Consider the following 56,102-nt stretch of genomic DNA (forward strand, 5'->3'; position numbering starts at 1 on the left):
CCCCCCCCCCCCCCCCCCCCCCCCCCCCCCCCCCCCCCCCCCCCCCCCCCCGGTCGTGCCAGGGATCACCGCACTGGGGTGAAGTCCCTCGCCCCGATGAACTCCGGGCGCCGCACCGGCGCGGCGAACGGCTCCACGGCCGCGTTGTCCACGCTGTTGAACACGATGAACACGTTGCTGCGCGGGAACGGCGTGATGTTGTCGCCGGAGCCGTGCATGCAGTTGCAGTCGAACCAGGTCGCCGAGCCGGCCTTGCCCGTGAAGAGGCGGATGCCGTACTCGCCGGCCATCTTCGTCAGCGCCTCGTCGGACGGCGTGCCCGCGTCCTGCATCTGCAGCGACTTCTTGTAGTTGTCCGCGGGCGTCTCGCCGGCACAGCCGAGGAACGTGCGGTGCGAGCCCGGCATGATCATCAGGCCGCCGTTGGTGTCGTAGTTCTCGGTCAGGGCGATCGAGACGGACACCGTGCGCATGTTCGGCAGGCCGTCCTCGGCGTGCCAGGTCTCGAAGTCCGAGTGCCAGTAGAAGCCGCTGGCGCCGAAGCCCGGCTTGACGTTGATCCGCGACTGGTGGACGTAGACGTCCGAGCCGAGGATCTGCCGGGCGCGGCCGACCACCCGCTCGTCGCGCACCAGCTTCGCGAACACCTCGCTGATCCGGTGCACTTCGAAGACGGAGCGGATCTCCTTCGACTTCGGCTCGACGATCGAGCGCTCGTCGGCCCGGATCGCCGGGTCGGCGACCAGCCGCTCCAGCTCCTGCCGGTAGACCTCGACCTCGCCGGGGGTGATCAGCTGGTCGACGGCGAGGAAGCCGTCACGCTCGTACGCCTGGAGGTCGGCCGTCGCGATCGGGCCGGGCGTGTCCGGGGAGCCCCAGACGACCGGGTCCTGGCGCGGGACGGCCACCTCGCCGGCGCCGCGGCTGGGGTAGAGATCGGTGACAGTGGTCATGGGTGTCACACCTCCTCGGGCTCGGTGAGCAGCGGGTAGACGCCGTTCTCGTCGTGGTCCTCCCGTCCGGTCACGGGCGGGTTGAACACGCAGATGCAGTGGAAGTCCTCCTTGACCCGCAGCGTGTGCCGCTCGTGGCCGTCGAGGAGGTACATGGTGCCGGGCGTGATGGTGTGGCTCCGACCGGTCTCGCGGTCGGTCAGCTCGGCCTCGCCCCGGGTGCAGACGACGGCCTCGATGTGGTTGGCGTACCACATGTCCGTCGTGGTGCCGGCGTACAGGATGGTCTCGTGCACGGAGAAGCCGACCCGCTCCTTGGCGAGGACGATCCGCTTGCTCTCCCAGGTGCCGGACTTCGACTTGATGTGCCGGTCGGTGCCTTCGATGTCCTTGAACGATCGGACGATCACGGTGCTGTGCTTCCTCCTCGGTGGACGGTGTCAGACGGTCTCGCGGACGGCGCGGGCGAGGATGCTCAGGCCCTCGTCCAGCTCGTCGGCGGTGATGGTGAGCGCGGGGAGCAGTTTGACGACCTCGCTCTCCGGGCCCGAGGTCTCGATGAGCAGCCCGAGTTCGAAGGCGCGCTTCGCGACCCGCGAGGCCCGCTCCTTCTCGTGGAACTCCAGGCCCCACACCAGGCCGCGGCCGCGGTACTCGCGCACGTCGGCCAGGTTCTCCTCGGTGATGGCGATCAGGGACTGCTCGAGCTGCTCGCCCCGGGTACGGGTCTGCTTCTCCATCGCGGAGCCGTCGGTCCAGTAGGTCTCCAGGGCCGCGGTGGCGGTGACGAACGCCGGGTTGTTGCCGCGGAAGGTGCCGTTGTGCTCGCCCGGCTCCCACACGTCGAGCTCGGGCTTGAACAGGCACAGCGACATCGGCAGCCCGTACCCGCTGATGGACTTGGAGACGGTCACGATGTCGGGCGTGACGCCGGCCTCCTCGAAGGAGAAGAAGGCGCCGGTGCGGCCGCAGCCCATCTGGATGTCGTCGACGATCAGCAGCATGTCCTGCCGCTCGCACAGGTCGGCGAGCGCCCGCAGCCACTCGGGGCGCGCGACGTTGATGCCGCCCTCGCCCTGCACGGTCTCCACGATCACGGCGGCGGGCTTGTTGAGCCCGGAGCCCTGGTCCTCCAGCAGCCGCTCGAACCACAGGAAGTCCGGGACCTGGCCGTCGAAGTAGTTGTCGAACGGCATGGGGGTGCCGTGCACCAGCGGGATGCCGGCGCCGGCCCGCTTGAAGGCGTTGCCGGTGACCGCGAGGGAGCCGAGCGACATGCCGTGGAAGGCGTTGGTGAAGGAGACGATCGCCTCTCGGCCCTTCACCTTCCGGGCGAGCTTCAGCGCGGACTCCACCGCGTTGGTGCCGGTGGGGCCCGGGAACATGACCTTGTACGGCAGGTCACGCGGGCGCAGCACCAGGTCCTGGAAGGTCTGCAGGAACGACCGTTTGGCCGTGGTGGACATGTCCAGGCCGTGCGTGACGCCGTCCCGGGACAGGTAGTCGATCAGCGCCCGTTTGAGCACCGGGTTGTTGTGGCCGTAGTTGAGTGAGCCGGCCCCGGCGAAGAAGTCGAGGTAGGCGTGGCCGTCCTCGTCGTACATGCGGCTGCCCTGCGCACGGTCGAACACGGTGGGCCAGCCGCGGCAGTAGCTGCGTACCTCGGACTCCAGGGTCTCGAAGACGCTGAGGTCGGGCTGGGTGATGGTCACGTGAATCGCTCCTCAGTGCGCGGTGGCGGGGGTCAGCGGGCCGATGCGGTACAGGACTTCCGGATCGTGCGGGCCGTCCGGGAAGAGCCCTGCGGGGAACAGCACCTCACGGATGAGGTCCGCGCCGTGGCGGGCGGCGAACGACGTGAACAGGCGCTCGGAGGCGGTGTTCCCGGGACTGATGGTGGTTTCGAGGCGGGTGACGCCGCGGTCGGCGGTGAGCCGGGCGGTCAGCCCGTCCAGCAGCGCGGCGGCGATGCCGTGGCCCTGATGGGCGGCGTCGACGGCGACCTGCCAGACGAGCAGCGTGGTGGGGTCGTCGGGCCGCACGTAGCCGGTGACGAAACCGACGGGTTCGCCGTCCGCGCCGCGCGCCACCGCCGAGGTGCCGGCGAAGTCCCGGCACCACAGCAGATAGGCGTAGGAAGAGTTCAGGTCGAGGGTTTCGGATTCCTTGGCGAGACGCCAGAGCGCGGCTCCGTCGGCCATCGCCGGTCGGTCGATGAGAAGGTCGGCTGGTGCGGCAGTCATGCGGCACGAATTTAGCGAGGCAAATTGAAAAATGCACGGCTGGCCAGATCGCCCTGTGCTGCGCTCTTGGTGTTATGTCCCAATTGCACCAGTGCAAATATGGACAAAAGTCTTCGCCTGTGGAGTGTGTCACAGCCCGAAAAGGCCCGTGCAGCCTCGTTGTTTAGCCCCGCAAAAAGCGGGCAGAAGAAGACGGGAAGCTATCGACGGATGAATTCGCAGAAATTGTGAAGCCAATTTGAATTCTGAGTCCGGAAACGAAAACGGCCCGCGCGGAAGGCGCGGGCCGCTGTGTGTGGTGCCTCCCCGGGAGCCCCGGCTACCGCCAGGCCCCGTCCGCCGCGCGGCGGGCCGCCGCGAGGTCCACGGCGGCGCCCCGCTCGGCGAGGGCCGCGCCGAGGGCGGCCAGCGAGCCGTGCACGGCGGCAGGCGTCGCGTCGGGCCCGTAGTGGTTCACCCGGATCATCTCCTTGGCCAGGGCGCCCCCGCCGGCGGCCAACGGCAGCGCGGGGTCGCTGTCCAGGGCCCGGGCGACCAGCTCGGAGGCCACGAGCCCGGCGGGCGCCCGCAGGGTCGTGGCGACCGGCGCCGCGTCCCGGGCCTCGTGCACGTACGGTTCCAGACCCCCGCCGAGCGCCGTCGCGCCCGCGCGGGTCGCCGCGGCGGCCGAGGCGTGCCGGGCCATCACCGTCTGGGCGCCCGCCGACTCGATCCGCTCCAGGCAGGCGTCGAGGGCCAGCATCTCCAGCTGCGCGGGAGCGTGCGGCAGTGCCTTGCGGCCGCCGTCGATCCACCGCTCCTTCCAGTCCAGCAGGGACAGATAGGAGCGGCGCGGTGCGTGCGGGTTGGCCGCCATGCGGGCCCACGCCCGCTCGCTCACCGAGATCGCCGACACGCCCGCCGGGCCGCCCATCGCCTTCTGGGCCCCGATCACGCACAGGTCCACCCCCCACGCGTCCGGCAGCACGGGCTCGGCGCCGACGGAGGCGACCGCGTCCAGGTAGAACAGCGCGCCCTGCTCCCGCACCGCCGCGCCGATCTCCGCGACCGGGTTGGTGTTGCCGGTCGCGGCCTCGGCGTGCACCAGGGACACGAAGTCGATCTCCGGGTGTTCGGCGAAGGCCGCCCGGACCTGGGCGGCGGTCACCGCCGTGTGGAAGGGCACCGCCAGGTCGTGGACCGTCGCGCCGGAGTCCCGGAGCCAGTCGCCGAAGGTCTGCCCGTACGGGCCGGTGATCACGTTGAGGGCCACGGTGCCCGGGCCGGCCGCCGCGCGGATCGCGCCCTCCAGTGGCAGCAGGGCCTCGCCCTGGGTGACCAGGACGTCCTGCCGGGTCGCCAGCAGCCGGGCCACCCGGTCCTCGATGGCGGCGAACCGCCCGGCGGTCAGCGGGGGCAGGTCGAGGAAGGGGTGGGTCACGACGGCGCTCTCTTCGTGCTCGGGGGTGTCGACTCCCTCGATCTTAGGTCGGACGGCCCCGTAGCCATCGGTTTGATTTGAGAGACTCAAACTCTTCCTTATAATCGGAACCCACTCTTCCCCCACAGGAGATCTCCCCCCATGAAAACGTTCTCCGGGCGCCGGACCCGCTTCCTGGCTGCCACCACCGCGACCGCCGGTCTTGTGCTCGTGGCCGCCGGCTGCTCCTCGAACGGCGGCGGGAGCGGCGGTGCCACCGTCAAGGGGGTCCATCTCGTCAAGGCCGGCCGGCTGACCACCTGCACCCACCTGCCGTACCCGCCGTTCCAGTCGGAGGTCAACGGCAAGGTGCAGGGCTTCGACGTCTCCCTCATCGACCTCGTCGCCAAGAACCTCGGCGTCAAGCAGCAGATCGTCGACACGCCCTTCGAGAACTTCAAGACGGGCGCCTTCCTGAACTCCGGGCAGTGCGACCTGGCCGCCGCCGGCATGACGATCACGCCCGAGCGCAAGAAGAACGTCGACTTCTCCGACCCGTACTTCGAGGCCACGCAGGCCGTCCTGGTGGACAGGAGCAGCGGGATCAACTCGCTCGCCGACGTCAAGGCCAAGGGCAAGAAGCTCGGCGCGCAGGCGCAGACCACCGGCGAGGACTACGCCAAGAGCAAGGGCTACGACCCGGTCTCCTTCGAGTCCTCCGACGCCGTCCTCAACGGACTGCGCACCGGACAGGTCCAGGCCGTCGTCATCGACTACCCGGTCGTCCAGGGCTGGCTGAAGGACAAGGCCAACGCCGCCAAGTTCAAGGTCGTCGACAACCTCAAGACCGGTGAGCAGTACGGCTTCACCGTCAAGAAGGGCAACACGGCGCTGCGCGTGGCCATCGACAAGGCACTCAAGGACGCCAAGGCCGACGGCACCTACAAGAAGATCTACGAGCAGTGGATCGGCCCGTACGACGCCTCCGTGGCCTCTCCCGCCGGCTCATGAGCGACACGGACGTACGGCCACGGCCGAAGAAGAAGGGACTGACCCGGCGCCAGAAGCGCCGGGTGTCCCGCGGCATCCAGTACGTCGTGTTCGTCGCCGCCGTGATCGCCGCGGCGGTCTCGGCGGACTGGGGGCGGCTGCAGAACCAGTTCGCGCAGGGCGGCATCGCCCGGCAGATGTGGCCGGACGTCCTCACGTTGGCGCTGAGGAACACCGTTCTGTACACGGTGTCCGGCTTCGTCCTCGGGCTGCTGCTCGGCTTGGTCGTCGCGCTGATGCGGCTGTCCTCGGTCGGGCCGTACCGCTGGGTGGCGGGCATCTACATCGAGGTCTTCCGCGGTCTGCCCGCGCTGCTGATCTTCGTCTTCATCGCGGTGGCCGTGCCGCTGGCCTTCCCGGGCGCGGAGATCCCTGGCGGCACCTACGGCAAGGGCGCCCTCGGTCTCGGCCTGATCGGCGCCGCCTACATGGCGGAGACCTTCCGCGCCGGCATCCAGGCGGTGCCCAAGGGGCAGACGGAGGCGGCCCGGTCGCTGGGGTTCTCGCCCGCCCGGGCCATGATCTCGATCATCATCCCGCAGGCGTTCCGGATCATCCTCCCGCCGCTCACCAACGAACTGATCATGCTCTTCAAGGACTCCTCGCTGGTGCTGCTGCTCGGCGTCACCCTGGAGGAGCGCGAACTGTCCAAGTTCGGCCGGGACCTGGCCAGCACCACCGCCAACTCCACGCCGATCCTGGTCGCGGGCCTGTGCTACCTGCTGGTCACCATCCCGCTCGGCTTCGTCGCCCGCCGCCTGGAGGCCAGGGCCCAGGAGGAGATCAAGTGACCCGCCCCGAGATCCGCGTCCAGGGCCTGCACAAGTCCTTCGGCGACAACCACGTCCTGCGCGGCATCGACCTGGAGATCGACCAGGGCGAGGTCGTCTGCGTCATCGGCCCCTCCGGCTCGGGCAAGTCGACGCTGCTGCGCTGCGTGAACCTGCTGGAGGAGCCGAGCGAGGGCCAGGTCTTCGTCGGCGGCACCGAGATCACCGACCCGGACGTCGACATCGACGCCGCGCGGCGGCGCATCGGCATGGTCTTCCAGCAGTTCAACCTCTTCCCGCACCTGACGGTGACGCAGAACCTCACCCTGCCGCAGCGCAGGGTGCTGGGGCGGGACAAGGCGGAAGCCGCCCGGGTCGCCGCCGGGAACCTGGCCCGGGTCGGCCTGGCGGAGAAGGCGGCCGCCTACCCGTCCTCCCTGTCCGGTGGGCAGCAGCAGCGGGTGGCCATCGCCCGTGCGCTCGCCATGGGCCCCGACGTGATGCTCTTCGACGAGCCGACCTCCGCGCTCGACCCGGAACTCGTCGGGGACGTCCTCGCCGTGATGCGCGGACTCGCCGAAGAGGGCATGACCATGATGGTCGTCACCCACGAGATGACCTTCGCGCGCGAGGTCGCCGACCGGGTCGTCTTCATGGACGGCGGCGTCGTCGTCGAGGACGGCAGCCCCGACCAGGTCATCGGCGCCCCGCGGCACGAGCGCACCCGGCACTTCCTGTCCCGGCTGCTCGACCCGGCGATGGCCGAGGTCGAGGAGGAGACCTCGGACCAGGTGGGCGAGGCCGGGTCCTAGCTCACTAAGGTGCGGTGCATGAGCGATCAGCCGGTGCTGCACGTGAAGGGCCGGGTCCTGGCGGGACCCGAGGACGTCCGCGACGGACTGTGGGTGGTCGGGGGCCGCGTCTCCTACGACCGCCCCGCCGGCGCCCGCGAGGTGCGGACCGTCGAGGGCTGGGCACTGCCCGGCCTGGTCGACGCGCACTGCCACGTCGGGCTGGGCGCCGAGGGCCCGGTCGACGCGGACACCGCCGAGAAGCAGGCGCTGACCGACCGGGAGACCGGCACCCTCCTCATCCGGGACGCCGGCTCGCCCTCCGACACCCGCTGGATCGACGGCCGCGACGACCTGCCGAAGATCATCCGAGCCGGCCGGCACATCGCCCGCACCCGCCGCTACATGCGCAACTACGCGCACGAGATCGAGCCCGCCGACCTCGTCGCGTACGTCGCCCAGGAGGCCCGGCGCGGTGACGGCTGGGTCAAACTGGTCGGCGACTGGATCGACCGCGACCTCGGCGACCTGTCCGCCTGCTGGCCGCGCGACGCGGTCGAGGCGGCCATCGCCGAGGCCCACCGGCTCGGCGCCCGGGTCACCGCGCACTGCTTCGCCGAGACCTCGCTGCGCGACCTCGTCGAGGCGGGCATCGACTGCATCGAGCACGCCACGGGCCTGACGGACGACCTCATCCCGCTGTTCGCCGAGCGCGGTGTCGCGATCGTCCCGACGCTCGTCAACATCGCCACCTTCCCGAGCCTCGCGGCGGGCGGCGAACGCAAGTACCCGCGCTGGTCGGCGCACATGCGCAGGCTGCACGAGCGGCGCTATGAGACGGTGCGCGGCGCCCACGACGCCGGCATCCCGGTGTACGTCGGCACGGACGCGGGCGGCTCGCTGGCCCACGGACTGGTGGCGGCCGAGGTCGCCGAACTGGTCACCGCGGGTCTCTCACCGGTCGCCGCGCTGTCCGCGACGAGCTGGGGCGCCCGCGCCTGGTTGGGCCGTCCCGGCCTGGAGGAGGGCGCGCCGGCCGACCTGGTGGTGTACGAGTCCGACCCGCGGGCCGACGTACGCGTGCTCGCGGCGCCGCGCCGGGTGGTGCTGAACGGGCGGATCGTCGAGTAGCGGAGCGGACGGAGCCGCGGGGTGGCGGTGTGCGGGGTGGCGGTGCGGGCGGGTGGCAGAACGCCTGTGCCCGACGATTCGAAGAGGTGTGCTGAAACTCCACGATGGAGTGAAGTAACGCAGGATGGCTGACCGTTCACCCACAGTGCGTAAAAGTTGACGGGTCCCAAGCAAGTTCCTTCTGGGGGTCCCACCACCTTGAACAGCCACTTCTTCCGTATGCCCGCACGCCGTCTCGCCGCCGTCGCGACGGTCACCGCCCTGACCGCGGCTCCCGCCGCGCTGGGCGCGGGCGCCGCGCACGCGACCACCGGTCACGGTCGCGCCTCCGCCGTCGTGCTCCGCACCGGGCTCGACGTCTCCCTGCTGAACAAGTCCGTGAACGTCCCGCTCGCGGTCAGCCTCAACGACGTCAAGGCGCCGGCGAGCGCCGAGAGGACCACGCTGACGACGCGGCTCGACGGCGTCGACGGCGGCAGGCCGTTCACGGTCCTGGGCGCCCAGGTGGCGTCGGCCAGGGCCACCGCGAACGGCAGGCTCGCCGAGGGCTCGGTCCGGCTCGTGCACGCCCGGGTGCACGTCCCCGGCCTGCCCCTGTTCTCCCTGATCGACGTCGGCACGGTCACCGCCGAGGCGACCTGCGCGGCCGGGAAGGCGCCCGTCGCCTCGGCGAACGTCCTGGGCGCCGTCACGGTCCTGGGCAAGCGCGTCACGCTCACCGCCGGCGGCCCCACCGAGGTGAAGGTGCCCGGCGTGGGCGACGTCCGGCTCGACCTGTCCCAGCACCGGACCACGTCCCGCACGGCAGCCGCGACGGCCCTCCGACTCAAGGTCTCGATCAACCCGCTGAAGCTCAACGTGGCCGACGTGGAAGGAACGGTCACCCTGGCCGCGGCGACCTGCGAAGCGCCGGTACCCGCCCGGCACGCGGTACCGAGCCAGGCCCCCACCGCCGACGTGAAGCCCCAGGGCTCGCACGCCGACCTCGCCGAGACCGGCGGCAGCTCGACCACGCCGTACATCGCGGGCGGCGCGCTGGCGCTGCTCCTGGCGGGCGGCGGAGCGGTGACGGTGGCACGCCGCCGCCGGGGCTGAGCCCACCGGACCGCACGGCCGGGCGGGTGGGCGCCCGGCCGTCGCCGGCCCGTCCGGGGACTTCGGGGTCCGTGCGCGGGGCCCGGCCTCCGGGGCCCCGTTACGGCAGGACCGCTGTCAGTGCCCGCAGGAAGCCGCTCGCCGTGGTCCGGTCCCGGACGGCGATCCGTACCCACTCCTCGTCCAGCCCCGGGAACGTGTCCCCGCGCCGCACGGCGTAGCCCAGCTCGCGCAGCCGGCGGCGCAGCGCGGCCGCGTCCGGCAGGCGGACCAGCACGAACGGGCCCTCCGCGGGTGTGACCACCCGCACGCCACGGTCCGCCAGGGCGGTCAGCCCGGCCACCAGGTGGGCGCGGTCCGCGGCCGCCCGGTGCGCCGCGTGCGCCGCCTCCGCCAGCGCCCGCGGCGCCACGCACGCGCGGGCCGCGACCAGCGCCGGCGTCGACACCGGCCACAGCGGCTGGGCGCGCTCCAGCTCCGCGACGATCCCGGCCGCGGCCAGCACGTACCCGATCCGCAGCCCGGCGAGACCCCACGTCTTGGTCAGGCTGCGCAGCACGACGAGCCCGGGCACGTCGGTCCGCCCCGCCAGCGCCTCCCGCTCACCCGGCACCGCGTCCATGAACGCCTCGTCGACCACCAGGGTCCGGCCGGGGCGGGCGAGTGCGGCGATCGTCCCGGCCGGGTGCAGCACCGACGTGGGGTTCGTCGGGTTGCCGATGACCACCAGATCCGCGTCCTCGGGAACGGCCGCCGGGTCGAGCCGGAAGCCGTCCGCCTCACGCAGCAGCACCCGGTCCACCGTGTGCCCGGCGTCCCGCAGCGCCGCCTCCGGCTCCGTGAACTGCGGGTGCACGACGACCGGCCGGCGCACTTTCAGCGCCCGCGCCAGCAGCACGAACGCCTCCGCCGCCCCCGCCGTCAGCAGCACCCGCTCCACCGGCAGCCCGTGCCGCGCCGCCACCGCCGCCCGCGCGGCCCGCCCGTCCGGGTAGGCCGCGAGCGACGCCAGCGATCCGGAGATCTCCTCGCGCAGCCAGGGCGGAGGCGTGTCCGCGCGGACGTTGACGGCGAGGTCGACCAGCCCGGCCCCGTCGTCGCGCACCTCGGCGTCCCCGTGGTGCCGCAGATCGTGCCCGGTGCCCGGGGCTTCCCGTGGGTCCTCAGTGCGCATGGCTGTGGGAATGCCCCCCGTGATGGTGGTGCCCGTGGTGGTGCCCGTCGTCGTCCGGGTGGAAGTGCGGCTGCTGCGGCAGCCCCACCTTGTCCTCGAAGCCCGGCAGCGCGATCCGGTACACGCACGAGTCGCAGTTCATGCGCAGATCACCGCGGACGGCCTCCTCGTACCGCTCCATCACCAGGTCCAGCAGTTCCGGCTCGGGCCCGATGACGCCCGCCGAGCGCACCTCGGTCTCCGGGTGGGCGGCCGCCCACTCCTCGGTCTGCCGCCGCACCCGGTCCGGCAGGATGCCGGTGAACAGGAAGTACGGCAGCACGACGATCCGCCGCGCCCCCAGCATGGCGCAGCGGTCGAGGCCGCTCGGCACGTCCGGCGCCGCGAGCGACACGAAGGCCGTCTCGACACCGGCGTACCCGCGCCCCTCCCACAGCAGCCGGGCCGCCTTGTGCACCTCGGCGTTGGCGTCCGGGTCGGTCGAGCCGCGCCCGACCAGCAGCACGGTCACCTCGGAGCGGTCCGTACCCTCCAGCACCTCGTCGAGGCGCCGCTCCAGCACGTTCAGCAGCGACGGGTGCGGGCCCAGCGGGCGGCCGTAGGTGTACGAGATCCCCGGGTGCCGCTCCTTCTCCCGGGCCAGCGCCGCCGGGATGTCGCCCTTGGCGTGGCCGGCGGACACCAGCATCAGCGGCACGGCGGCGAACCGGCGCACACCCCGCCCGACCAGCTCGGCGACGGCGTCGCCCAGCGGCGGCGGGGACAGCTCGATGAAGCCGCCCGCGACGGGCAGTTCGGGGTGGCGGCGGCCCAGCTCCCGGACGAAGTCGCGGAACGCCTCGGCTCCGGCGTCGTCACGGGTGCCGTGGCCGGCGATGAGCAGGGCGGGCGGGGTGGTCACGAGGTCTCCTCAGGTGAAACGGGGTGGTACAGCAGGGCGTTGAGCGCGGCGGAGGCGACCGCCGAGCCGCCCTTCTCGGACACGTTGCTCACGGCGGGCAGCCCGCTCGCGCGCAGCGCCTCCTTGGACTCGACCGCTCCGACGAAGCCGACGGGCAGGCCGATGACGAGCGCGGGGGAGGCGTCCAGCGTCAGCAGCTCCTCCAGCGCGGTCGGGGCGTTGCCGATCACCCACAGGGCGCCGGGCCCGACCTGCTCGTAGGCGAGCCGGATGCCGTGCGCCGAGCGGGTCAGCCCCGGTCCGGCCGTGGCGTCCTTGAGCCGGCAGACGGTCTCCCGGCGGGTGATGCCGGCCCCGACCATCTCGACGTCCACCACGACCGGCGCCCCGGCGTGCAGCGCGGCGTGCGCCTTCACCAGGTCGCCCTCGGCCATGACGAGGTCGTCCGCGTACCCGAGGTCGGCGGCGGAGTGGATGACCCGCTCCACCACCGCCCGGGTCAGCGGCGGGAAGCCGGAGGTGTCGAGCCGGGCCCGCAGCCGACGGTAGGACTCCTGCTCGATGGGGTGGACGATCCGGTTCACCGGGCCTCCTCCCGGGTGCTCTGCCAGCGGTAGCCGCGCGGCGTCACCATGCGTCCCGCGATGTCGCGGGTCGCCGTGTTGCCCACGGTCACGACCGTCATCATGTCGACCGTCGCCGCGTCGAGAGCGCCCAGCGTCGTCACCCGGCTCGACTCGTCCGGCCGCGACGCGTTGCGCACGACACCGACGGGCGTCCCGGGCTCCCGGTGCCCGGCGAGGATCGCCAGCGCCTTGGGGAGCTGCCAGTCGCGGCCACGGGAGCGCGGGTTGTAGAAGGTCACCACGAGGTCCGCCTCGGCCGCCGCGCGCACCCGGCGCTCGATCACCTCCCACGGCGTGTGCAGGTCGGACAGCGAGATCGACACGTGGTCGTGGCCCAGCGGCGCGCCCAGGATCGCCCCGGCGGCCAGCGCGGCCGTCACCCCGGGCACCCCGACCACGTCGATGTCGTCGGACGCCTCGGCGAGCGCCGGGGAGGCCATGGCGTACACGCCCGCGTCCCCGCTGCCGATCAGCGCCACCGCGTGCCCCGCGCGGGCCTCGGCGACGGCCGTGCGGGCCCGCTCCTCCTCGGCGCCGAGACCCGACTCCAGCACCCGGGTGCCGGGCCGCAGCAGGTCGCGGATCTGGTCGACGTACTGGTCGAGCCCGACCAGGACGGAGGCCCGGCGCAGCTCCGCCGCCGCGCGCGGGGTGAGCAGGTCCCGGGCGCCGGGCCCGAGCCCGACCACCGCGAGCCGGCCGCGCCCCGGCCGCCGTACGACGGCACAGGTCGCCATGGCGGGCTGCCCGTCGGCGCGCTCCGACTTCCGCTTGGGCACGAGGAGTTCACCGCCGCGCAGCAGGGCGGCGGCCTCGGCCACGGACGGGGTGCCGACCGCCGCGAGCGGGGCTCCGGAGGGGTTCGGCACCTCGACCGCCGCCAGCTCCGCGGCGGAGTACGTCACCAGGGGCACCCCCAGCCGAGCCGCGGCGGCCACGATGCCCGGCTCCCCGGACTTGGCGTCCACGGTGGCGAGTTCGGCGACGGACCCGGCGCTGAGCCCGGCCCCGCGCAGCGCCTCCTCGACGAGGCCGACGACCTCCTCCGCCGGCGCACCCCTGGACGCGCCGACCCCGACCACCAGCGTCGGCGGCCTGAGCAGCACCTCGCGCTCGCCCGGCGGGACGGCCCGGTCGGTGAGCCGGACGGTGTACTCGCCCCGCGCGGAGAACGGCAGCGGTGGCAGCGGCCACGCCACCTCCGCCTCCAGCGCCACGGGCTCGCCGTCCAGCAGGGCGCGGGAGACCGTGGCCACCGCGCCCTCGTACGGCAGTCCCAGCGTGTCCAGGCCCGGCAGCCCGACGGCGTCCGTCGCGGTGGTCACCACCGGCTCGGCGCCCAGCAACTCACCCACCTCGCGGGCGAGTTCGTTGGCGCCGCCGCCGTGGCCGCCGATCAGCGACACCGCGAACCGGCCGCCCTCGTCCACGCACACCACGCCCGGGTCGGCCGCCTTGTCGCCGAGCAGCGGCGCGAGCAGCCGTACCACCGCGCCCGTGGCGAGGAAGCACACCAGCTGGCCGCATTCGGCGAACGCGGCCCGCACGGCCTCCCCGACGGGACCGTCGTACACCCGCGTGCGGTCCGGCCAGGCCGCGGCCAGCCGGTCCCGCGCCGCCGCCCCCGCCGCGGTGGCGGAAATCAGGCCGATCACTGAGCAACTCCTTCACTGGACACCGGGGTTCTGACGCCCCACAGCAGGAACACTGGATTGGTGGCCGCCAGCCGGGTCACGTCCCCGGGCAGCGGCGCGAGACGCGAGGACTGCAGCAGCACCCCGTCGCAGTCGAACCCGGCGCCGGCCAGCGCCGCGCGCGCGGCCGGCACCCGGTCGAGCGCGGCCACGGCCACGACGACCGTCCGCCGCGCCCGCCGGGCGCAGGCGGTGACGACGGCGGGCAGTTCACGCCCGCCGCCGCCGACGAACACGGCGTCGGGGTCGTCGGCGAGGCCGGACAGCGCCCCCGGCGCCGTGCCGTGCACCACGCGCACGTCGACCCCGTGCGCGGCCGCGTTGGCGCGGATGCGCTCCACCCCGTCCGGGGCGCGCTCGACGGCGACGACGGCCGCGCCGAGCCGCGCGCACTCCACGGCCACCGACCCGGAACCGGCGCCGACGTCCCACACCAGGTCGCCCAGGCGCGGCCCGAGCCGGGCCAGCGCCAGCGCCCGCACCTCGAACTTGGTGATCATCGAGTCCCGGTGGGCGAACTCGTCCTCGTGCAGCGCCCACGCCGCCGGGCCGGCGGGCGCCCCGGCGACCGTGCGGACCGCCCCGAGCGCCCGGGGCCCGTCCAGGCACAGCACCACGTTCACCGCCGTGCCCCAGTCGCGGGCGGCGGCCTCGGCGGGCGTCACCCGCTCCACCCGCTCGCGCTCGGGATCACCGAGCGCGCTCGCCACCACCAGGACCCGCCCGTCGCCCAGCGCGGCGCCCAGCTCGGCCGGCCCGGCCCCGGGTCCGGTCAGCACCGCCACCTTCGGATGCGCCCGGCAGACGTTGACGGCCGTACGGGGGTCCCGGCCGTGGGCGCTCACCACGACCGCGTCGTCCCACGGCAGGCCGATCCGTGCGAACGCGGCCGCCACCGACGACACCCCGGGCCGCACGTCGAGACGACCGGCGCCGAACCGCTCGGCCAGTGCCCGCACCACGCCGAAGAAGCCGGGGTCGCCGGAGGCCAGCACGACCACCGGCAGTTCCTCGGCGACGTACTCCCCGATGGTGTCCAGGGCCGGGGCCAGCGGCCCGAGCACCACCCGTTCCGCGCCCTCGGGCAGCGGCGCGGCGTCCAGGTGCCGCCGGCCGCCGACGACCAGCGCGGCCCGCGCCAGGACGTCCCCGGGCAGCGGCGCGTCCGCGCCCGTCCCCGTGCCGACGACCGTGATCAACTCTTGGCCCGCTGTTCGCGCAGGGCCCGGCGGGCCTCCGGGTCGGCCTTGCGGTACCCGTGGAAGTGCCCCGGGTGGTACAGGTGCGACCGGGTCCCGTGGGCGGCCAGCGCCGGGCCGACCAGGAACAGCGTGTGCTTCCAGAGCTTGTGCTCCTTGACGGTCTCCTCCAGCGTGCCGATCGTGCACCGCGCGATCAGCTCCTCCGGCCAGGTCGCCTGGTAGGCGACGACCACCGGGGTGTCGGTCGGGTAGCCGCCCTCCAGCAGCTCCCGCACCAGCTGCCCGCTGCGGGCCGCCGACAGGAAGACCGCCATGGTGGTGCCGTGCCGGGCGAACTCGCGCACCTCCTCACCGGGCGGCATCGGCGTCTTGCCGCCGCCGAGCCGGGTGAGCACCACGGACTGGGCGACCTCCGGGATGGTCAGCTCGCGCCGGGCGAGCGCGGCGACGGCGGAGAAGGACGAGACGCCGGGCACGACCTCCGTGTCGATCCCGAGCTCGGCGCACCGGTCCAGCTGCTCCTGCGTACCGCCCCACAGCGCCGGGTCGCCGGAGTGGATCCGCGCCACCCTCAGCCCCTCGGCCAGGGCGCGCCGGTAGACGGCCACGACGTCCTCCAGGGACATGGTGGCCGAGTCCAGGATCTCCGCGCCCTCGCGCGCGTGCTCGAGGACCTCCGCCTGGACCAGGCTGGCCGCCCAGATCACCACGTCGGCCTCGGCGATCGCGCGCGCGGCACGGAAGGTCAGCAGGTCGGCGGCGCCGGGGCCGGCACCGACGAAGGTCACCTTGCCGGTGGGGGCATCGGCCATGGGAGGGGTCCTCTCGTACGGGAAACGCAAGTCGGAATCAGTGAAATGTCGGGGTCTGGGAGCTTGTGCGCGCCCCCGGATGTGCGCGAAGGCGCCTCCATCGGATAGCAAGGGGCCTATGGCGGTCTTCGTCGCGCTCGGCGCGTTCCTGATGACGCTGGCCGGCGGCTGGACGGCTCAGCGCGTGACCGACCGCAGGCACCTGGTCCTGGGCCTGGCCGGCGGTCTGATGCTCGGCGTGGTCGGCCTCGACCTGCTCCCGGAGGCCCTGCACGCGGCCGACCGCGAGATCTTCGGCGTGCCCGCGGCGCTGCTGCTGTTCGTGGCCGGATTCCTGCTCGCCCATCTGGTCGAGCGCACCCTGGCCGCCCGGCAGGCCGCCCACGGCGGCGCCGAGCACAGCCACCGGGCGCCCGAGGTGGGCCTGACGGCGGCCGCCGCCATGGTCGGACACAGCGCCATGGACGGTGTGGCGATCGGCGCGGCCTTCCAGGTGGGCGGCGGCATGGGCACCTCCGTCGCGCTCGCCGTGATCGCGCACGACTTCGCCGACGGCTTCAACACCTTCACCATCACCAGCCTGTACGGCAACGCGCGCCGCCGGGCGATAGGCATGCTCGTGGCGGACGCCTGCGCACCCCTGGTGGGCGCGCTGTCGACCGTGTTCTTCCACATCCCCGAACCGGTGCTCGGCGGCTATCTCGGCCTCTTCGGCGGCGTGCTGCTCTACCTCGCCGCCGCCGAGATCCTCCCCGAGGCCCACCACGAGCACCCCGCCCGCTCCACCCTGCTGTGCACGGTGGCGGGCGCCGCCTTCATCTGGCTGGTGGTCGGCGTCTCCGGCGGCTGACCGCACCGCAAGGCCCGCGGGCCGGCTCACGGCTTCCCGCGCCGTCCGGTCCACGTACCGGCTCACAGCTTCCCGCCCCGTCCGCCCTCGCGCCGCGGCGGAGCGATCAGGGTGGACAGGTACGGCAGCGGCGCCCCGTCCAGCTCCGCGGCCGACCGCACCGACTCCTCGGGCAGCCCGAGCGCGGACCCCCACACGGCGTCCTCGATCCGGCCCGTCTCCCGCAGCGCCTCGGCCACCTCGGCGGCCTGCCGCCCGAACTTGTACGCCACCACGGTCCCCGGCCCGGCCAGCGCCTCCTTCAGCACGGCGGAACCCGCCGTCACCGGCACCAGCGTCAGCGGCTCGGTCCCCTCGGTGAGCACGGCGCCCGAGCGCGCCGCCAGGTCCTGCATGGCGGTGATCCCCGGCACGGTCTCCACCACGACCCCCGGCACAAGACCGGCGATCGTCTGCGCGAGGTACGTGAACGTCGAGTACACGTTCGGGTCCCCGATGGTGGCGAAGGCGACGGAGCCGAACCGTTCGAGCAGCCCGGCCACCCGCGCGCCGGCCGCGTCCCAGGCCGCCTCCCGCCGGGCCCGGTCGGTCCGCTCGTTCAGCGCGAACACCACCCGGACGACCTTGTCCTCGGGCACGTAGTGCAACACGGTCGCCTCGGCCCGCCCGCGCTCCCCGCTGTCCAGCACGGGGACGACGACGACGTCCGCCGCGCGCAGCGCGTTGACCCCCTTGACGGTCACCAGCTCCGGGTCACCGGGACCGACCCCGACACCGACCAGCCTGCTGCTCATGACGTCCGGCACCTCTCCACGAACCGACGGGCCACACCGGGCTCGGACGCCCAGTGCGTGTGCAGATAACTCGCGTGCACGCCCTGCTGCACGAAACCTTCGACCCGCCGGGCCGGGGCCAGCAGGCCCCAGGCGGGAGCGGCGCCGGCGCCGGGCTCGACGAGCGTGCGGTGGAACTCGTGCCCGCGCATCCGGGTTCCGGTGGCGGCCAGCACACTGTCCCCGACGGCCACCGCGTCGCGGTAGCCGAGGGTGAGCCGTTCCGTCATCCGGGCGGTCGCGTCCAGCACCCCGCACATGGGCCGGCCGTCCAGCTCGCGGCAGAGGTAGAGCAGCCCGGCGCACTCGGCCGCCACCGGGGCGCCGCCGAGGGCCAGTTCCGCGATCTCCTTGCGCAGCGGCTCGTTGGCGGACAGCTCACCGGCGTACACCTCGGGGAACCCGCCCCCGACGACCAGCCCGGCGGTCCCCTCGGGCAGCCGCTCCTCGCGCAGCGGGTCGAAGGTGACGACCTCGGCCCCGGCGGCGGCGAGCAGCTCGGTGTGCTCGGCGTAGGAGAAGCTGAACGCGGGCCCACCGGCCACGGCGACGACGGGCGCCCGCTCATCGGCGGGCCGAGTCGGGTGATGGGCGGGCGAGGCGGGGGTCCAGGGTTCAGAGCCCCCTGGGACGGCACCGGCCCCCCGGGCAAGCACTTCCAGCGCGTCCAGATCACAACCACGGGACACCTGCGCCGCCATCGCGGCGACCGCCTCGACCGCGGCGGAGCGCCGCTCGGCGACCGGCACGAGCCCGAGGTGCCGGGACGGCGTGTCCACCTGGGCGGCCCGCCGCAGCACCCCCAGCACGGGCACGCCGGAGGCGTCCAGCGCCTCCCGCAGCAGCGCCTCGTGCCGCTCGGAGCCGACCTTGTTCAGGATCACGCCCCCGATCCGCACCTCGGGGTCCCAGGACGCGAACCCGTGCACCAGCGCCGCCACCGACCGCGACTGCGACGACGCGTCCACGACCAGCACCACCGGCGCCCCGAGCAGCTTGGCGACCTGGGCGGTGGACGCCAGCTCCCCCTCGCCCGCGGCGCCGTCGTACAGCCCCATCACGCCCTCGACGACCGCCAGGTCGCACCCCCGCGCCCCGTGCAGGAACAGCGGGGCGACCAGGTCGGGACCGCACAGGTAGGCGTCCAGGTTCCGGCCCGTCCGCCCGGTCGCGAGCGCGTGGTACCCGGGGTCGATGTAGTCCGGCCCCACCTTGTGCGGGGACACGGCGAGCCCCCGCGCGGCGAACGCGGCCATCAGCCCCGTGGCGACGGTGGTCTTGCCGCTGCCCGAGGAGGGCGCGGCGATGACCAGCCGAGGCACCGACGACGTCACCACTCGATGCCCTTCTGGCCCTTCTGGCCGGCGTCCATCGGGTGCTTCACCTTGGACATGTCGGTGACCAGGTCGGCGAAGTCCACGAGCTTCTCGGGCGCGTTGCGGCCGGTGATCACCACGTGCTGGGTGCCGGGCCGGTTCCGCAGCACGTCGACCACCTCCTCGGTGTCGACCCACCCCCAGTGCATCGGGTACGCGAACTCGTCCAGCACGTACAGCCGGTACGTCTCGGCCGCCAGGTCGCGCTTGACCTGCTCCCAGCCCTCCCGGGCCTTCTCCTCGTTGTCCATCTGCGCGTCCCGCTGGACCCAGGACCAGCCCTCGCCCATCTTGTGCCAGGCGACGGTCCCGCCCTCGCCGGACGCCCCCAGCACGCGCAGCGCGTTCTCCTCGCCGACCTTCCACTTCGCCGACTTGACGAACTGGAACACCCCGATCGGCCAGCCCTGGTTCCAGGCGCGCAGCGCGAGCCCGAACGCGGCCGTCGACTTGCCCTTGCCGATGCCCGTGTGGACCACGACCAGCGGCCGGTTGCGCCGCTGCCGGGTCGTCAGTCCGTCGTCCGGCACCACATTCGGCTGTCCCTGCGGCATTACGCGGCCCTCCTCGGCGTCCTCTGCGTCCCCTGCACGTCCCTGACCAGACCGGCGATCGAGTCGGCCCGCAGCCCGTCCAGCGTCACGGCCGTACCGCCCAGCTCTCCCGCGAGCTGCCCGGCGAGCCCGAGCCGCACCGGCCCCGACTCGCAGTCCACGACCACCGAGGCCACCCCGTCGGCCGCGAACAGCCGGGCCGCGCGGCCGGCCTGTGCCACCGGCTCGCTCCCACCCGTCGCCCGGCCACCACCCCGGCCGGAGGCGCTTCGCGCCGCCCCTCCGTCCGTGGCCCGCCCGTCGGTCACCACCACGACCAGCGCCCGCCGTGCCGGGTCCCGCAGCCGCTCCACCCGCAGCACCTCGTGCGCCTTGAGCAGCCCGGCCGCGAGCGGGGTGCGCCCGCCGGTCGGCAGCGACCCGAGCCGGGCCGCCGCCGCGTCCACGGAGGAGGTCGGCGGCAGCGCCACCTCGGCCGCGGCACCCCGGAAGGTCACCAGACCCACCTTGTCCCGCCGCTGGTAGGCGTCCAGCAGCAGCGACAGCACGGCGCCCTTCACCGCGCCCATCCGCTGCCGTGCCGCCATCGACCCGGAGGCGTCGACCACGAACAGCACGAGGTTGCCCTCGCGCCCCTCCCGGGTCGCCTGCCGCAGATCGTCCCGGCGGATCACCAGCCCCGGCCCTGACCGGCCGCGTGCCCGCTGGTGCGGGGCGGCCGCCTGCACGGTGGCCGCCAGGTGCAGCTTGGTCAGCGTGCCCCGGGGCCGCCTGGCCCCGGTGGTCCGGCCGTGCTCGGTGCGCGCCCGCGAGCGCCGGCCCGCGGCGCCCTCACCGAGGCCGGGGACGCTCAGCGCCTTGGTCCGGAAGGGCTCGGCCGCCGGTGCCGCGGCCTGCTCCCGCGCGCCGGACGCCCGCGGCTCCCCGCCCTCGCCGGCCTCCGGCCGCGCGGCGGTGTCCCCGCCCCCCTGGTCGGCCTCCGGCGGCGTGGCGGTGTCGCCGCCCCCCTGCGGCCCGTCGTCGGGGCGCGGCCCGCCGCCGCCCCCGCCGGGACCGTCCGGATCGGGATCGTCCTCGCCGTCGTCGTCGTCCCCGGCGTACTGCTCCAGCGTGTCGTCCAGCTTGTCCTCGTCCAGCCCCGGCGCGTCGAACGGGTTGCGCCGGCGCCGGTGGGGCAGCGCGAGCAGCGCGGCCTGCCGTACGTCCTCGGCGAGCACGTCGGTCCGCCCGGCCCACGCGGCCAGCGCGGTCGCCGTGCGCGCCATCACGATGTCGGCCCGCATGCCGTCCACCTCGAAGGCCGCGCAGGTCGCCGCGATCTGCCGCAGCGCGCCGTCGCCGAGGCGCACCTCGGGCAGCAGCCGCCGCGCCGCCACGATCCGCTGCCGTACGGCGGCCTCCTCCTCGGCCCAGCGCGCGGCGAAACCGTCCGGATCGTCGTCGTACGCCAGCCGGCGCCGTACCACCTCCACCCGCTGCTCCGGCTCCCGGGAGGCGGCGACCTCCACGGTCAGCCCGAACCGGTCCAGCAACTGCGGCCGCAGCTCGCCCTCTTCCGGGTTCATGGTGCCTACCAGCAGGAAGCGGGCCGCGTGCCGTACGGAGACGCCCTCGCGCTCCACGTACGAGGCGCCCATCGCCGCCGCGTCCAGCAGCAGGTCGACCAGGTGGTCGTGGAGCAGGTTGACCTCGTCGACGTACAGGATGCCGCGGTGCGCGTCGGCCAGCAGGCCCGGCTCGAACGCCTTGACGCCCTCGGCGAGCGCCCGCTCGATGTCGAGCGCGCCGACCAGCCGGTCCTCGGAGGCACCGACCGGCAGCTCGACCATGCGCGCCGGCCGGTCCGCACCGCCGCCCGGCTCGTGCGGGCCGTCGGGGCACGCCGGGTCCGGCGCGGCCGGGTCGCAGGAGAAACGGCAGCCGGGCACCACGGCGACCGCCGGCAGCAGCGCCGAGAGCGCGCGCACGGCCGTCGACTTGGCGGTGCCCTTCTCGCCGCGCACCAGCACACCGCCGACCGCCGGTGAGACGGCGTTCAGCAGCAGCGCCAGCCGCAGGTCGTCCTGGCCGACGACGGCCGTAAAGGGGAAGGGGGTGGTCACTGGTCGCCCTCCAAGTCGCCTTCCAGCTCCAGATAGGTGGCGCGCAGCCGCTCCAGCGTCTCCGCGTCCGGCTCCGCCCACAGTCCGCGGTCCGCCGCCTCCAGCAGCCGCTCGGTGATCCCGCGCAGCGCCCACGGGTTGGACTGCTTCATGAAGTCACGGTTCTCCGGGTCGAAGACGTACTCCGCGCTGAGCTTCTCGTACATCCAGTCGTCGACCACGCCCGCCGTGGCGTCGTAGCCGAACAGGTAGTCCACGGTCGCCGCCATCTCGAAGGCGCCCTTGTAGCCGTGCCGGCGCATCGCCGCCATCCAGCGCGGGTTGACCACCCGGGCCCGGAACACCCGGTGCGTCTCCTCGCCCAGCGTGCGGGTCCTCACCTGGTCCGGTACGGCGCTGTCGCCCACGTACGCCTCGGGGTTGGCGCCGGTCAGGTGCCGGACCATGGCGACCATGCCGCCGTGGTACTGGAAGTAGTCGTCGGCGTCGACCAGGTCGTGCTCGCGGGTGTCGACGTTCTTCGCGGCGACCGCGATCCGCCGGAACGCCGTCTCCATGTCGCCGCGCGCCGCCCGCCCGTCGAGCCCGCGGCCGTACGCGTAGCCGCCCCACACCGCGTACACCTCGGCGAGATCGGCGTCGGAGCGCCAGTTGCGGGCGTCGATCAGCGGCAGCAGACCGGCGCCGTACGCGCCCGGCTTGGAGCCGAAGACACGGGCCGTGGCGCGGCGCCGGTCGCCGTGCCCGGCGGTGTCCTCGTCGGCGTGCGCCTTCACGAAGTTCCGGTCGGCCGGCTCGTCCAGCTCGGCCACCGCGCGCACCGCGTCGTCGATCAGCCCGACCACGTGCGGGAACGCGTCCCGGAAGAAGCCGGAGATGCGGACCGTGACGTCGATGCGCGGCCGGCCCAGCTCCGCCAGGGGGATCACCTCGAAGCCGGTCACCCGGCGGGACGCCTCGTCCCACACCGGACGGCAGCCCAGCAGGGCCAGGATCTCGGCGATGTCGTCGCCCTGGGTGCGCATCGCGGACGTGCCCCACACGGTCAGGCCCACCGAGCGCGGGTAGTCGCCGGAGTCCTGGAGGTAGCGGGCGACGAGCGAGTCGGCGAGCGACTGCCCGACCTCCCAGCTCAGCCGCGACGGGATCGCCTTGGGGTCGACCGAGTAGAAGTTCCGGCCGGTCGGCAGGACGTTGACCAGACCCCGGGTCGGCGATCCGGACGGGCCCGCCGGGACGTAACCGCCGTTTAGGGCATGCAGGATGTGCCCGATCTCGTCGGTGGTGCGGGCCAGGCGCGGCACGACCTCGGCGCAGGCGAACTCCAGCACGGCCACCGCCTCGGGCAGTTCGGCGCCCAGCACGCCGCGCAGCACGGCGGGGACGACCGCACGGTCCCAGGCCCGGGCCTCCATGGCTTCCGCCGCCCGCCGGCACAACTGCTCCAGCAGGTCGATCGCGTCGGAGGCGGTGCGGGCCGGACCGTCCACCAGGTCGGTCAGCTCCACCGGCACCTTCACCGGGGCGCCGGGCTCGGCCAGCAGCTCCTTCTCCACCAGCCCGAAGTGCGCGGCCACCGAGGCCCGCAGACCCGGCAGGGCGTTCGCCTGCCCGCCCCACACCTGCGCGGCCCGCAGCACCGCCAGGACCAGGTTCACCCGCGGCTCGCCGACCGGACCGCCGCCCAGGATGTGCAGGCCGTCGCGGATCTGCACGTCCTTGATCTCGCACAGGTAGCCGTCGATGTGCATGACGAACTCGTCGAACGCCTCGTCGTCCGGCTGCTCGTCCACATGCAGGTCGTGGTGCAGCTCGGCCGCCTTGACCAGCGTCCAGATCTGCGCGCGGACGGCCGGGGCCTTCGCCGGGTCCAGGTCGGAGACGAGCGCGTACTCGTCGAGGAGCTGCTCCAGCTTGGCCAGGTCGCCGTAGGTGTCGGCGCGGGCCATCGGCGGGACGAGGTGGTCCACGACGGTGGCGTGCCCGCGCCGCTTGGCCTGGGTGCCCTCGCCGGGGTCGTTGACGATGAACGGGTAGATCAGCGGCAGTTCGCCGAGGACCGCGTCCGGCGCGCAGCCGCCGCTCAGGCCGAGGCCCTTGCCCGGCAGCCACTCCATGGTGCCGTGCTTGCCCATGTGGACCACGGCGTCCGCGCCGAAGCTCCGGTCGAGCCAGCGGTAGGCCGCCATGTAGTGGTGCGAGGGCGGCATGTCCGGGTCGTGGTAGATCGCGATCGGGTTCTCGCCGAAGCCGCGCGGCGGCTGGATCATCACGACGACGTTCCCGAACCGCAGGGCGGCCAGCACGATGTCGTCGCCGTCCACGTACAGGCTGCCCGGCGGTTCGCCCCACGCCTCGGTCATGGCGTCCCGCAGTTCGGGGTCCAGCGTCTCGAACCACGCCCGGTAGTCGGCCAGCGGGACCCGGGCGGGCGCCGCGGCCAGCTGCTCCTCCGTCAGCCACTCGACGTCGTGACCGCCGGCCTCGATCAGCCGATGAATCAACTCGTCGCCGTTGTCGGGGTATTCGGTGAGGCCGTAGCCCGCGTCCCGCAGGGCGTCCAGGACCCGCACCGCCGACGCGGGCGTGTCGAGGCCCACCGCGTTGCCGACCCGTGAATGCTTGGTCGGGTACGCCGTGAAGACCAGCGCGATCCGCTTCTCGGCGTTCGGCCGGTGCTTCAGCCGGGCGTGCCGCAGGGCGATCCCGGCCACCCGGGCGGCCCGCTCGGGGTCGGCGACGTACACCGGGACCTCGTCCGGGCCCTGCTCCTTGAAGGAGAACGGCACGGTGATCAGGCGGCCGTCGAACTCGGGGATCGCGACCTGCATCGCCGCGTCCATCGGGGAGAGGGCGGCGTCGGACGCCTCCCAGGCGGCGCGGGAGGAGGTCAGGCACAGCCCCTGCAGCACGGGGACGTCCAGGTCGGCGAGCGCCCCGATGTCCCAGGACTCCTCGTCACCGCCCGCGGACGCCTGCGAGGCGTGCGTGCCGCCGGCCGCGAGCACCGTGGCCACCAGCGCGTCGGTCTTCGCCAGCAGCTCGTACAGCCCGCCGTCCGCGCCGCGCAGCGAACCGCAGTACACGGGCAGGGCGTTGGCGCCCTTCGCCTCGATCGCGGCGCACAGGGTGTCCACGAAGCCGGTGTTGCCGCTCAGTTCGTGCGCGCGGTAGAACAGCACGCCCACGGTGGGCCGGCCCTCGCGCAGCTCGTACGTCCCGTGCACGCCGTACTCCGGCATGTCCTGCGGCTCCTCGAACCCCTCGCCGGTCAGCAGCACGGTGTCGGAGAGGAACCGCGCCAGCTCGGCCAGGTTCGCGGGACCGCCCTCGACCAGGTACCGCAGCGCCTCCGCCACCACACCGGCCGGGACCGACGACTCGGCCATCAGCTCGGCGTCCGGCACGCTCTCGCCGCCCAGCAGCACGGTCGGCACACCGGACGCCTTCAGGGCGGCCAGCCCGTCCTCCCACGCCCGCTTGCCGCCCAGCAGCCGGACGACGGCGAGGTCGGCGCCGTCGAGCAGCCGGGGCAGCTCCCCGGCCACGTCGACGCGGGTCGGGTTGCCGATGCGGTAGTCCGCGCCGGAGGCCCGGGCCGCCAGCAGGTCCGTGTCGGCGGTCGACAACAACAACACAGTGCTCATGCGGGCGCTCCCGGTGGAATGAAAGGCAGTCCTTGCGGCGCGCCCGACTCGATGAGCCGCCACAGCGCGTCCGTGTCCGCGTGCTGTTCGATCAGGTCGCCGAGCCGGTCGAGCTGCTCCTCGCGCAGCGCGGCGAACGAGGTGTCGGGGGCCGGCACGAAGCGGCGCCCCGCGGCGGCCGCGACCTCGCGCAGGAAGGCCCGCCGGAAGCCGTCCGACTCCAGCGAGCCGTGCCAGTGCGTGCCCCAGGTCGCTCCGACCCGGCAGCCGTCCAGGAAGGCGTCCCCGCCCAGGACCTCGGCCACCCCGTGGTGGATCTCGTAGCCCTCGACCCGTTCGCCCAGGGCCTCGCCGGTGGGCCGGGTCAGGGTCTTCTCCCGGGCGAACCGCACCCGCACCGGCAGCAGTCCGAGCCCGGGGACCTCTCCGGCCCGCGACTCGACCTCGTCCTCGATGTGCTCGCCGAGGATCTGGAAGCCGCCGCAGATGCCGAGGGTCGGCCGTCCCTCGGCGGCCCGTGCGCGCAGCGCGTCGGCGAGGCCGCGCTCCCGCAGCCACGCGAGGGCCCGCACGGTCCCGCGGGTGCCCGGGACCACCACCAGGTCGGCGTCGGCGAGTTCCTCGGGCCGGTCCACGAACCGCACCACGACGCCCGGTTCGGCGGCCAGCGCGTCCACGTCGGTGAAGTTGGACATGAGCGGGATCGCGCACACGGCGACGCGCAGCACGTCCTCGCCGACCGGGGGAGCGACGGTGGACTCCCGGACGGTGCCGCGCAGCGACACCCGCAGTCCGTCCTCCTCGTCGATGCCGAGCCCGTGCCGGAAGGGCAGCACGCCGTACGTCCGCCGTCCGGTGAGGTCCCGGAGCATGTCGAGGCCCGGCTCCAGCAGGCCGACGTCGCCCCGGAACTTGTTCACCAGGAACCCGGCGACCAGTTCCTGGTCCGCCGGGGAGAGCAGGGCGACGGTGCCGAAGAAGGAGGCGAAGACGCCCCCGCGGTCGATGTCGCCCACCACCAGCACGGGCAGCCCGGCGCCCCGTGCGATGCCCATGTTGACGATGTCGGTGCGCCGCAGATTGATCTCGGCCGGGCTTCCCGCCCCCTCACAGATCACCGCGTCATACGTGCCCCGCAACTCGGCCAGACAGTCCAGCACCGTGCCCAGCAGCCGCTGTTGGCGCCCGCCGTGGTAGCCGCGGGCGCTCAGCTCGCCCACCGGCCTGCCCAGCAGCACCACTTGGCTGCTCTGTTCGCCGCCCGGCTTCAGCAGCACGGGGTTCATCTGCGCGGTCGGCTCGATCCGGCAGGCCTGGGCCTGCATGGCCTGCGCCCGCCCGATCTCCGCGCCCTCGCGCGTCACGAACGAGTTCAGGGACATGTTCTGCGCCTTGAACGGCGCCACCTTCACGCCCTGGCGCACCAGCCAGCGGCAGATACCGGCCGTCACGACGCTCTTGCCGGCGTCGGAGGTGGTGCCGGCGACGAGGAGACCACCGTTCACTTGCCACGTCCCTTCACGAGGAGGCGCGCGGCGACGGTGACGCCGAGCGCGAGCAGGCCGACCCGGCGGGAGAGCCGTACGGCCCGGTCGATGTCGGTGACCCGGACGGCCCGCCCGGACCCCCCGTTCAGCACGGGCCGGTGCTCCACCCGGCCGCCGTAGGACAGCGTCCCGCCGAGGCGCAGCCCCAGGGCGCCCGCGAAGGACGCCTCCACCGGACCGGCGTTGGGGCTCGGGTGCCGATGGGCGTCGGCCTTCCAGGCCCGCAGGGCGCCGCGGGGGTCGGGACCGGCCGCGGCGGCGAGCACGGCGGTCAGCCGCGCGCCCGGCCAGCCGGCGACGTCGTCGAGGCGGGCGGAGGCCCAGCCGAAGCGCAGGTGGCGGGGGGACCTGTGACCCACCATCGCGTCCAGGGTGTTGACGGCCCGGAAGCCGAGCAGCCCGGGCACCCCGGCCACGGCACCCCACACCAGGGCGCCGACGACGGCGTCGGAGGTGTTCTCGGCGACCGACTCGACCACGGCCCGGGCGATCCCGTCGGCGTCCAGCGCCTGCGGGTCGCGGCCGCACAGGTGCGGCAGCCGCGCGCGGGCGGCCGGCAGGTCACCGGACTCCAGGGCGTGGCCGACGGCCCGGGCCTCCCGGGCGAGCGAAGTGCCCCCGACGACGGCCCAGGTGGCGGCCGCGGTCAGCGCGACGCCGGCGGCGGGGGAGCGGTGTACGGCGCGTTCGGCGAGCGTTCCGAGCGCGACAGCGGCTCCGGCGCACACGCCGGTGTGCAGCGCGCCCCACCCGCGGTGGTCGCGCCACAGCACCCGTTCCACGGCCCCGGCGGCCCGCCCGAACGCGGCGACCGGATGGCCCCGGCGCGGATCGCCGAGGAGCAGGTCGCCGAGGAGGCCGGCGGCGGCGCCGTACGCGTAACGGCGATCGGCACCCATCGGGTCAGCCGGTCGTCAGGGCAGGCGGGGTCCGGTGGGTGAACGTCGGTCGGCAGCCGCGCATGGCGATATGTCCTCACTCAGGGTGTCCGCGCCCTGGTTCGACGAGACCGGCGGTGAGAGTTCCTGGCTCCCGGGGATGACCTCCCCGGTGACAGTGGCGGGACCGCGCCGGATTCGCACCGGCTTCCTCTTCTGCCGCCGTACTTGGCCTGGGCAGTCCACCACGCGCCCGGAAGGGCCGTCAACTTGCCTTTGACCTGCGCGGGGAGAGTGTGCTGAGGCCCACACCGGCAAGGGCAGGGCAGCCGAAAGGCCCCCCGCCGGAGAGTTCCGGCGGGGGGCCTTTCGAACGGTGCGTCAGGGCTTGACGACGATCAGGTAGATGCCGTAGGCCACCGCGGCCGCGCACGCCGCGAAGCAGACGTACGCGCCGGTGGCGGCGAGCGCCGCCGAGCCGCCCTGCGCGGTGGCCTTCTCGCGCCGGGCCAGGCCGTTGATGCCGAGGGTGAACAGGGCCACCAGGCCCACCGCGAACGCGAGGCTGACGCCGAAGACGGAGCCGATGGCCGCCCAGTCGATCTTCATGGGTTGCTTCCTTCAGTACCGGGTGCTCGGGGTCAGACCGTTGCGGCCGGCGGGACCGCCGGGGTCACGGGCTCGGTCGGGACCGGGGCCGGGATCGTGGCCGTGAGGTCCTCGGTGACGGTGCCGGTGGGCGGCGGGGTCACCATGGCGATCGCGGTGGTCACCACGCCGGGCGGCTCCTCGGCCGTGTCGGCGACGACGCTGGTGTGGTCCACGACCTCGCGCCGGGAGTACTTCCAGATCGCGGCGCTGGCGGCGACCAGGAAGACGGCGACGATCGCGGTGCCCCAGTCGCCGAGGTCCGTGACGTACTCGGCGAGCGCGCCGACCAGCGCGGCGGCCGGGAGGGTGAGCACCCAGGCGATGAGCATGCGCGTCGCGGTGGACCAGCGGACCACACCGCCCTTGCGGCCCAGGCCCGTGCCCATGACCGAGCCGGAGACCACGTGGGTGGTGGAGAGGGAGAAGCCGAGGTGCGAGGAGGCCAGGATGGCGGTGGCCGCGCTGGTCTGGGCGGCGAAGCCCTGACGCGGCTCCAGGTCGGTCAGGCCGGTGCCCATGGTGCGGATGATGCGCCAGCCGCCGATGTAGGTGCCGAGCGCGATGGCCAGGCCCGCGGAGAGGATCACCCAGGTGGGAGGGTTGGAGCCCGGCGAGACGGCACCGCCCGCGATCAGTGCCAGGGTGATGATGCCCATGGTCTTCTGCGCGTCGTTGGTGCCGTGCGCGAGGGAGACCAGGCCGGCGGAGGCGATCTGGCCGGCGCGGTAACCCTTGCGGGTGGCCTCGCCGTCCGCCTTGTCGCCGAGGGCGTAGGAGAAGCGGGTGGAGAGCATGGCCGCCAGACCCGCCACCACCGGGGCGGCGACCGCCGGCAGCAGCACCTTGGTGACCAGGACGTCACCGTGGACCGCGCCGAGGCCGGCGGAGGCGACGGTGGCGCCGATCAGGCCGCCCATCAGGGCGTGCGAGGAACTGGAGGGCAGTCCCACCAGCCAGGTCAGCAGGTTCCAGAGGATCGCGCCGACCAGGGCGGCGAAGATGACCTCGGGACGGATGCCGGTCTCGTCGACGAGACCTTTGGAGATCGTGTTGGCGACCTCCACCGAGAGGAAGGCGCCTACAAGGTTGAGCGCGGCGGACATGGCCACCGCGACCTTGGGCTTGAGCGCGCCGGTCGAGATGGTCGTGGCCATCGCGTTGGCGGTGTCGTGGAAACCGTTCGTGAAATCGAACGCGAGTGCGGTTACCACCACAATCGCGAGGATCAGCGAGAAGCTTTCCATTTACCCAGGCAATCGTTCGAGGTCGTTGGCTGTTGGACCGTAGGCAATCTGGGTGAACGGAAGGTGAACTGAGGCGGGCGTGGCGGTGTCCGTGGGAGAGGTTCCGGATGACGTTCGCCCCGACGCCCCAACCGCCCCTTGGCTACCAGCCGCGCGCGAAGGCCCGCAGCATGCCCGGCGGCCCGTGAAAGAGATTCTGGTCACCCGGCAGGCCGCCCCGGACGCCGTACTGCCAGAAGGTCCAGTCCGTCCATCCGCCGGGCAGCGATCCGGGGTCCGACGTGCCGTGACGGGCGATCCACAGTGCGTGGTCGGCGGCGAAGGCGCGCGTGTCACCGGTGCACGCGTCCCACCAGTCGGCGGTGGTGTAGATGACCGGCCGGCGGCCGGTCTCGCGCGCCACCTCGTCGCTGAAGGACCGGATCCAGCGGACCATCCGCTTCCACCCCAGCCCGTAGCAGCGGTGCTTCCGGTTGTACGGGTTGTACTCGATGTCGAGCGCGGGCGGCAGCGTCCAGCCGTCCGCACGCCAGTCGCCGCCGTGCCGCACGAAGTACGACGCCTGCGTGGCGCCCGAGGAGCGGTCCGGGCGCGCGAAGTGGTACGCGCCGCGGATCAGGCCCGCCCGGCGGGCGCCGGCGTACTGCCGGTGGAAGTAGGGGTTGCGGTAGGTGGTGGACTCGGTCGCCTTGACGTAGGTGAACCGGGCGCCCTCCGAGCGTGCGGCCGGCCAGTCGACGTGCTTCTGGTGCGACGAGACGTCGTGCCCCATCGGCAGCCCCAGGGAGGTGGCGGGCGACCCGGCGGCCACGGCGGAGGCGGCCTGGGCGCCCGCGAGGGTCAGCGCGGCGGTGGCGGCGGCGAGGGCACCGGCGCGACGGCGGGAACGGGAGGGTGTGCGGTCACGGGCCATGCGTCCCCCTGGAGTGGCGGTGGACCGTCGTTCGGGCGATCAGGTCAGATCATTGAATGACCGGTGTTCGGGAACCGGGCCGACTCCCGACGGTTCACCCCATGTCCACCCGTTCGGGGGCACGACTTCCGGCCGGAAAGGGGCGCGCGGGCCGCCCCCGCCGGGCCGGCTGGCAGGATCGCGGCATGGCGGAACAGCGGCGGGGCGCGCACGGGACGGACGGCATCCATGGGGCGGACGGGGGCGATGAGGGTGCTGCCGGGGCTGCCGTGGCGTACGGCGAGGCGGCGGACGCGTGGGAGGCGCTGGTCGCGACGGCCCGCCGGACCGTCGCCGACGGACTGGTCGTCGGCACCTCGGGCAACGTCTCGGCGCGCGTCGGCGACCTCGTGCTCGTCACGCCGTCCGGTGTGCCGTACGACCGGCTGACCGCCGCCGACATCACCGGCGTCGACCTCGCCGGACGGCAGGTCGTCGGCACCCTCGTGCCGACCAGCGAACTGCCCATGCACCTGGCCGTCTACCGCACCACCGACGCCCGCGCCGTCGTCCACACCCACGCCGTGCACGCCACGGCCGTCTCCACCCTCGTGACCGAGCTGCCTCCGGTCCACTACATGGCCGGCGCCCTGGGCGGCGTCGTCCGCGTCGCGCCCTACGCGACCTACGGCACCGACGAACTGGCACAGAACATGCTCCGGGCCCTCGACGGCCGCTCCGGCTGCCTGCTGCGCAACCACGGCACGATCACCTACGGCGCCGGCCTCGACCAGGCCTACGACCGCACCGCCCAGTTGGAGTGGATGTGCCGCCTGTGGCTGACGGCGTCCTCCGTGCCGGGTCTGACGCCTTCCCTGCTGACGGAGGCACACATGGCCGAAGCCGGGGCACGTTTGAAGGGGTACGGCCAACGGAGGTGACCCCTTGCCGCCCAGCCCCTCGTTCCAGCCCCTGCTCGACCGGCTCGCGCACGTCCTGCCCGCGCCGCTGCGCCGCGCCGCCGGCCGGCCGCGCCGCGGGCGTCCCGTGCTGCCGGGACCGCGCGGGCCCCGGCCCGCCCTTCCACTGGCCGTGCGCACGGACCGCCCCGACACTGGAGCCGTGCGCACCGTCAGAGCCACCGCCGCCGCACTCACCGCCGTGCTGGCCGCCGGCGCGGCCTCCGTGGCCGCCGGCCGGCTCGCCAGCGACGCCGCGCTGAAGGCACCCGCGGGCCGTCCGCTGCCCACCGAACCCCGGCTCACCGTGCACGGCACGGCACCCGGCCGGATCACCCTCACCCGCGATCTCGCCTCGCTGCGTCCGGGCACCTACGGCCTGGCCGGCGACGGCTCGCACGCGGTCGTCGGACCCGTGCTCGGCACGGCCGCGCACACCGCCGACACCGTCGTACGGCGCCTGGAGCGGGTCACGCACGGCACCTTCGCCCCCGGCGACGCCGTCTGGCTCACCCCGAACGTGTACGTCGGCAACCCGGCCGCCGCCCTGGGGCTCGACTTCGCCGACGTCGACGTGCCCGGCGAGCTCGGGCCCCTGCCCGCCTGGTTCGTGCCGGGCCACCGGGACACCTGGGTGATCGCGGTGCACGGCCTCGGCGCCACCCGCGAACAGGCGCTGAACGTCATGGAGTTCCTGCACGGCCGCCGGCTGCCGTGCCTCGCGCTCTCCTACCGCGGTGACCTCGGCGCACCGCGCCCGCCCGACGGCCTGAACCACCTCGGCGAGACCGAGTGGCGCGACCTGGACGCGGCCATCCGCTACGCCGTCCGCTACGGCGCCCGCCGGGTGGTGCTGCTCGGCTGGTCCACCGGCGCCACCATGGCCCTGCGCGCCGCCGAGCACTCCGCCGTGCGCGACCGCGTCGCCGGCCTCGTCCTGGACTCCCCGGTCCTCGACTGGCAGGCCACCCTGCGCGCCCTCGCCCAGGCCCGGCACACCCCGGAGCCGCTGCTGCCGCTCGCCGTGCGGGCCGCCCAGGGCCGGGCCGGTCTGTGCGCCGACCGGGCCGCCGGGACGGCCGACTTCGACCGGATCGACCTGCCCACCCTGATCATCCACGGCCCGGACGACGCGGTCGCCCCCTGGGAGCAGTCCCGCCGGCTGGCCGACCGCCGCCCCGACCGCGTGGCCCTGCACACGGTCGCCCAGGCACCCCACGCGGCGATGTGGAACGCGAACCCCGAGGAGTACGAGGAACGCCTGCGCCGCTTCCTGACCCCCCTGATGTAGGCCCCGCACGGGCCGGTGGCTTCCGGCTCTCCCGGAACAGGTCGCAGAACGAGTCGGAAGCCCCGGTTCCAGCGGTTCCGTTTAGGGGCGTACCACTGGCCTGATCATGACCGCTCACCCGGCATCGGACCCCGTGCCTTGGCCAGCCCCGTCGCCCCCCGTGACATTCCGTTTGGGTTTTCGGACCGTCAACCGGAAGACTGCACCCGTGACGTCCCGTATCCCGCGCGACTCCAGGCTCCGACTCGTCCGACCGCGACCCCTGGCCGCCGCCCCCACAGCTGTGAACCAGCGGCGCCCGCGCCGCCCCGCACCCCGGCCGCCGGAGGGCACCCCGGCCCCCGGAGAACTGGCCAGAATGGCGCGCACCGGACTGGCCGGCGCGGTCCGCGTGGCCCGCTGGGCCGACACCGCCCTCGGCCCCGGGAGCGACGCCGCCACGGCCGACGGCAAGGCCACCCTCTCCGACAGCACCGCCGAGCGCGCCGCCGCCGACCTCGGCCTGAGCGTCACGCAGGTCCGCGCCGAATGGGACACCGCCCGCCTCGCCGGGCTGGTCGAGGTGCACGGCGACAGCGCGCGCCCCGGCTGGCGCCTGCGCGCCTGGGACCGCGACGACAGCGCCGTGCTGCGCGGCTGGGTGGCCCTCTTCGACGCCTGGTCGCTCGCCTGCCCGGAACCCGCGGACCACGAACCGGCCGCCGTCGCCGAGGTCGTCTCGGCCATGCCGCAGGTGCTCTCCTTCCTCCAGCTCTCCGCCGGCCCCGTCCCGGTCGAGCAGCTGCTCGACCTGCTCCAGCAGCGGGTCACCGAACTGCGCACCGAACGCTGCGAGGTCTCCTACGCGCCCGGCTCCGCCGAGTCCGCGGGCCCCGTCGAGCCGGCGCCCGAGGACACCCCGCTGCCGCCCCTGCTCGACTGGGCCCTGCGCGCCCTCGCCTCCGTCGGTGCCCTGACCTGCGGTGACAATCAGGCCACGCTCACCCCGCTGGGCAGCTGGGCGGTCTGGGTCAAGCTGGAACAGATCTGCGTGGCCGCCCAGAGCCCCGCCGGGAACATCGAGCAGTCCGCCGAGGACATGCTCCGCGGCTGCGCCCAGCTGCGGCCCAACGCCGCCCGCGCCGAGTACCGCGCCTGGCTCGCCGCCCGCCCCGTCGGCAGCGCCGTCACCGAGCTGCTCGCCGCCGCCCGCGGCGAGGACGCCCTGCTGCGCGGCCTCGCCTTCGAGGCGCTGCGGGTCGTCGGGGCGCCCGCCGAACCGGACGTACGGTCCGTCGTGGACGACCCGGCGCTCAGACCGTACGCCCTGCTGTGGCTCGCCGAGCACGACGGGATCGACCCGGAGGACGCCCACGAGGTCCTGACCCGCGAGGAGGCCACCTGGCTGTGGGTCGACACCGCGGCCGCCGTCGCCGACCACGGCGAGACGACGATGCTCGTACGGCACCTGGAGGCCGCGGTGCAGCCGACCGTCCCCGTGCTGCTGGACGAGGTCCGCGCCGTGGGCCACCCGCGCACCGTGCAGGTCCTGGTCGCGCTCGCCGCCGCCCATCCGGACCCGGCACTCGCCAAGGCCGTGCGCCGGGCCGCGTTCCAGGTGCATACCGGGGGATGACCGGCGGACGGCCGGAGCCGGCCGCTCAGCCGCCGATCTCGGGGGCGTACGTGCCGAAGCTCCAGACGTTGCCCTCGGCGTCCCGGGCCAGGTAGTCCCGCGCGCCGTAGTCCTGGTCCGTCGGGGGCATCAGGATCTCCGCGCCGTGCTCCACGGCCCGCTGGTGATGGGCGTCGACGTCGTCCACGACCACGTACACCCCCGCCGGTCCCGCGCCCCTCATCGCGGAGTCGAACAGGCCGCCGCGGCCCTGGGAGCCGACCATCACCGCGCCCCTGCCCTGGACCAGCTCGGCATGCATCACCGTGCCGTCCTGCGCCTCGTACACCGAGAGCTCGGTGAAGCCGAAGGCCTCGGTGAGCTGCCTGATCGCCGCCTTGGCGTCCCGGTACAGCAGCGTGGGGTAGATGCTCGGCCGTCCGCCGGTGCCTGCCATGCCGATCACTCCTCGGTGCGTCGGTCCTGCCCTGGTCCTGCCGTGGTCCTGCCGTGGTCCTGCCGTGGTCCTGCCGTGATCCAGAGTCTCGCAGCCGCCACCGACGACGCCCCGCGCCGCGGCCCGAACACGCGCGCGCAGAAAAACCGCTTGCACGGCCCCGTTAGAATTGCCTCCATGGCCATTCTCCTCGCGCATTAGACGGCGGGAACGTCCTCAGCCGCCCACCCGCCACCCACGTACGTCCTGGAGTCTGTCCGTGATCTCCGCCTCCGGTATCGAGCTGCGCGCCGGTGCGCGCGTCCTCATCGAGAACGCCACCTTCCGTGTCGCCAAGGGCGACCGCATCGGCCTCGTCGGCCGCAACGGCGCAGGCAAGACCACCCTGACCAAGGTCCTCGCCGGCGAGGGCATCCCGGCCGGCGGCACCGTCACCCGCTCCGGCGAGGTCGGCTATCTGCCGCAGGACCCCCGCACCGGCGACCTCGACGTCCTCGCCCGTGACCGCGTCCTGTCCGCCCGCGGCCTCGACGTGCTGATCCGCAAGATGCGCGAGAACGAGCAGCGCATCGCCAACGGCAAGGGCACCACCCGCGACAAGGCCATGAAGCAGTACGAGCGCCAGGAGACCGAGTTCCTCACCAAGGGCGGCTACGCCGCCGAGGCCGAGGCCGCGACCATCGCCGCCGCGCTCAACCTGCCCGACCGTGTGCTCGGCCAGCCCCTGCACACGCTCTCCGGCGGTCAGCGCCGCCGTATCGAGCTGGCGCGCATCCTCTTCTCGGACGCCGACACCCTGCTCCTCGACGAGCCGACCAACCACCTCGACGCGGACTCGATCATCTGGCTGCGCGACTACCTGAAGACCTACCGCGGCGGCTTCATCGTGATCTCCCACGACGTCGACCTGGTCGAGACGGTCGTGAACAAGGTGTTCTACCTGGACGCCAACCGGTCCCACATCGACGTCTACAACATGGGCTGGAAGCTCTACCAGCAGCAGCGCGAGGCCGACGAGAAGCGCCGCAAGCGGGAGCGCGCCAACGCCGAGAAGAAGGCCGCCGCCCTGCACTCGCAGGCCGACAAGATGCGCGCCAAGGCCACCAAGACCGTCGCCGCGCAGAACATGGCGCGCCGCGCCGACAAACTGCTCTCCGGCCTGGAGGCGGTCCGCCAGTCCGACAAGGTCGCCAAGCTCCGCTTCCCCGAGCCCGCCCCCTGCGGCAAGACCCCGCTGATGGCGGAGGGCCTGTCGAAGTCGTACGGCTCGTTGGAGATCTTCACCGACGTCGACCTGGCCATCGACAAGGGTTCCCGGGTCGTCATCCTCGGCCTCAACGGCGCCGGCAAGACCACCCTGCTGCGGCTGCTCGGCGGGGTGGAGCGGCCCGACACCGGCGAGGTGGTCCCCGGCCACGGCCTCAAGCTCGGTTACTACGCCCAGGAGCACGAGACCCTGGACCCCGACCGCACGGTGCTCGAGAACATGCGCTCGGCCGCCCCCGACATGGACCTCGTGGAGGTCCGCAAGGTGCTCGGCTCGTTCCTGTTCTCCGGGGACGACGTCGACAAGCCGGCCGGTGTCCTGTCCGGCGGTGAGAAGACCCGTCTCGCCCTGGCCACGCTGGTCGTCTCGGCCGCGAACGTCCTGCTCCTCGACGAGCCGACCAACAACCTCGACCCCGCCAGCCGCGAGGAGATCCTCGGCGCGCTGCGCACCTACAAGGGCGCGGTCGTGCTCGTCACCCACGACGAGGGCGCCGTCGAGGCGCTCCAGCCCGAGCGGATCATCCTGCTGCCGGACGGCGTCGAGGACCTGTGGGGCTCCGACTACGCGGATCTCGTCGCCCTGGCGTGATGCGCCGTGAACCGGCGCGGACCGGGTGACCGGGACGGCTCGGTCGAGGACTGATCCACTGCGTATGGATCATTCGGCCTAGGCGTGATCCACCATCTGTGTGAGATCTCCTCGTATCGAGGTGTGTCGTACATCGATTTCGCGGCCGATCCCCTCTGTGCCCGGGGATCGGCCGCCGCGCCTTTCTGACCTGGCACTTCGCGAATCCGCCCGTTCGGGCCTCCGCGCGCACCATGGCGGAATCCCTGATTCCGGATGTGGGGACGCGCTCCTGTCGTCACAACGATGTCTCACGGACCTTGCCGAATGGGTGGCCATCCCGCGCCGGAGGGGTGATCATGAGGAGACCAGAGCGCACTTCCCATGAGGAGGCACGGGTGGCCGAGACTCTGAAGAAGGGCAGCCGGGTGACCGGCGCCGCGCGCGACAAGCTCGCGGCAGACCTGAAGAAGAAGTACGACTCCGGTGCGAGCATCCGGGCGCTGGCCGAAGAGACCGGCCGCTCGTATGGCTTCGTGCACCGGATGCTCAGCGAGTCGGGCGTCACGCTTCGAGGGCGTGGCGGAGCGACCCGGGGCAAGAAGGCCGCATCGTCCTGACTCCGGGCGGCCCACCGTCTTCGATGGTGACCACCCGGTCGGTCTTCTCCCGGGGTCCCTGACGGGCCCGGGGGTGCCCCTTGATCGGCCGGGTGGTTACTGTGCAGTCACTTGGCATGCCGTCGGCATGCGCGACGACTGCACCCCTCGGAGGCGCCCCATGGCTTCGCCCGACCAGGACCTCGCTCCTGTACTCGACAAGGACGGCGTACGGCTCACCGTCGACGACGCGCTCGCCACGGTGACGCTGACCAACCCGGCCAAGCGCAACGCGCAGAGCCCCGCCTTGTGGCGGGCGCTCACCGAGGCCGGCCGGCTGCTGCCGGGCTCCGTCCGTGTCGTGGTGCTGCGTGGCGAGGGCAAGTCCTTCTCCGCCGGGCTGGACCGGCAGATGTTCACCCTGGAGGGGATTCCGGGCGAGCCGACCTTCACGGATCTCGCGCGCCGTGACGACGCCGAGCTCGACGCGTCCATCGCCGAATTCCAGGAGGCGTTCACCTGGTGGCGGCGGAACGACATCGTGTCCATCGCCGCCGTCCAGGGGCATGCCATCGGTGCCGGGTTCCAGCTCGCGCTCGCCTGCGACCTGCGGGTCGTCGCCGACGACGTGCAGTTCGCCATGCGCGAGACCGCCCTCGGCATCGTCCCCGACCTGACCGGCACGCATCCGCTGGTCGGCCTGGTCGGTTACGCCCGCGCGCTCGAGATCTGTGTGACCGGACGGTTCGTCGGCGCCGGGGAGGCGGTGGCGTCCGGGCTGGCCAACCTCTCGGTGCCCGCCGGGGAACTCGACGGTGCCGTGCGGGACCTGTCGGCCGCGCTGCTCGCCGCGCCGCGGGACGCGGTCGTGGAGACGAAGGCGCTGCTGCGGGGCGCGGCCGGCCGCACCTACGACGAGCAGCGCGCCGCCGAGCGCGCCGCCCAGGGCCGACGGCTGCGGGACCTGGCCGGCGTCGGCGAATGAGCCGTCGCGGGCCCGGTGACGGCCGTCGCGGGCCCGATGACACCCTCGGTGGTGCGGTCACTCCACACCGGTGACCAGCACCGCCACCGCCGGGTGATCGTCGAGGGCGTCCCGGACCGCGGCCCGCACCAGGCGGGCCACGTCCACGGCCCGGTGCCCCGCGCCCGTCGCCAGTTCCACGCGCACCTGCCGGCGGGGCAGCGACGCGCCGACGGCGCTCCGCTCGATGTGCACCGCACGGCCGAGGCCGCCGAGTGAACCCGTCAGCCGGGCCACCCCGGGCACCGCGAGCGCGGCCGCGGCCGCCCGGGCCTCGTCCGGGTCGACGGCCTCCCGGGCGGCCGGCGGCCGCCGCGCGGCGCCGACCGCCTCGGGCCGCCTGTCGGCCGGCTCCGGCGCGTCCGCGTCCAGCAGGTCCGTCACCCTCAGGTCCACCTCCGTGACGGCGAGACCGAGGCGTTCGGCCGCGGCCGCCGCCAGCGCCAGGCGCAGCCGCGCGGCAGTCTCCGGCAGCGGCTCGGCGGCGCCGGCCGCGAAGTCCGCCGTCACCCTCAGCGGCCCGGGCGGCAGGGCGCCCGGCGGCGGCGTCACCACCGGTTCGTGGACGTCCTCCGGAGCGGCCGACGTGATCCGCAGCGACCTGAGCCGTACCCCGGGCAGATGCGCCGCGGCGACGGCAAGCACCGCCGCGGCCGCCCCCTCGGCGATCCACGCGCCGTCGCGCGGTCCGCCGAGCGGCAGCAGCCTGCCCAGCGCCAGCTGGTGCCTGACACCCTGTGTCCACCCGTCCGTCATTCCTCCAGCCTGCCGCATCCCCGGCGCGCAACCGCGCAACCTTGCTTACGGTGGTCGCAGGACGACGACCGAAAGGGACGTACGGCGATGACCGAGATGACGACGACCCCAGACGGTGACAACGAGCCCCAGGTGTCGACCCGCAAGCCCGTCGGACGCGGCGGCGGCGACCCGGCGACCCGGGGGAGGACCACCATCGCCGACGGCGTGGTGGAGAAGATCGCCGGTCTCGCGGCACGGGACGTGGTCGGCGTCCACGCCATGGGCAGCGGGCTGTCCCGCACCCTCGGCGCCGTGCGCGACCGGGTGCCGGGCGGCTCGAAGTCCGTGACCCGGGGTGTGAAGGCCGAGGTCGGCGAGGTGCAGACGGCGCTCGACCTGGAGATCGTCGTGGACTACGGCGTGTCGATCGGCGACGTCGCCCGCGCGGTGCGGGAGAACGTGGTCGCCGCCGTGGAGCGCATGACCGGACTCGAGGTGGTCGAGGTCAACATCGCGGTGAGCGACGTCAAGCTCCCCGAGGAGGAGGAAGAGGAGGAGCTCCAGCCGCCCCGCATCCAGTGAGGGCCCCGGCCTCTCGCACCCGCGCCGGCACCCGCGTCCGCACCCGGGTCGGCACCGGCACCCGCGTCCGCACCCCGCACACCTGACCGCCTGAGGAGCACCGCATGAGCAAGGCCGTGGTCGGCATGATCGCCGGGATGGCGCTGGGATTCGCCGGCTGGTTCGGCGGGTTCGGAGCCTTCCTGCTGGTCGCGGCGCTGGGCGCCGTCGGGCTCGTCGCCGGCCGGTTGCTGGAGGGCGACCTCGAACTCGGCGACTTCTTCCGCACCCGCGACGACCGGCGCGACCGGCGGCTGTGACCGCCGTGAGCGCGCAGACCGGCACGGCACACCGGACCCTGACCCAGGTGCCGCCCGGCGAGCGCGGCGCCCTGCGGATCGCCGACCGGGTCGTCGCGAAGATCGCCGCGCAGGCGGCGCGCGAGGCGCTCGCCCCGCTGCCCGCGGGCGCGGCCACCCCGCACGCCACCGTGGTCGTGCACCACGACACGGCCCGGGTCCGCGTCCACCTGGAGCTGGGCTACCCGGGCGACATCGGCGCCCGCTGCGCCGCCGTGCGCCGCCAGGTCGTGGAGCGGGTGGGCGCGCTGCTGGACCTGCGGGTGCCCGAGGTGGCCGTCCGGGTCGAGCGGCTGCACCTGACGCCGGCACCCGGCGCGCTCCGCGGGAGGATCACATGAGTGGGACCGGGCCCCCCGGGGGCAGCGCGGCCGGACCGCCGGTCCTCGACGCCGCCGGGCCCCCCGGCGGCTCCCCGCCCCTGCTGCCCCGCGGCAGCGGCCGCTTCTGGTCGGCGCGGCGCGTCCCGGCCGGCATCGTAGCGGCGCTCCTGCTGGCCGGCGCGGCCCTCCTCCTGTACGACGTGGTCGCCGTGCGGGCCCACCGGCCCGCGATGCGCTGGCGCCGCGCACTGGCCCGGCAACTCGCCGAACGGCCCCTGGACGACACCTGGGTGCTGGCCGGGGCGGGCGTGGCCGCCGCGCTCGGCCTGTGGCTGTTCGTGCTCGCCGTCACCCCCGGGCTGCGGAGCCTGCTGCCCATGCGGCGCCCGCACCATGACGTACGCGCCGGCCTGCGGCGCGAGGCGGCCGCCCAGGTGCTGCGCGACCGGGCCATGGAGGTCTCCGGCGTACGGGAGGTACGGGTGCGGCTGCGCCGCGGGCGGGCCGCCGTCCGCGCGCTGTCGCACTTCCGCGACCTCGACGACGTGCGCGCGGACCTGGACGCCGTGCTCGGCGACGCGGTCGGCGGCCTCGGACTGAGCCGTGTCCCCGCGCTCTCGGTGCGGGTCCGGCGGGCCGGAAGGAAGAGGTGAGGCGGATGCGCCGAGGCGGCGTGAACCGGGTGGTGATCGCGATCGTGGGGCTGGTGCTGCTCGCCCTGGGCGGCTCGGTGCTGGCCGTGGGCCTGGGCGCGCGCCCGCCCCACTGGTGGCTCCACTCGGGGCCGCACGACGTCCTGCTCAGCAAGGCCGAACGCACCCACTGGCGGGACGCCGGCTGGTGGTGGCCGACGGTCATCGCCGTGCCGGCCGTGCTCGTGCTGCTCGCCCTGTGGTGGCTCACCGCCGTCCTGCGCCGGCGCCGCCTGGCCGAGGTCCTGGTCGACACCGGCGACGGCGAGGGCGTCGTGCTGCGCGGGAAGGCCCTGGAGGCGGCGCTCACCGCGGACGCGGCCCGGCAGCAGGGAGTGGCCGGCAGCGGCATCCTGCTGACGGGCCGCCGTACCGCACCGGCGGTGAGCGCCCGGCTCCGGCTCGACCCGGCGGTGGACCCCGCGGCGGCGCTGACCGCCTTCACCGGCCAGGCCCTGGCGCACGCCCGGGAGTCGGCGGGCCTGGCGGCCCTCCCGGCCGAGGTGCGCCTGGGCGCGGTCGGGCACCGCGCGGGGCGGGTCACCTGAACGGCGGACGGACGGTCCCTCAGAACCCGTGCCGCATCCCGCCGTCCACCGGCACCATGATCCCGGTCAGGTAGGAGGCCGCGGGGGACAGCAGGAACGCCCCGACCCGCCCGAACTCCTCGGGCCTGCCGTACCGGCGCAGCGGGATCCGGGACTCGTTGGCGGCGCGGGTGGCCTCGGGGTCGGCGGACAGCCCGTCCAGCTCGCGCACGCGGTCGGTGTCGATGCGGGCCGGCAGCAGCCCCACGACCCGGATGCCGCGCGGTCCGAGCTCGTCCGCGATCGACTTGGCGAACCCGGCGAGCCCGGGCCGCAGCCCGTTGGAGATCGTCAGCCCCGGGATCGGCTCGTGCACCGACCCGGACAGCACGAATCCGATGACCCCGCCGTCCTCCAGCTCGGCCGCGGCCGCGCGGGCGAGCCGCACCGCCCCGAGGAACACCGACTCGAACGCGCTCCGCCACTGCTCGTCCGTGTTGTCCGCGACGAACCCGGGGGCCGGGCCGCCGACGCTCACCAGGACGCCGTGGAAGCCGCCGAAGTGCTCCCTGGCGGCCGCGATGAGCCGTTCGGCAGCCCCCGCCTCGGCGTTGTCGACGGCCACGCCGACCGCGTCCGGGCCCAGTTCGGCGGCCGCTTCGGCGACCCGCTTCTCGTCCCGGCCGGTGATGACCACCTTCGCGCCGTCGGCGACGAGCTCCCGCGCGACCGCGTTGCCCAGTCCCCGGGTGGCTCCGGTGACGACGTACACCCGGTCCTTCAGTCCAAGATCCATGGCTCCTATCCTGCCTGTTCGCCCCCGAACAGGGCGAGGGCGGTGTCGACCGGCCCGATGTGACCGAAAACCTGCGGGAAGTTCCCCACCAGGCCGCCACTCACCGGGTACCCGGCGGCACCCCCGCCGTCGCTCGGTGGCCGAGGCCGTTCCTCAGTGGCAGGCACAGCCGACCGGGGCCGTCACACGGCGGCCGGCTGCTCCTCGGGCTCCCGCTCGGCCGCGGCCTCCTCGCGGTCCCGCAGCTCGCGCCGGACCAGGAACCACCAGCCCACCGGGACCGCCGCGGCGAACAGCCACCACTGGAGCATGTACGCGTAGTTCAGCGGCGCGTCCTCGCTGCCGGGGTCGGAGATCTGTTCGGGGGAGCCGCCCTTGGCCCGGGGCGCCGTCTGCTCGACGTAGCCGCCGAGCACCTGCGCGCCGAGCCGCCGCGCCTCCTCGGCGCTGTTGATCAGCATGATCTGCCGGTCCGGCAGGCCCTTGACGTTCTTGATGCCGCTCGCGGCGGTGGTCTCGTCGGCCATCAGCCGTCCGCTGACGGTGGTGCGGCCGGCGGGCGGCGCGGGGATCCGGGGGAAGTCGGTCTGCGCGCCGTTCGCGGGGATCCAGCCCCGGTTGACCAGCAGCACCCTTTTGTCCGTGAGGACGAACGGGGTCAGGACGTGGAAGCCGACCTCGCCGTCGGAGCTGGTCCGGCGCCGGACCACGACCTCGCGGGAGGTGTCGAAGGTGCCGGTCGCGGTGACCGTGCGGTACCTCTCGGTCCGGCTGACGGCGTGGCCGGGGGAGGTGAGCCGCTCCACGGGGACGGGTGCGGCGTGCAGCGCGCCGGAGACCAGGTTGTTGCGCGCGGTGCGCTCCTCGTACCGGTGCTGCTGCCAGAAGCCCAGCCTTATCATCGCCGGGATCAGCGCGATCGCGACGAGGGTGAGGATCACCCACTGGCGGGACAGCAGGAAGCGGTAGCGGTGCACCCCACGACGTTACCTCCGGGCCATGGGGTGCCGTGCGGCGGGTACCGCGTCAGTACCGCGTCACACCCGGTCCACCACCCCCGTCCGGCCCTCCGCCCGGGCGCAGTGGGCGCCGCAGTACCAGTGGCCCTCCACCTCCACGCCCTGCCCGATGATCTGCACCCGGCAGTGCTCGCAGATGGGGGCCATGCGGTGGATCGCGCAGGAGAAGCAGTCGAACACGTGGACTGCGCCCTGGGCGTGGACCTCGAAGGTCATTCCGTAGTCATTGCCGCAAACTTCGCATCTCGCCATGGGGCACAGGGTGAGCCGTCGCCGACCCCCGGGCGAGCGGGCGCCGGGCGAGTCGCGGGGAATCACCCGTCCGTACGGTCGGCCCGGTGGCCGCCGTCACCCGTCGGCGGGCTCCACGTCGCGCAGCAGCTGCCCGAACGCGGCCTCGTCGACGACCGGGGTACCGAACTGCCGCGCCTTGACCACCTTCGAGGTGCCCGACCCGGGGTCGTTGGTGACCAGCAGGCTGGTCAGCCGCGACAGGCTGGTCGCCACGTGCAGCCCGGCCTCGGTCGCCCGGTCCTCCAGCAGCTCCCGCTCGGTGGAGGTGTCCCCGGAGAACGCCACCCGCATGCCCTGTTTGAGACGCTTGCCGTCCTCGTAGCGGCCCGGGTTGGGGTAGGGGCAGGCGGGCCGCTTGCGGGACGGGCGCCAGCCCGACGGCTGGTAGCCGCCGTACCCGCCGCTCGCCTGCCGGCCGATCCGGGGCGTGTCGGACCACTCCGTCAGCGGCCGGCACTCCAGCAGCGGCAGCCGGACGTCGCCGGCCGCCGCGGCGCGCAGGCTGGGCCGGAACGCCTCGGCCAGCACGCGCGCGTCGTCCAGCGCGTGGTGCGCCCGCTGCTGGATCACCCCGAAGTGTGCCGCCAGCGACTCCAGCTTGAAGTTGGGCAGCGGCAGCCCCAGTTCCTTGGACAGCGCGATGGTGCACAGCCGCTGGCGCACCGGTGCCTCGCTCCGGGCGCGCGCGTACTCTCTGGCGATCATCTGCCAGTCGAAGACGGCGTTGTGCGCGACCAGGACCCGGCCGTCCAGCCGGGCGGCGAACTCCTCGGCCACGTCCGCGAAGAGGGGCGCGCCCTCCAGCACCTCGCTCGTCAGGCCGTGTATCCACACGGGCCCCGGATCGCGCTCCGGGTTGACCAGGGTGTACCAGTGGTCCTCGACCTCGCCGCGCGCGTCCAGCCGGTAGACGGCCGCCGAGATGATCCGGTCGTCCCGGGCCAGGCCGGTGGTCTCCACGTCAACGACCGCGTATCCCCGCGGATACGCGGCCGGCCACCGGGTGGGGGAGGGCACTGCGGCCGCACGGTCTTCGAGCATGGTCACTGAGGATACGGGCCGCCACCGACAGTGCCGTCCCCCAGGGGCGCACGCCGCCTCCGCGCGCCCGTCCGTCCGCTCGGCGGCCCGTACACGCGTGCGTGCCCGGTGAGTTCCTAAAGGTCCGCCATGTCCCGTTCGGTACCGGCGGCACCCGACCCGACCCCGTGCCGATCGGTCCGTGCACGTGTCTTCACCCTGTTCGCCGGCTGCGGTAACTGTGGGTCAGGTGACGGACCGTCAGAATCTGTGGAAGAGGGGCGGTACGGCGTATGGCACGCGTACGGTACGGCGCTCGGACCGAACGGGAGATCACCGCCACCCGCACGGCGGCCGCCCGGCTCCCGGACATCTGGTCCACCGGGGTCACGGCCCTGTGGGAGACCGACCCGGACGCGGTCGCGGCGGTGCTGCCGCCACCCCTGAAGCCCACCGGCAGCCCGCTCGTCCGCGTGAACATCAGTGAGGTCGGGCTCCCGGCGTACCCGCTCGGCGCGGGCTCCGTCGCGGTCGCCGCCGCCCACGGCGCGGTCGACGGCTGGTACCCGCTGGTGATGCCGATGACCCACGAGCGCGTCCTCACCGGCGGCCGCGAGGTCTTCGGGGAGCCCAAGAAGCTCGGCCGGGTGACCGTCGAGCGCGCCGGCCCCGCCGTCCGGGCCGCGCTGGAACGGCACGGCATCGCCTTCGTGGAGGTGCGCGGCACGGTGGACGGCGCGCTGCCCCTGCCGGAGCCGTCGAGCAGGACCGACTTCTACTTCAAGTTCCTCCCCGCGGTGGACGGTTCCGGCTTCGACGGCGACCCCGTCCTGGTGCACTGCGTACGGCACGAACGGGTGCGCCGGCTGGAGCGCGTCACCGGTGACGTGGTGCTCCGCGAGTCCCGCTTCGACCGCGTCACCGGTGACGTGGTGCTCCGCGAGTCCCGCTTCGACCCCGTCGCCGACCTCCCTGTGCTGCGCCTGCTGGAGATCACCGCGGGCGAGAAGACCGGCGACCAGAGCGGCCGGGTCGCCGAACGGGTGGACGCCCGGGCCCTGCTGCCGTACGTCCACCAGCGCTACGACGACCCGCTCCAGGCTCACGACGGACCGCCCGAGGGGAGCGCCTGATGGACCTGCGCGCGGGACAGGTCGCCGTCGTCACCGGCGCGGCGAGCGGGATCGGCCTCGCCCTGGCCGGGCGGTTCGCCGCCGAGGGCCTGAAGGTCGTCCTCGCCGACGTCGAGGAGGCCGCGCTGGAGAAGGCCGCCGCCGGCCTGCGCGCGCGGGGCGCCGAGGTGCACGCGCGCGTGGTCGACGTCGGCGTGCGCGAACAGGTCGTGGCCCTGGCCGAGTCGGCGTACGACACCTACGGCGCCGTGCACGTGCTGTGCAACAACGCGGGGGTCGGCTCGGGCGCCGAGGGCCGGATGTGGGAGCACGACCCGAACGACTGGCGGTGGGCCTTCGCCGTCAACGTGTGGGGCGTCTTCCACGGCATCCAGGCGTTCGTGCCCCGGATGCTCGCGTCCGGGCAGCCCGGCCACGTCGTCAACACGTCCTCCGGCGACGGCGGCATCGCACCCCTGCCGACCGCCTCCGTGTACGCGGTCACCAAGGCCGCCGTCGTCACGATGACCGAGTCCCTGTACGCCCATCTGCGGTCCGAGCACGCGCGCGTGGGCGCCTCCGTGCTCTTCCCCGGGCCCCACATGCTGCGCACCGGTCTGTGGGAGTCGCACCGCAACCGGCCCGGCCGGTACGCCAAGCGGCGGCCCCGCAGGACGCCGTACCGCAGCCTCGACCAGTGGGAGGCCGCGATGCGCGCGGCCGGCCACGAGGTCCGCTTCACCCCCGTCGAGGAGGTCGCGGAACTGGTCGTGGACGGCGTCCGGACCGACCGGTTCTGGCTGCTGCCGGCGAGCGAGCACAGCGACGACCGGATCCGCGCGCGGGCGCGCTCGATGCTGGAGCGCTCCGCCCCGTCGTACCTCGAGAGCTTCATCCTGGACTGAGAGGGGGTCGTGGTGGCCGACCGTGACCCGTACCTGATCATCTCCTCCGACTGCCACGCCGGACTGCCCACCGAGCGGTACCGGCCCTACCTGGAGTCCCGTTTCCACCGGGACTTCGACGAGTTCCTCGCGGGCCGCGACCGGCGCCGCGAGGAGATGACCCGGCTCGGCATCCGCGACGAAACGTTCGCCGACCGGTGGTTCCACGACCACGAGGAGGGACTGCGCGGCGGCTGGGACAGCGCACAGCGCCTGAAGGAACTCGACGGGGACGGGGTGGCCGCCGAGGTCGTCTTCCCGGACGCCGACGCCGTGGACAGCCGGACCGCAGCGCCCTTCGGCGTGGGCCTCGGCCTGTCCGGCGACCACGACCCCGAACTCGGCATGGCGGGCGCCCGGGCGCACAACCGCTGGCTCGCCGACTTCGTCTCCACCCGCCCCGAACGGCACTGCGGGGTCGCCCTGCTGCCCGTCACGGCCCCCGTCGAACAGGTCGTCGCGGAGATCCACCGGGCCAGGGAGTCCGGGCTGCGCGCCCTGATGATCCCCGCCATGTGGGGCGCCCGGGAGCCGTACCACGACCGCCGCTACGACCCGGTCTGGGCGGCCGCCGCCGAGTGCGGCATGCCGGTGCTCACCCACTCGGGCGCGGCCCCGCGCGAGGAGTACGGCGACCACCTCGGCATCTACGTGAGCGAGGTGACCTGGTGGCCCGCCCGGCCGCTGTGGTTCCTGCTCTGGTCCGGCGTCCTCGAACGCCACCCCGGACTGCGGTTCGGCATCGCGGAGTCGGGCTGCTGGTGGCTGCCGAACCTGCTGTGGTTCATGGACCGCCTCTACCTCGGCGCGCACGGCGGCAAGAAGCTCTCCCCGTTCCGGGAGCTGAGCCGCCCGCCGCACGAGTACCTCGACCGGCAGGTCTTCGTCTGCGCCACCAACACCAAACGGCGCGAGCTGGCCCAGCGCTACGAGATCGGCGTCGACAACATCCTCTGGGGCAGCGACTTCCCGCACCCCGAGGGCACCTGGCCGGACACCCGCGGCTGGCTGCGGCGCACCTTCCACGACATCCCGGTGACCGAGACCCGCCGGATGCTCGGCCTCGCGGCGGCCGAGGTCTTCGGCTTCGACCCGCCCTCGCTCGCCCCGCTGGCCCGGCGCATCGGCCCCACCCCCGCCGACCTCGGCCAGCCCGCCGACCAGAGGGCCGTCGAGGCGTCCTGGGCACGCTCACGCGAGACCGGCCGGCACTGGCTGACCGGCCACGACTTCCCGGTGCTGGGGGTGACGCGGTGAGCGACCGCTACACGGTGATCTCCGCCGACTGCCACGCCGGGGCCGACCTCCTGGACTACCGGCCGTACCTGGCCAAGCGCTACCACGACGACTTCGACGTCTGGGCGGCCACCTACGTCAACCCCTACGAGGACCTGCTCGCCGACTCCGCCGACCGGAACTGGAACTCCGAGCGGCGCCTCGCGGAACTGGAGTCCGACGGCATCGTCGCCGAGGTGGTCTTCCCCAACACCATCCCGCCGTTCTTCCCGTCCGGTTCGCTGATGGCCCCGCCGCCCACCGCCGAGGACTTCGAACGGCGCTGGGCCGGACTGCGCGCCCACAACCGCTGGCTCGCCGACTTCTGCGCCGCCGCGCCCGGCCGCCGCGCGGGCGTCTTCCAGATCCTGCTCGGGGACGTCGAGGAGGCGGTCCGGGAGATCCGGTGGGCCGCCTCGGCCGGCCTCAAAGGCGGCCTGATGCTGCCCGGCACGCCACCCGGCTGCGGACTGCCCGAGCTGTACTCGCGGACGTACGACCCGATCTGGGCCACCTGCGCGGAGCTCGGCGTCCCCGTCAACCACCACGCGGGCTCCGCCTCACCGCCGCTCGGCGACGAACCGGCCGCCCGCGCGGTCTTCATGGTCGAGACGACCTGGTTCTCCCACCGCGCGCTGTGGCACCTCGTCTTCGGCGGCGCCTTCCGCCGCCACCCGGGACTGCGCCTGGTGCTCACCGAGCAGGGCTCCGGGTGGATCCCCGGGGTCCTCGACATGCTGGACTACTACCACGGCCGCCTCGTCGCGGCCGCCTCCAGGAGCGGCACCGCCGAGGCCAAGTTCGGCGCCGGCCTCGCCGCCGGCACGGGCCGGCCGCCCTCCGAGGTCTGGCGCGACAACTGCTACGTCGGCGCCAGCTTCATGCGCCCGCACGAGGTCCCGCTGCGCGACCGCATCGGCGTCGACAAGATCATGTGGGGCAGCGACTACCCGCACGACGAGGGCACCTACCCGTACACCCGCGAGGGCCTGCGGTACGCCTGCGCCGGCGTCCCGCGCGCGGAGCTGGCGGCCCTGCTCGGCGGCAACGCCGCCCGCGTCTACGGCTTCGACCTGGGCCTCCTGGACCCGATTGCGGCGCGGGTGGGCCCGACCGTGGCGGAGATCGCCGAGCCGCTGCGCGAACCGCCGGCCGACGCGACGAGCCCGCTCTTCGCCCGGGGGGCGTCGGTGCGGGTGTGGTGAAGGACCGTGGCGCCGGTGCCACCGCTCCTGCCCCCGGGGTGCGATCCTCCGTCCTGTGACGGAACCCACCCACGACGAGGCCCACACGGGAGCGCTGGGCACCCGGCTGAACTGGCTGCGCGCGGCCGTGCTGGGCGCCAACGACGGCATCGTCTCCACCGCGGGCCTGGTCGTCGGCGTGGCCGGCGCCACCGAGGACCGGGCCGCCCTGCTCACCGCCGGCCTGGCGGGGCTGCTCGCCGGCTCGATGTCCATGGCGGCGGGCGAGTACGTCTCGGTGTCCACCCAGCGCGACTCCGAGATGGCCGCGCTGGCCGTGGAGAAACGGGAGCTGCGGGAGCAGCCGGAGGCCGAGCTGGAGGAACTGACCGAGATGCTGCGGGCGCGCGGCCTGTCCCGGGAGGTGGCCCGGGAGGCCGCCGAACAGCTCACCGCGCGGGACGCGCTCAGGGCGCACGCGCGCGTGGAGCTCGGCATCGACCCCGACGAGCTGACCAACCCCTGGCACGCGGCCTGGGCGAGCTTCCTGGCCTTCACCGTGGGCGCGCTGCTGCCCCTGCTGGCCATCATCCTGCCCCCGGCCGCCTGGCGGCTCCCGGTCACCGTGGTGTCCGTGCTGGCCGCGCTCGTCCTCACCGGCTGGAGCAGCGCCCGGCTCGGCGCGGCCGACCCCCGGCGCGCGGTGCTGCGCAACGTCCTGGGCGGCGCGCTCGCGATGCTGGTCACCTACGTGACCGGGAGACTGCTGGGCGCGGCCGGGGTCTGAGCCGCGCGCCGGGCGGCCGCCGCCGTCACCGGGCACCTCGATGAGCCCCCGGGGAGTGCGGCGGCGTACCGTGAAGTGCGCCCGACCACCCCCTGGGCGCATCGCAGTACTCCCCGCACGAGAAGGATCCTCGCCATGCGCGCCACCACCATCCACGCCCCGTACGACATGCGCGTGGAGGACGTGCCCGACCCCGTGGTGCAGCTGCCCACCGACGCCGTGGTGCGGGTGCTGCGCTCCTGCATCTGCGGCAGCGACCTGTGGGCGTACCGCGGTGAGGCGGCCCGGCAGCCGGGCCAGCGCATCGGGCACGAGTTCCTCGGCGTCGTCGAGGAGACCGGTTCCGAGGTGGGCACCGTGCGGCGCGGCGACCTGGTGGTCGCGCCCTTCATGTGGTCCGACGGCGTCTGCGACTACTGCCGCGAGGGCCTGACGACCTCCTGCGAGCACGGCGGCTTCTGGGGCGCCGTCGGCTACGACGGCGGGCAGGGCGAGGCCGTGCGGGTGCCGTTCGCCGACGGCACCCTCGTCGGGCTGCCCAAGGAGGCGGCCTCCGACGACCACCTGCTGTCCGCCCTGCTGACCCTCTCCGACGTCCTCGGCACCGGCCACCACGCCGCCCTCGGCGCGGGCGCGCGCCCCGGGGCCACGGTCGCCGTCGTCGGCGACGGCGCGGTCGGCCTGTGCGCGGTGCTGGCCGCCAAGCGGCTGGGCGCCGAGCGGATCATCGCGCTGGGCCGGCACGAGGTCCGCACCGACATCGCGCGCCGGTTCGGCGCCACCGACGTCGTCGCCGAGCGCGGCGAGGCGGCCGTCGAGGCCCTCCGCGAGCTCACCCGCGGCCAGGGCGCGCACGCCGTCGTCGAGGCGGTCGGCACCGAGCAGTCCATGCGCACGGCCGTGAACATCACCCGCGACGGCGGCGCCATCGGCTTCGTGGGCGTGCCCCACGGCAGCGGCACCGGCCTCGACCTCGGTGTCATGTTCGACCGGAACATCGCCCTGCGCGGCGGGGTCGCGCCGGTCCGCGCCTACATCCCCGAACTGCTGCCCGACGTCCTCGACGGCACCATCGACCCCTCGCCGGTCTTCGACATGACCGTCGGCGTGGAGGGTGTCCCGGACGGCTACAAGGCGATGGACGAGCGCACCGCGCTCAAGGTGCTCGTCACCGACGGCGGGTGAGGACCGGCCCCTACAGGGGTGTCAGCGCGCCCAGAACCACCACGGCGACGGCACGACCGCGTCCGTGCCGGCGGCCCCGGCCGTTCGAGGCGTGGGAGGCGAAGCCGACGTCATCGGCGACGGGTTGAAGCGGGCTCACCCCACGATCCCCGCCGACCGCCACCCGGCCGGGTAAGTCCGGGGGCGGCGGACGCCAGGGCCTGCTCCGGCGCGAACGTGTCCTGCCGGGGGCGGCGGGGCTGTACGGCTCACGCGGCCGCCCGCCTCCCGGCAGGGCCGCCCGGCCGGGTAAGTCCGGGTGGGCGGCGGACGCCCCGCCACCGCCCCGCACCAGTCCTTTCCGGCCGAGGCGAATCACACGCTTCGCACGGCCGCCCGCCTCCCGGCGGGGCCGTTCGGGCGGCTCCGGCGGGGGTCCCGCTCGGGCGGCCCCGGCGGGTGCCCAGTCCCAGCCAGGCGTCCGGGCCCAGGCCCCCGGCGTCGTCCGCCGCCCGTTCCGGCAGGACCGTCCGGGCGGCTCAGGCGGGCGCTCAGTCCCAGGTGGCCGGGTCCGTGCCCCATGGCACGGGCGGGCGCGACCAGTTGGTGGGGCCGCCGGTGAAGGAGACCGGGGGCAGGGCGTGCCGCAGTCGGCCGAGGCGGCTGTCGGTCTCGGCCAGCCAGGTGTCCGGGGCCGGGTACGGTGCGTCGTCCGCCGCCGGCTCCGGCCGGACCTCCCGCGTCAGCCAGTGCGCGGTCCGGGCGAGCGCCAGACGTACACCGCGGGCGTGTCCGTCGTACGACTGCTCGGTGACCGCCCGCAGGACGGCCGCCGCCAGCAGGTAGCCGGTGCCGTGGTCCAGTGCCTGCGCGGGCAGCGCGCCGGGCTCCGCGGCCGTCCCCTCCGTCGCCGCGATGCCGGTCGCGACCTGCACCAGGCTGTCGAAGCCGCGCCGCCCGGCCCAGGGCCCGTACGCGCCCCAGGCCGAGACCTGGGCCACGACCAGCCCCGGGCGCCGCTCGGCGAGCGCCCGCGGGGAGAGCCCGAACCGGTCCAGGGCGCCCGGCCGGTAGCCGGTGACCACGACGTCCGCCGAGGCCAGCAGTTCCTCGAAGGTGTCCCGGTCGGCGCCGAGGTCGAGGGTCGCCGACCGCTTGCCGAAGCCCGTGTCGGCGTGCTGGTCCGGCAGTTCGGGCAGCCCCGGGGCGTCCAGCCGCAGGACGTCGGCGCCGAGCAGCGCCAGGGTGCGGGTGGCGACCGGGCCGGCCAGCACCCGGGTCAGGTCCAGCACCCGCAGCCCGGCGGCGGGCAGCAGGGGAGCGGCGGCCGGGTCGAGCGGCGGGAGCACGCGCGGGGGCGCGGCGGCCAGCCGCTCGCGCTCGACCAGGGGCCGTGCGGCGACCTCGGCGGCCTGCTCGTGCGGCGCCCACCGCGCCGGGGTGCGCAGGGCGACGGCGAGTCCGCCGGCGCGGTACACCGTCTCCTCCACCTCCGTGGCGGAGCGTCCGGCGAGCCGGTCGGCGACTTCCGGCACCGTGGCGTCCGGGGGCAGGCCCAGGGCGCCGAGCAGCCGGACCCGGTGGTGCGGGTAGTTGGCGTGGGTGCGGACCCAGCCGTCGGCCGTCCGCCAGAACCGCGACAGCGGCGCGAAGACGACCGGCGGCCGCCCGTCGACCTGGAGCAGCCGCTCGCTGTGGAAGGCGGCGGCCACCGCGCCGTCGTCCACCCGCACCCCGGGCACCTCGGCACACCCGGACCGCCGCGCCCCGAGTTCGGCGGCGGCCAGCGCGCACGCGCCCACGCAGGCGCGGGCCAGTTCCCGCACGGGGAGCCTCGACGGCAGCGGCCCCGCCCGCCCGACGGCCGAGACGGCCGGAAGGAGGGCGGGGTCACCGCCGAGCGCCGTCCACGCTGCATATTGATTGGTCATGCACCAAGCATGCAGTATTGATTCAATCAATATTCAGGGGAAGGGGTGTGCAAGGTCGCACGGAGGGACCGACGCCGTCCGGCGTCCTCGGCCCCCTACCGCACCGCGCGCAGGGCGTTCACGACACCGAAGCCGTAGAACCCGTTGACGCGCTTGCCGCCGACACAGGTGGCGTCCACGACCCCGTCGCCGTTCCAGTCGTAGGGCCCCGCCGGGCAGCCCGGGTTGTCCGCCTGGGCCTTCAGCAGCGCCCGCAACTGCGCCGGAGTGGCGTGCGGGTGGGCCGACTTCAGCAGCGCCGCCACGGCGGCCACGTGCGGGGACGCCATCGACGTGCCCTGGAGGAAGCCGTACTGGTCGTTCGGCAGCGTGGACAGGATGCGGCCGTTCTTCGACGGCGTGTCCGGGATCTGGTACTTGTCGCCGCCGGGGCCGGCCACGTCGATGACGCCCTGTCCGTAGCTGGAGTAGTACGACTTCGCGCCCGTGACGCCCACCGCGCTCACGGTGACCACGCCGGGCAGCTGGGTCGGCACGTCGAAGCACTCGTGCGGGTCGACCGTACGCGGCACGGCCGTCGAGTCGTCGGGGCTCGAGTCGTCCACGATCGCGTGCGAGTCGAGGTCGTCGCCCGAGTTGCCGGCCGAGGCCACGTTGAGCGTGCCCCTGCGCTGTGCGTACAGCTGGGCCCTGTTGACCGCGTCCACGATGGCACGTTGATCAGGGTCGTCCATGCAGTTGTACATCCACGGGTCGACGTAGTAGCTGTTGTTGGTGACCTCTATGCCGTGGTCCGCCGCGAACACGAACGCGCAGACCACGCTCTCCGGGTAGAACAGCGAGGTCGCGTCCGGCTGGGCCACCGTGATGCTCGCGACCTTCACCCCGGGCGCCACGCCCGCCACCCCGATGCCGTTGCGGGCCGCGGCTATCTCGCCCGCCACATGCGTGCCGTGGTAGTGGTCGGCGTCCACCGGCCGCCAGGCGCCGTACGTCGTGTCCGGCTTGCCGCTCACGCAGTTCGCGGACTGGGACGCGGAGAAGTTCGGCGCTATGTCCGGGTGGGTGTCGTCCACGCCCGTGTCGATGACACCGACGGTCACGTCCCGGCTTCCTGGGTTGATCGTGGCGGCCTTGTCCGCGCCGATCGCCCGCAGGTCCCACTGGTCGGCCTCGAGGGGTTCCTCGCCCGCCGACGCGCCCTTGGCGACCTTCGCGGCCTCCGCCTTGGACAGGACCTGCACCGCGCCCTCGTCCGTCGTCCCCGCCGGGGCCAGCGGGGCGGTGCGCGTGGCGCCCGCCGAGTCCACGCCCCGCACCGCACGCATCCGCGCGCCGAAGTCGGGCGCGGCCGAGTGCGCGACGATCACGCCGATCCTGTCGTAACTCGCCACCACCGTGCCGCCGTTGCGCTTGATCGCCGCCGTCACCGACTCGACCGTGCGGTGGTCCGTCGAGGTGTTGACCACGTACGCGAGGTTCGGTCCGTCCGCAGTCCGCGCCGTCGCGGCAGCCGGGGTCGACGCCGAGGCCGCCGTCGGCAGGAAGCCGAGCGAGGCGGTCAGCGACAGCACGACCGGCACGGCGAGCGCGAGCCGGCGTCTGGAACGCAGATGAGCCATGGGATCTCCACATCATCCGGATACGGAACCGCCCGAGACACAGGTGGTGCTCGGGCAGGTACATGACGGGTGGTGCAGGCCGAAGCTATCCCCACACACTGATCCACGAAAGGGCGCGGCCGGCTTGAACCGCTCCGCGCGTGGCGCCGTGACCGTGGACGGAGGGCCCACCAGGATCGAGGCCCCCCACGGGAATCACACCGGGGAGTCGACCGATGACTCGCCGTAGCGCGGTTCCCCGTCCCAGTGAGGTCCGAAGCGCACGCCCGCAACGCGAGGAGACTCCGTGGCCACCGAGACACCGCCCCCCGCGGAACCCCAAGCCCACCTTCCCTCCACCGAGCAGTTCACCGAGGTGCAGCAGAGCCAGGAGTTCGGTGAACTGCGCCGCTCCCACCGCTCGTTCGCCTTCCCGCTGACCATCGCATTCATCACCTGGTACCTGCTGTACGTCCTGCTCTCGAACTACGCGGGCGGCTTCATGGGCACCAGGGTGGCCGGCAACGTCAACGTCGCCCTCGTCCTGGGCCTCGCCCAGTTCCTCACCACCTTCCTCATCGCCTGGTGGTACGCCCGGCACGCCGCCACCAGGCTCGACCCCAAGGCCGAGGCCCTCAAGTCCCGGATGGAGGGCGGAGCATGAGCCCCGCACAGCACACCCTGCTCGCCGCCGGCGAGGCGAGCGAGCACCGGCCGCTGATCATCACCCTGTTCGCGGTGTTCGTCGCCGCGACCCTCGTCATCACGGTCTGGGCGGGCCGCCAGACCCGGGGCGCCGCCGACTTCTACGCCGGCGGCCGCCAGTTCACCGGCTTCCAGAACGGTCTCGCCGTCTCCGGCGACTACATGTCCGCCGCGTCCTTCCTCGGCATCGCCGGCGCCATCGCCCTCTTCGGCTACGACGGCTTCCTCTACTCCATCGGCTTCCTGGTCGCCTGGCTGGTCGCCCTGCTGCTGGTCGCCGAACCACTGCGCAACTCCGGCCGCTACACCATGGGCGACGTTCTGGCCTACCGCATGCGCCAGCGCCCGGTGCGGACGGCGGCCGGCACGTCGACCATCGTCGTGTCGATCTTCTACCTGCTCGCCCAGATGGCGGGCGCCGGCGTCCTGGTCTCGCTGCTCCTCGGCATCACCAGCGACGGCGGCAAGATCGGCATCGTCGCCCTCGTCGGCCTGCTGATGATCGTGTACGTCACCATCGGCGGCATGAAGGGCACCACCTGGGTGCAGATGGTCAAGGCGGTGCTGCTGATCGCGGGCGCCGTCCTGCTCACCTTCCTGGTCCTGCTGAAGTTCCACTTCAACATCTCGGACCTGCTCGGCAAGGCCGCCGACAACAGCGGCAAGGGCTCCGCGTTCCTGGAGCCCGGCCTGAAGTACGGCGCCACCGGCACCACCAAGCTGGACTTCATCTCGCTCGGCATCGCCCTGGTGCTCGGCACCGCCGGGCTGCCGCACATCCTGATCCGCTTCTACACCGTCCCCACCGCCAAGGCCGCCCGCAAGTCCGTCATCTGGGCGATCGGCCTGATCGGCGCCTTCTACCTGATGACCCTCGCCCTGGGCTTCGGCGCG

The 56,102-nt window shown here is 74.0% G+C and carries 54 protein-coding genes and 1 riboswitch (1 of these 55 running past the window's edge); of the genes, 25 read left to right on the forward strand and 29 right to left on the reverse strand.

Annotation, left to right across the window (positions count from 1 at the left end):
- Positions 1-65: 65 nt before the first annotated feature.
- The 5 genes from thpD to V7E45_RS06870 all read right to left on the reverse strand — a co-directional run bounded on the left by thpD (position 66) and on the right by V7E45_RS06870 (position 4,616).
- Positions 66-953: an ectoine hydroxylase gene (gene thpD / locus V7E45_RS06850; protein WP_333773172.1), complete on the reverse strand. Its 888-nt coding sequence runs from the start codon at positions 951-953 to the stop codon at positions 66-68.
- Positions 954-958: 5 nt separating this feature from the next.
- A complete protein-coding gene (locus V7E45_RS06855) occupies positions 959-1,363 on the reverse strand; it encodes an ectoine synthase (protein WP_333773173.1) in 405 nt (134 codons plus the stop codon).
- A gap of 30 nt (positions 1,364-1,393) precedes the next feature.
- The gene (gene ectB, locus V7E45_RS06860; RefSeq protein ID WP_333773174.1) at positions 1,394-2,665 is read right to left on the reverse strand and encodes a diaminobutyrate--2-oxoglutarate transaminase; all 1,272 of its coding nucleotides are present in this window, start codon (positions 2,663-2,665) and stop codon (positions 1,394-1,396) included.
- 12 nt (positions 2,666-2,677) lie between these two features.
- Complete coding sequence (gene ectA, locus V7E45_RS06865) at positions 2,678-3,196, reverse strand: diaminobutyrate acetyltransferase (protein ID WP_333773175.1); 519 nt, start codon at positions 3,194-3,196, stop codon at positions 2,678-2,680.
- Positions 3,197-3,515: 319 nt separating this feature from the next.
- The gene (locus V7E45_RS06870) at positions 3,516-4,616 is read right to left on the reverse strand and encodes a pyridoxal-phosphate-dependent aminotransferase family protein (RefSeq protein ID WP_333773176.1); all 1,101 of its coding nucleotides are present in this window, start codon (positions 4,614-4,616) and stop codon (positions 3,516-3,518) included.
- 141 nt (positions 4,617-4,757) lie between these two features.
- Between V7E45_RS06870 and V7E45_RS06875 the strand changes: the two genes are divergently transcribed.
- The 5 genes from V7E45_RS06875 (at position 4,758) to V7E45_RS06895 (ending at position 9,432) form a co-directional block, all read left to right on the forward strand.
- A complete protein-coding gene (locus V7E45_RS06875; protein ID WP_333773177.1) occupies positions 4,758-5,606 on the forward strand; it encodes a transporter substrate-binding domain-containing protein in 849 nt (282 codons plus the stop codon).
- The gene (locus V7E45_RS06880; protein WP_333773178.1) at positions 5,603-6,436 is read left to right on the forward strand and encodes an amino acid ABC transporter permease; all 834 of its coding nucleotides are present in this window, start codon (positions 5,603-5,605) and stop codon (positions 6,434-6,436) included. Before V7E45_RS06875 ends, V7E45_RS06880 begins: the two co-directional genes overlap by 4 nt.
- Positions 6,433-7,227: an amino acid ABC transporter ATP-binding protein gene (locus V7E45_RS06885; protein ID WP_333773179.1), complete on the forward strand. Its 795-nt coding sequence runs from the start codon at positions 6,433-6,435 to the stop codon at positions 7,225-7,227. Before V7E45_RS06880 ends, V7E45_RS06885 begins: the two co-directional genes overlap by 4 nt.
- 18 nt (positions 7,228-7,245) lie before the next feature.
- On the forward strand, positions 7,246-8,337 hold the full coding sequence (locus V7E45_RS06890) for an amidohydrolase family protein (protein WP_333773180.1): 1,092 nt from the start codon (positions 7,246-7,248) through the stop codon (positions 8,335-8,337).
- A 198-nt stretch (positions 8,338-8,535) separates the two neighbouring features.
- Entirely contained in the window at positions 8,536-9,432 is an 897-nt protein-coding gene (locus V7E45_RS06895) for an SCO1860 family LAETG-anchored protein (RefSeq protein ID WP_333773181.1), read from the forward strand.
- Between the two features lie 100 nt (positions 9,433-9,532).
- Here the strand turns inward: V7E45_RS06895 and cobC are convergent, their stop codons facing one another.
- The 6 genes from cobC to cobM are packed head-to-tail and all read right to left on the reverse strand — an operon-like array spanning position 9,533 to position 15,841.
- A complete protein-coding gene (cobC, locus tag V7E45_RS06900; protein ID WP_333773182.1) occupies positions 9,533-10,606 on the reverse strand; it encodes an Rv2231c family pyridoxal phosphate-dependent protein CobC in 1,074 nt (357 codons plus the stop codon).
- Positions 10,596-11,507, reverse strand: coding sequence for a sirohydrochlorin chelatase (locus V7E45_RS06905; RefSeq protein ID WP_333773183.1), 912 nt, complete (start codon positions 11,505-11,507; stop codon positions 10,596-10,598). Before V7E45_RS06905 ends, cobC begins: the two co-directional genes overlap by 11 nt.
- Positions 11,504-12,091 (reverse strand): precorrin-8X methylmutase, encoded by a 588-nt coding sequence (locus tag V7E45_RS06910; RefSeq protein WP_333773184.1) that lies wholly within the window; start codon positions 12,089-12,091, stop codon positions 11,504-11,506. Before V7E45_RS06910 ends, V7E45_RS06905 begins: the two co-directional genes overlap by 4 nt.
- A complete protein-coding gene (gene cobJ, locus V7E45_RS06915) occupies positions 12,088-13,788 on the reverse strand; it encodes a precorrin-3B C(17)-methyltransferase (protein WP_333773185.1) in 1,701 nt (566 codons plus the stop codon). The genes V7E45_RS06910 and cobJ overlap by 4 nt, the downstream gene beginning before the upstream one ends.
- A complete protein-coding gene (gene cbiE / locus V7E45_RS06920) occupies positions 13,785-15,026 on the reverse strand; it encodes a precorrin-6y C5,15-methyltransferase (decarboxylating) subunit CbiE (protein WP_333773186.1) in 1,242 nt (413 codons plus the stop codon). Before cbiE ends, cobJ begins: the two co-directional genes overlap by 4 nt.
- Positions 15,023-15,841: a precorrin-4 C(11)-methyltransferase gene (gene cobM, locus V7E45_RS06925; protein WP_333773187.1), complete on the reverse strand. Its 819-nt coding sequence runs from the start codon at positions 15,839-15,841 to the stop codon at positions 15,023-15,025. The genes cbiE and cobM overlap by 4 nt, the downstream gene beginning before the upstream one ends.
- A gap of 118 nt (positions 15,842-15,959) precedes the next feature.
- On the opposite strand from cobM, the gene V7E45_RS06930 reads away from it, so the two are divergent.
- Positions 15,960-16,691, forward strand: a complete 732-nt coding sequence (locus tag V7E45_RS06930; protein WP_333773188.1) for a ZIP family metal transporter — start codon at positions 15,960-15,962, stop codon at positions 16,689-16,691.
- A gap of 62 nt (positions 16,692-16,753) precedes the next feature.
- On the opposite strand, the gene cobI is transcribed toward V7E45_RS06930, so the two are convergent.
- The 10 genes from cobI to V7E45_RS06980 form a co-directional block, all read right to left on the reverse strand.
- A complete protein-coding gene (gene cobI, locus V7E45_RS06935) occupies positions 16,754-17,485 on the reverse strand; it encodes a precorrin-2 C(20)-methyltransferase (protein ID WP_333773189.1) in 732 nt (243 codons plus the stop codon).
- On the reverse strand, positions 17,482-18,858 hold the full coding sequence (locus tag V7E45_RS06940) for a cobyrinate a,c-diamide synthase (protein ID WP_333773190.1): 1,377 nt from the start codon (positions 18,856-18,858) through the stop codon (positions 17,482-17,484). Before V7E45_RS06940 ends, cobI begins: the two co-directional genes overlap by 4 nt.
- Positions 18,855-19,454 (reverse strand): cob(I)yrinic acid a,c-diamide adenosyltransferase, encoded by a 600-nt coding sequence (gene cobO / locus V7E45_RS06945; protein ID WP_333773191.1) that lies wholly within the window; start codon positions 19,452-19,454, stop codon positions 18,855-18,857. Before cobO ends, V7E45_RS06940 begins: the two co-directional genes overlap by 4 nt.
- The gene (locus V7E45_RS06950) at positions 19,454-21,556 is read right to left on the reverse strand and encodes a putative cobaltochelatase (protein WP_333773192.1); all 2,103 of its coding nucleotides are present in this window, start codon (positions 21,554-21,556) and stop codon (positions 19,454-19,456) included. The genes cobO and V7E45_RS06950 overlap by 1 nt, the downstream gene beginning before the upstream one ends.
- Positions 21,553-25,203, reverse strand: a complete 3,651-nt coding sequence (cobN, locus tag V7E45_RS06955; RefSeq protein ID WP_333773193.1) for a cobaltochelatase subunit CobN — start codon at positions 25,201-25,203, stop codon at positions 21,553-21,555. The genes V7E45_RS06950 and cobN overlap by 4 nt, the downstream gene beginning before the upstream one ends.
- On the reverse strand, positions 25,200-26,708 hold the full coding sequence (locus tag V7E45_RS06960; RefSeq protein WP_333773194.1) for a cobyric acid synthase: 1,509 nt from the start codon (positions 26,706-26,708) through the stop codon (positions 25,200-25,202). Before V7E45_RS06960 ends, cobN begins: the two co-directional genes overlap by 4 nt.
- Positions 26,705-27,649, reverse strand: coding sequence for a cobalamin biosynthesis protein (locus V7E45_RS06965; RefSeq protein WP_333773195.1), 945 nt, complete (start codon positions 27,647-27,649; stop codon positions 26,705-26,707). Before V7E45_RS06965 ends, V7E45_RS06960 begins: the two co-directional genes overlap by 4 nt.
- Before the next feature lie 101 nt (positions 27,650-27,750).
- A riboswitch (cobalamin riboswitch) is annotated at positions 27,751-27,890 on the reverse strand.
- 119 nt (positions 27,891-28,009) lie between these two features.
- The gene (locus tag V7E45_RS06970; protein ID WP_333773196.1) at positions 28,010-28,237 is read right to left on the reverse strand and encodes a hypothetical protein; all 228 of its coding nucleotides are present in this window, start codon (positions 28,235-28,237) and stop codon (positions 28,010-28,012) included.
- Positions 28,238-28,269: 32 nt separating this feature from the next.
- Positions 28,270-29,523: an inorganic phosphate transporter gene (locus tag V7E45_RS06975; protein ID WP_333773197.1), complete on the reverse strand. Its 1,254-nt coding sequence runs from the start codon at positions 29,521-29,523 to the stop codon at positions 28,270-28,272.
- Between the two features lie 142 nt (positions 29,524-29,665).
- Positions 29,666-30,436 (reverse strand): GH25 family lysozyme, encoded by a 771-nt coding sequence (locus V7E45_RS06980; RefSeq protein ID WP_333773198.1) that lies wholly within the window; start codon positions 30,434-30,436, stop codon positions 29,666-29,668.
- Between the two features lie 185 nt (positions 30,437-30,621).
- Between V7E45_RS06980 and V7E45_RS06985 the strand changes: the two genes are divergently transcribed.
- The 3 genes from V7E45_RS06985 to V7E45_RS06995 all read left to right on the forward strand — a co-directional run bounded on the left by V7E45_RS06985 (position 30,622) and on the right by V7E45_RS06995 (position 34,280).
- A complete protein-coding gene (locus V7E45_RS06985) occupies positions 30,622-31,356 on the forward strand; it encodes a class II aldolase/adducin family protein (RefSeq protein ID WP_333773199.1) in 735 nt (244 codons plus the stop codon).
- Positions 31,357-31,537: 181 nt separating this feature from the next.
- Positions 31,538-32,665, forward strand: a complete 1,128-nt coding sequence (locus V7E45_RS06990; protein WP_333773226.1) for an alpha/beta hydrolase — start codon at positions 31,538-31,540, stop codon at positions 32,663-32,665.
- 208 nt (positions 32,666-32,873) lie between these two features.
- Positions 32,874-34,280: a hypothetical protein gene (locus V7E45_RS06995; protein ID WP_333773200.1), complete on the forward strand. Its 1,407-nt coding sequence runs from the start codon at positions 32,874-32,876 to the stop codon at positions 34,278-34,280.
- Positions 34,281-34,305: 25 nt separating this feature from the next.
- On the opposite strand, the gene V7E45_RS07000 is transcribed toward V7E45_RS06995, so the two are convergent.
- Positions 34,306-34,716: a VOC family protein gene (locus tag V7E45_RS07000; RefSeq protein ID WP_333773201.1), complete on the reverse strand. Its 411-nt coding sequence runs from the start codon at positions 34,714-34,716 to the stop codon at positions 34,306-34,308.
- A 259-nt stretch (positions 34,717-34,975) separates the two neighbouring features.
- Here V7E45_RS07000 and abc-f point away from each other — a divergent pair, with 259 nt between their 5' ends.
- The 3 genes from abc-f to V7E45_RS07015 all read left to right on the forward strand — a co-directional run bounded on the left by abc-f (position 34,976) and on the right by V7E45_RS07015 (position 38,137).
- Positions 34,976-36,574 (forward strand): ribosomal protection-like ABC-F family protein, encoded by a 1,599-nt coding sequence (gene abc-f, locus V7E45_RS07005; RefSeq protein ID WP_333773202.1) that lies wholly within the window; start codon positions 34,976-34,978, stop codon positions 36,572-36,574.
- Positions 36,575-36,951: 377 nt separating this feature from the next.
- The gene (locus V7E45_RS07010) at positions 36,952-37,173 is read left to right on the forward strand and encodes a helix-turn-helix domain-containing protein (protein ID WP_004002281.1); all 222 of its coding nucleotides are present in this window, start codon (positions 36,952-36,954) and stop codon (positions 37,171-37,173) included.
- A gap of 160 nt (positions 37,174-37,333) precedes the next feature.
- Positions 37,334-38,137: an enoyl-CoA hydratase/isomerase family protein gene (locus tag V7E45_RS07015; protein WP_333773203.1), complete on the forward strand. Its 804-nt coding sequence runs from the start codon at positions 37,334-37,336 to the stop codon at positions 38,135-38,137.
- Positions 38,138-38,194: 57 nt separating this feature from the next.
- On the opposite strand, the gene V7E45_RS07020 is transcribed toward V7E45_RS07015, so the two are convergent.
- The gene (locus V7E45_RS07020; protein WP_333773204.1) at positions 38,195-38,932 is read right to left on the reverse strand and encodes a nucleopolyhedrovirus P10 family protein; all 738 of its coding nucleotides are present in this window, start codon (positions 38,930-38,932) and stop codon (positions 38,195-38,197) included.
- Positions 38,933-39,019: 87 nt separating this feature from the next.
- Between V7E45_RS07020 and V7E45_RS07025 the strand changes: the two genes are divergently transcribed.
- From V7E45_RS07025 to amaP, 5 genes are all read left to right on the forward strand, one after another.
- Positions 39,020-39,496, forward strand: coding sequence for an Asp23/Gls24 family envelope stress response protein (locus V7E45_RS07025; RefSeq protein WP_443055961.1), 477 nt, complete (start codon positions 39,020-39,022; stop codon positions 39,494-39,496).
- Between the two features lie 104 nt (positions 39,497-39,600).
- Positions 39,601-39,795: a hypothetical protein gene (locus V7E45_RS07030; RefSeq protein ID WP_333773206.1), complete on the forward strand. Its 195-nt coding sequence runs from the start codon at positions 39,601-39,603 to the stop codon at positions 39,793-39,795.
- Complete coding sequence (locus V7E45_RS07035; protein WP_443055962.1) at positions 39,792-40,175, forward strand: hypothetical protein; 384 nt, start codon at positions 39,792-39,794, stop codon at positions 40,173-40,175. The genes V7E45_RS07030 and V7E45_RS07035 overlap by 4 nt, the downstream gene beginning before the upstream one ends.
- The gene (locus V7E45_RS07040) at positions 40,172-40,810 is read left to right on the forward strand and encodes a DUF6286 domain-containing protein (RefSeq protein WP_333773208.1); all 639 of its coding nucleotides are present in this window, start codon (positions 40,172-40,174) and stop codon (positions 40,808-40,810) included. Before V7E45_RS07035 ends, V7E45_RS07040 begins: the two co-directional genes overlap by 4 nt.
- Positions 40,811-40,815: 5 nt before the next feature.
- Positions 40,816-41,397: an alkaline shock response membrane anchor protein AmaP gene (amaP, locus tag V7E45_RS07045; protein WP_333773209.1), complete on the forward strand. Its 582-nt coding sequence runs from the start codon at positions 40,816-40,818 to the stop codon at positions 41,395-41,397.
- 19 nt (positions 41,398-41,416) lie between these two features.
- On the opposite strand, the gene V7E45_RS07050 is transcribed toward amaP, so the two are convergent.
- The 4 genes from V7E45_RS07050 to V7E45_RS07065 all read right to left on the reverse strand — a co-directional run bounded on the left by V7E45_RS07050 (position 41,417) and on the right by V7E45_RS07065 (position 44,526).
- Positions 41,417-42,172 (reverse strand): SDR family oxidoreductase, encoded by a 756-nt coding sequence (locus V7E45_RS07050; protein WP_333773210.1) that lies wholly within the window; start codon positions 42,170-42,172, stop codon positions 41,417-41,419.
- Between the two features lie 182 nt (positions 42,173-42,354).
- Entirely contained in the window at positions 42,355-43,149 is a 795-nt protein-coding gene (locus tag V7E45_RS07055) for an SURF1 family cytochrome oxidase biogenesis protein (RefSeq protein ID WP_333773211.1), read from the reverse strand.
- Positions 43,150-43,209: 60 nt separating this feature from the next.
- Complete coding sequence (locus tag V7E45_RS07060; RefSeq protein ID WP_020939201.1) at positions 43,210-43,443, reverse strand: hypothetical protein; 234 nt, start codon at positions 43,441-43,443, stop codon at positions 43,210-43,212.
- Between the two features lie 96 nt (positions 43,444-43,539).
- Positions 43,540-44,526, reverse strand: coding sequence for a DEDDh family exonuclease (locus tag V7E45_RS07065; protein ID WP_333773212.1), 987 nt, complete (start codon positions 44,524-44,526; stop codon positions 43,540-43,542).
- Positions 44,527-44,798: 272 nt separating this feature from the next.
- Between V7E45_RS07065 and V7E45_RS07070 the strand changes: the two genes are divergently transcribed.
- The 6 genes from V7E45_RS07070 to V7E45_RS07095 all read left to right on the forward strand — a co-directional run bounded on the left by V7E45_RS07070 (position 44,799) and on the right by V7E45_RS07095 (position 50,992).
- Complete coding sequence (locus tag V7E45_RS07070; protein WP_333773213.1) at positions 44,799-45,638, forward strand: acetoacetate decarboxylase family protein; 840 nt, start codon at positions 44,799-44,801, stop codon at positions 45,636-45,638.
- Positions 45,638-46,522: an SDR family NAD(P)-dependent oxidoreductase gene (locus V7E45_RS07075; RefSeq protein ID WP_333773214.1), complete on the forward strand. Its 885-nt coding sequence runs from the start codon at positions 45,638-45,640 to the stop codon at positions 46,520-46,522. The genes V7E45_RS07070 and V7E45_RS07075 overlap by 1 nt, the downstream gene beginning before the upstream one ends.
- 12 nt (positions 46,523-46,534) lie before the next feature.
- Positions 46,535-47,818, forward strand: a complete 1,284-nt coding sequence (locus tag V7E45_RS07080; RefSeq protein WP_333773215.1) for an amidohydrolase family protein — start codon at positions 46,535-46,537, stop codon at positions 47,816-47,818.
- Positions 47,815-49,041 carry an amidohydrolase family protein gene (locus V7E45_RS07085; protein ID WP_333773216.1) on the forward strand — a complete coding sequence of 409 codons (1,227 nt, stop codon included), beginning with the start codon at positions 47,815-47,817 and terminating at the stop codon, positions 49,039-49,041. Before V7E45_RS07080 ends, V7E45_RS07085 begins: the two co-directional genes overlap by 4 nt.
- A gap of 55 nt (positions 49,042-49,096) precedes the next feature.
- Positions 49,097-49,807 (forward strand): VIT1/CCC1 transporter family protein, encoded by a 711-nt coding sequence (locus V7E45_RS07090; protein WP_333773217.1) that lies wholly within the window; start codon positions 49,097-49,099, stop codon positions 49,805-49,807.
- 135 nt (positions 49,808-49,942) lie between these two features.
- Positions 49,943-50,992, forward strand: coding sequence for a zinc-dependent alcohol dehydrogenase family protein (locus tag V7E45_RS07095; protein ID WP_333773218.1), 1,050 nt, complete (start codon positions 49,943-49,945; stop codon positions 50,990-50,992).
- A 530-nt stretch (positions 50,993-51,522) separates the two neighbouring features.
- Here the strand turns inward: V7E45_RS07095 and V7E45_RS07100 are convergent.
- Both V7E45_RS07100 and V7E45_RS07105 read right to left on the reverse strand, forming a co-directional pair.
- Positions 51,523-52,902 carry a CoA transferase gene (locus V7E45_RS07100; protein WP_333773219.1) on the reverse strand — a complete coding sequence of 460 codons (1,380 nt, stop codon included), beginning with the start codon at positions 52,900-52,902 and terminating at the stop codon, positions 51,523-51,525.
- A 95-nt stretch (positions 52,903-52,997) separates the two neighbouring features.
- On the reverse strand, positions 52,998-54,524 hold the full coding sequence (locus V7E45_RS07105; RefSeq protein WP_333773221.1) for a S8 family peptidase: 1,527 nt from the start codon (positions 54,522-54,524) through the stop codon (positions 52,998-53,000).
- 286 nt (positions 54,525-54,810) lie between these two features.
- Between V7E45_RS07105 and V7E45_RS07110 the strand changes: the two genes are divergently transcribed.
- On the forward strand, positions 54,811-55,167 hold the full coding sequence (locus V7E45_RS07110) for a DUF485 domain-containing protein (RefSeq protein ID WP_333773222.1): 357 nt from the start codon (positions 54,811-54,813) through the stop codon (positions 55,165-55,167).
- Positions 55,164-56,102 carry the 5' portion of a solute symporter family protein gene (locus V7E45_RS07115; protein ID WP_333773223.1) on the forward strand. It continues 687 nt past the right edge of the window, so the window shows 939 of its 1,626 coding nt (coding positions 1-939); its start codon is at positions 55,164-55,166; its stop codon lies off the right edge, out of view. Before V7E45_RS07110 ends, V7E45_RS07115 begins: the two co-directional genes overlap by 4 nt.

This window comes from Streptomyces sp. IBSBF 3136 (genome assembly GCF_036815105.1).
In the GTDB taxonomy this organism is placed as follows: domain Bacteria; phylum Actinomycetota; class Actinomycetes; order Streptomycetales; family Streptomycetaceae; genus Streptomyces.

Bases quoted from the DNA above. Each gene is read 5' to 3' on its own strand.
- thpD (WP_333773172.1), bottom strand. From the start codon at position 953: ATGACCACTGTCACCGATCTCTACCCCAGCCGCGGCGCCGGCGAGGTG.
- ectA (WP_333773175.1), bottom strand. From the start codon at position 3,196: ATGACTGCCGCACCAGCCGACCTTCTCATCGACCGACCGGCGATGGCC.
- V7E45_RS06875 (WP_333773177.1), top strand. From the start codon at position 4,758: ATGAAAACGTTCTCCGGGCGCCGGACCCGCTTCCTGGCTGCCACCACC.
- V7E45_RS06880 (WP_333773178.1), top strand. From the start codon at position 5,603: ATGAGCGACACGGACGTACGGCCACGGCCGAAGAAGAAGGGACTGACC.
- V7E45_RS06890 (WP_333773180.1), top strand. From the start codon at position 7,246: ATGAGCGATCAGCCGGTGCTGCACGTGAAGGGCCGGGTCCTGGCGGGA.
- cobC (WP_333773182.1), bottom strand. From the start codon at position 10,606: ATGCGCACTGAGGACCCACGGGAAGCCCCGGGCACCGGGCACGATCTG.
- cobM (WP_333773187.1), bottom strand. From the start codon at position 15,841: ATGGCCGATGCCCCCACCGGCAAGGTGACCTTCGTCGGTGCCGGCCCC.
- V7E45_RS06930 (WP_333773188.1), top strand. From the start codon at position 15,960: ATGGCGGTCTTCGTCGCGCTCGGCGCGTTCCTGATGACGCTGGCCGGC.
- cobI (WP_333773189.1), bottom strand. From the start codon at position 17,485: ATGAGCAGCAGGCTGGTCGGTGTCGGGGTCGGTCCCGGTGACCCGGAG.
- cobO (WP_333773191.1), bottom strand. From the start codon at position 19,454: ATGCCGCAGGGACAGCCGAATGTGGTGCCGGACGACGGACTGACGACC.
- cobN (WP_333773193.1), bottom strand. From the start codon at position 25,203: ATGAGCACTGTGTTGTTGTTGTCGACCGCCGACACGGACCTGCTGGCG.
- V7E45_RS06965 (WP_333773195.1), bottom strand. From the start codon at position 27,649: ATGGGTGCCGATCGCCGTTACGCGTACGGCGCCGCCGCCGGCCTCCTC.
- V7E45_RS06970 (WP_333773196.1), bottom strand. From the start codon at position 28,237: ATGAAGATCGACTGGGCGGCCATCGGCTCCGTCTTCGGCGTCAGCCTC.
- V7E45_RS06975 (WP_333773197.1), bottom strand. From the start codon at position 29,523: ATGGAAAGCTTCTCGCTGATCCTCGCGATTGTGGTGGTAACCGCACTC.
- V7E45_RS06980 (WP_333773198.1), bottom strand. From the start codon at position 30,436: ATGGCCCGTGACCGCACACCCTCCCGTTCCCGCCGTCGCGCCGGTGCC.
- V7E45_RS06985 (WP_333773199.1), top strand. From the start codon at position 30,622: ATGGCGGAACAGCGGCGGGGCGCGCACGGGACGGACGGCATCCATGGG.
- V7E45_RS07000 (WP_333773201.1), bottom strand. From the start codon at position 34,716: ATGGCAGGCACCGGCGGACGGCCGAGCATCTACCCCACGCTGCTGTAC.
- V7E45_RS07015 (WP_333773203.1), top strand. From the start codon at position 37,334: ATGGCTTCGCCCGACCAGGACCTCGCTCCTGTACTCGACAAGGACGGC.
- V7E45_RS07020 (WP_333773204.1), bottom strand. From the start codon at position 38,932: ATGACGGACGGGTGGACACAGGGTGTCAGGCACCAGCTGGCGCTGGGC.
- V7E45_RS07025 (WP_443055961.1), top strand. From the start codon at position 39,020: ATGACCGAGATGACGACGACCCCAGACGGTGACAACGAGCCCCAGGTG.
- V7E45_RS07030 (WP_333773206.1), top strand. From the start codon at position 39,601: ATGAGCAAGGCCGTGGTCGGCATGATCGCCGGGATGGCGCTGGGATTC.
- V7E45_RS07040 (WP_333773208.1), top strand. From the start codon at position 40,172: ATGAGTGGGACCGGGCCCCCCGGGGGCAGCGCGGCCGGACCGCCGGTC.
- amaP (WP_333773209.1), top strand. From the start codon at position 40,816: ATGCGCCGAGGCGGCGTGAACCGGGTGGTGATCGCGATCGTGGGGCTG.
- V7E45_RS07050 (WP_333773210.1), bottom strand. From the start codon at position 42,172: ATGGATCTTGGACTGAAGGACCGGGTGTACGTCGTCACCGGAGCCACC.
- V7E45_RS07060 (WP_020939201.1), bottom strand. From the start codon at position 43,443: ATGGCGAGATGCGAAGTTTGCGGCAATGACTACGGAATGACCTTCGAG.
- V7E45_RS07065 (WP_333773212.1), bottom strand. From the start codon at position 44,526: ATGCTCGAAGACCGTGCGGCCGCAGTGCCCTCCCCCACCCGGTGGCCG.
- V7E45_RS07070 (WP_333773213.1), top strand. From the start codon at position 44,799: ATGGCACGCGTACGGTACGGCGCTCGGACCGAACGGGAGATCACCGCC.
- V7E45_RS07075 (WP_333773214.1), top strand. From the start codon at position 45,638: ATGGACCTGCGCGCGGGACAGGTCGCCGTCGTCACCGGCGCGGCGAGC.
- V7E45_RS07095 (WP_333773218.1), top strand. From the start codon at position 49,943: ATGCGCGCCACCACCATCCACGCCCCGTACGACATGCGCGTGGAGGAC.
- V7E45_RS07100 (WP_333773219.1), bottom strand. From the start codon at position 52,902: ATGACCAATCAATATGCAGCGTGGACGGCGCTCGGCGGTGACCCCGCC.
- V7E45_RS07105 (WP_333773221.1), bottom strand. From the start codon at position 54,524: ATGGCTCATCTGCGTTCCAGACGCCGGCTCGCGCTCGCCGTGCCGGTC.